The following is a 57,671-nucleotide window of genomic DNA, read 5'->3' as shown; positions in this document are numbered from 1 at the left end:
GATGCTGACGATCATCGGGCTTGCGGTATCGCTGATCCTGATGTCCTACCGGGTGAAGGGTTACCTGTTCATCGGCATGCTCGTCACGGCGGTGATCGCCTGGTTCATGGGCCTGCTCGAGCTTCCGGACACGCTTGTCGCCTGGCCGACTGGCCTGTCTGCGACCGCGATGCAGCTGGACCTGAGCGGCGTATTTTCACACGGTCTGTATGCGGTTATTTTTACGTTCCTGCTGATCACGCTCTTCGACACGACCGGCACGATGCTCGGCGTAGCGGAGCAGGCGGGACTGCTCAAGGACGGCAAATTCCCGCGCTCGCGCGGCGCGCTGCTGGCGGATGCCGTCGGCACGACGACAGGTGCGGTGCTTGGCACGAGCCCCACGTCGGCGTACATCGAGTCGAGCGCAGGCGTTGCGTTAGGCGGAAGAACGGGCCTGACCGCCGTCACCGTGAGCGTGCTGCTCGGGCTGACGCTGTTCTTCTCGCCGCTCGTCTCCGTACTGGCCGCCATTCCGGCGATTACGGCGCCGTCGCTCATTATCGTCGGCTTTCTGATGATCAGCGTGGTGCAAAAAATCGAGTGGAACGACTTCGAGGTCGTCTTTCCCGCGTTCCTGATCATCGTCTTGATGCCGCTGACGTACAGCATCGCAACCGGCATCGGCGTCGGCTTCATCGCGTATCCGGTGCTGAAGGCGGTACGCGGCAAGTGGCGCGACGTTCACCCGATCTTCTACCTGTTCGCCGTGCTGTTCTTTATCCAACTTGTGTTCTTCAGTCATTAACAAGTTTGTCCGCAGCGCCGGGGCTAATGCCCCGGCGTTTTTTCTTGCCGCTTCGGTGACGGCATTCACAATTCCTCGGTGCTGAATGAAAATCGGAGAGAATAAGTACAGTCGTCTATTACAATTGTTTCGTTAAAAACAATTTCGTTGGTATTGCGTATCGAGAGAACTACTGTTATTATGTAATTGTTTCGTGCAAAACAATTTAATTTCCGGTTATTTTGTTTTGTAGAAAACAAAATTTAAACAGGAGGATGACCTATGGAGAAATTAAACCCCGATACCCTTACGCATACCGTGACGAGTCTGATTTCACAAATCGTCGTTGTTCCCGCTTCCCCGTTAGCTTTTATCTCCGGACAAGTCGCGTTAAACGAAAAAGGAGAGCTCATCGGAGAAGGGGACTACGGCCGGCAGGCCAAGCAAGTGTTTACGAACCTCCAACTCGCGTTGGAAGCGATCGCGACTGGTCCGGAGAATATGGTTCAAATGAAAATTCATGTCGTGAACCATACTCCCGACTTGGTTGAATCGATCTTTAAAGCCGGCTTTGAAGTATTCGGCGACCGCTGGCCGCTTACGGCAAGCACTTTTATAGGCGTTCAGGCGCTTGCCTTTAAGGAATGGCTAATTGAAGTAGATGCGATCGTATGCATTTCTAAGTAAGAAAGGGGTCATGCAAAGTGAATTATGATGTGATCGTAGTCGGTGGAGGTCCAGTCGGGATGATGGTCGCCGGGGAATTAGCTCTGGCAGATGTCAAGGTTTGCGTATTGGAGAAGCTAGAAGCCACTACCCCCTATTCGAGAGCGCTTAGCATCCATCCTCGTACATTAGAGATGATGGACCTGCGAGGATTGAAATCGGAATTGCTCCAAATCGGAATGCCGCTCCCTACAGGCCATTTTGCAGGCTTGGCAACCCGGTTGGACTTTGCCGTCATTGACTCGTCCTCGAATTACTCCTTGTTTATCGCCCAGTCGGAAACGGAAAAGGTACTGGAACAGCGAGCTTGGGCGCTTGGGGCCGATATTCGCCGCGGAATAGAAGTCCTGTCCGTGACGCAGAGCGCTGATTGCGTGGAGGTGACGGCTTCCGGAGCTGGCGGGCAAATGACATTAACGGCAGCCTATGTGGTTGGCGCCGACGGAGCGGGCAGTATTGTGCGAAAGCAGGCTAACATCCCTTTTAACGGGACGGATGCCACCATGACCGCGGTTCAAGGCGATGTCGTGTTCACAAATCCACCGGCAACGAGCGTCGTTTCCAGCTTTAGTGAGCAAGGAATGATTATGATTGTTCCCGTCTCGAAAGGGCTGCACCGTGTCGTCTTTATCGATCCGGAAACAAAAACAGTCCCGAAGGACCAGCCTGTCACCTTGGAAGAGCTGCGCTCGGGAATGATCCGTATGCTCGGGGATGATTTCGGAATATCGGAACCCTATTGGATGACTCGTTTTGGCAATGCAACCCGTCAAGCCGAGCGTTACAGAGAAGGTAGACTTTTCCTCGCGGGGGATGCTGCCCATATTCATTTCCCGGCCGGTGGACAAGGAATGAACGTGGGCTTGCATGAAGCCATGAATCTGGGATGGAAACTTGCCGCCGAAGTGAAAGGGTGGGCTCCCGAGGGGTTGCTGGATAGTTACCATGCGGAACGTTTCCCCGTCAATACGGCATTGCTTCAGAATACAAGCGTACAAACCCTGCTGTTTGGCACCGATTTTTCACCTGCAACGATCCACCTGCGACAAATGATCTCCGAATTATTGCAAAGCCCAGACGCTAATTATCGTTTAGCGAGTCAGATTGCGGCCGTGGATATTCAATACGATGTTCGAGAGGATGTATCGTCGCATCGACTAAATGGCCGCCGGCTTGCGGAAATTAGATTGCGTTCGGAGAACGGCGATGTCTTCAGCAGCTATGAGCTATTCCGCGAGGGTAACTATGTCTTAATGAATCTGTCTTCGGACGCAAGCGTGGAAGAGATCGTTCGGAAGCAGCAGCGCGGGCGCATTAAAAATGTAAATGCGGCATTGGCCGAACCGGCCAAAGGCTGGGACGATGTACATACGGCGCTGGTTCGTCCGGACGGTTATATTGCATGGGCTATCGCGGGAAACGAAACTGATTTGTATAACCGAATTGAACAAGGAATCGAGCAAATCAGCAGAACGTAATCATTTTTTTAGTCGAATTGTTTCTAACGAAACAAAATTCAGTCCGGAAGCATGCTGTCCTAAGCTTTCCGGACTTTTTACTTGGGGGGTACCGATGAAGAAACGTCCGGTAGTGTATCTTACGCTTACGTTATCCGCCATTTTTTGGGGAGCGAACTTTAACGCGGGCAAGATCGCGGTTGAAGTGATGAGCCCGACTCAAGTGGCGGCGTGGCGCTTTATTTTGGCTGGCGCGGTCATTCTTATTCTATACGGGGTAAAGGAGCGTCCCGCCTGGTCGTCGATTAAGCCTTATGCGTTCATTTATCTGCTAATGGGGATCGTCGGGATCTTCTTCATGAATATGTTCTTGTTTAAAGGGTTAGAGGCGACAAGTCCGATTAATACGTCATTCATAACAGCTACCCATCCGCTGCTTACGATTTGCCTGTCTGTCTTCTTCTTGAAGGAGAAGATTAGGATTCGCCAGCTAGCGGGAATCGTGATTTCTTTGCTGGGCGTGTTATTAGTTCTTACCAATGGTTCCCTCATGGAACTTGGGGGGATTTCCAAAGGAGACGCATACGTTCTACTTGCCACTGGCCTCTGGTCCTTGTATGGAATTCTAGGCAAAAAATATGTTGGCAACAGCTCGCCTCTGGCAACAACCGCCATAACCATGACGGTAGGTTCATTGTTCTTTCTGCCTTACGCTTCTCTTGCGACAGGGGGAGCGACCTCGGCAAAGGTCATGGAAGCATGGATCGCCGTTATCTTTATGGCTTTATTCTGTTCTGTACTGGCTTATTTGTGGTGGAATCAGGGAATCGCCCGGATCGGCGCGAATCAAACCTCCTTATTCTTTAATATCGTTCCGATCTCAACGATGACCATATCCGCCTTATCAGGCGAAAGCATAGGTATGGTTCAGTTAGTGGGTGCCCTTGTGACGATTAGCGGCATTATTTGGTCGACGAAGACGCCGAACGTAAGCCGAAACGAATGTTTCCCGCGAAACAATCATGTATAATGGGAAGGAGAGGCTTTCGAAGAGGAGACGAACAGATGCAGCCAACGGATCTTTCTAAACAGTGGATATTCAAAAACTTTATTCATCTTGTCAGCCAACAGGAGACGAGGGAAAGCAAGTTTGCGGTTCGAATGCGCGAAGAGATGCTGAAATTCGAAAAGGAATTTGGCGAAAAGAGCAATCTGACGTTGTCGGATATTCACCTCATCGCGTGTATAGGAGATTTTGCGCCTATTAATGTGACCTCCATTTCCGAGAAAACAGGATTGACCAAAGGCTCCATCACCAGAATCAGCAAAAAGCTGCTGAAGCTCGAGTTGATCAAGAGACAGCAGATTAATGATAATAAAAAGGAAGTCTATTATAGCTTGACTCCAAAAGGCCAAAAAGTTCATCTCATTCACAATCGGCTCCATCATGAGATTGAAGAGAGGTTCATGAAGTTTCTGGATAAGTACACGGTGGAGCAGCTCGTTTTTGCGAGAAATTTAATGCAGGATTTGGCGGAATGGGAATATTAAAAACGACTGTTCCCGATTATTCCGTTTCTGCGAGGTTAAGAACAAATAAGTGGATGGCTTATTAAACGAATACGATGAGAAAATGCAGCCCTTTCCTGCGCGGCTGCACTTTCTCCATAATTTTATTCCGATTCGGTCGGAGAGGGGGAAGCTGGGGACGAGAGGTCCTCGACTAATTTAAGATCGAGCTGTTGGCCGTCTTCCAACGTCTGCTGTCCCGACACGACAACGCGATCGCCCTGTTCCAGTCCGCTAAGTACTTCTTGATAGGTTTCTTTCACCCGACCAAGAGCTACGGGTTGTTTCCGGACGGTATTCCCGTCGAGCCGATAAACAAAGGCCGACTCCCCCTCCCTCATGATGCTGAGAAAAGGAACCGCCGCCACATTCTCTTCCTCCGCGGTGGTGAGCTGAACGTGAACCCGGGCCCCCGCTTTTAAGGAGCCGTCCGAATTGCCGGCTTCAAGCTCGAGCGGATACAGCTTCGTCACCGGATCCGGGAGCTGTCCCAGATAGACGACCTGAGCCTTCTTGAGCTCGCCCGGTTCTTCGAAGGTATAGTACATCAGGGCTTGCTTGCTCCCGACAAGCTGTAGCGCGTGCTCAGCCAACTGGGCCTTTAACTTGATTCGATCCAGCTTTTGAAGCGTGCCGATCGACGTCCCGGGATTGAGCTCCATCCCTTCTTGCAGGGTCATATCGGACATGATGCCGTCAGATGGCGCCTTAATGATATAGGGTTCCAACGCGAGCTCCATGGACTGCAGCGTAAGACGCGCCGAATCGACTTGCGACTGTGCTTCCGTAACCGGGCTTACGGCCTCGAGCGCTTCTAACTGCATCTGTGCGGCCTGCAGGTTTCTCCGCGTCTCCTCTGCCGGGAGCGTGTCCGCTTCCCGCATCTGCTGCTTCAGTTGATTCTCTAATTGCTTCACGGTGTCGACGGCCTTCTGCCGACTCAGCTTGGCTTCCGCCATGGAGCTTGCAAGCGACTCCTTCGCGCGCTCATAGGCAAGAGCCGCTCTCTCCCGCTCGAGCAGCGCGCCGCGGGCGTCGAATTCGACGAGCACATCGCCTTTCTTGACTTGTTCGCCGTTCCGCGCGCGGACGGCGGTAACCTTCCCGCCGCTCTTGGCGATCACCTCCAGTTTCACCGCCGCGCTGACTTCCGCGATCTGTTCGCGCGGATCGCCCATACTGCGAGCGGCTACCGTGGCGACCTGTACGGTTACTTGCGCGGCGGCTTCGGAATCCCCGTTGTCTGCAGTCACGGACGGTTCCGAGCAGCCCGAGGCGATGGTCGCCGCAGCCAGCAGCACGATGGCGGCTCTCCGCGTTTGGCGTCCTGTAGCCCGCTGAATAATTTCACGCATCGTCCAAACCTCCCATTAGAGCATTTATCCTTGTTCCGTATTATTGAGCAGCGTGCGGTGCGCATCCCGTTTGAAAGTGCGGGACAACCGTTCTTTGACGGCTTCGATCCATTCATAGACGACCGGCACCACGACCAGCGTCAGAAAGGTGGAGGTCAACAGCCCGCCGATGACGACCACGGCCAATCCCTTGGAAATGAGCGTACCATGCGAGAAACCGAGCGCAAGCGGAATCATCGCCGCGATGGTCGCTCCAGCGGTCATCAGGATAGGGCGTAAACGGACCCTTCCGGATTCAAGCAGCGCTTCTCTTGCCGATAGGCCTTCTTTTCTAAGCTGCTCGGTACGTTCGAGCAGGACGATCGCGTTGGTCACGACAATCCCGATCAGCATCATGAAGCCGATGAGCGACGTGATATTAATCGATTCGTTCGCAATCCACAGCCCCAGCAAGCCGCCGATGACGGCAAGCGGCAGCGCGAATAGAATCGCGAATGGCGTACCCGCGTTACCGAAGGCGAGCACCATGATGAGGTAGACGATGGCGGTCGCGGCCCCCATAGCCACGAACAGCTTGGAGAAGCTCGCGGCGATATCTTCCGATGCGCCCTTCACGTCGGTACTAACGCCGACCGGCAGTTTGACGGCGCGCAGCGCTTCGGATACCTTGGCGCTCACGCCGGCCTTATCCGGCGAATCGATGACGGCCGTGATTTTGACCATAAGCTTCTGATCTTCCCGGTTCAGCTCGAGCGGTGCCTTAACCTTGCTTAAGGTCGCCACCTCGCCAAGCTTAACGATGACGCCTGTCGCGGATTGCAGCGGGAGCTGCGCTAACATCTCGATGGATGCTTTATCGGCCGGGTCGAGTTCCAGCTTCGTCTTATACACGATGTTGTCGAAACGGACGTCCCCCAGCGGTTGGACCGCGATCCATTCGCCGACGGCTTGCCGGATGCCGGCCGGGCTGAGGCCGAACAATCGGGCATTGGATGGATTGACGGCAATCTTGAGCTCCGTTCTGGCTTCGCCGAGACTGGTCTTGATCTCGAGCAGCTCCGGGAAGGTCTTCAGCTGCCGTTCGATCCGGGCCGCCGCTTCTGCAAGCTGCAGCTGATCTTCGCCGTACAGCACGTAAGAGAAATCGGTCGTGACATACCCTGTTCCGCCCGCGAGGGAACCGGGCAGTACTTTGGAGCCTTCGGGAAGCTGGGCGGCGATCATTTGCTCATACGCCGCTTTGGTGGCGCGCGGATCGGCCGATTGTTGTACTTCAGTCAGAATTTCCAGCGCGTAGGGGACATTTTCGGTGCCCCAATCGTATCCAACGAGCGCTTCGACGAAGGTAAAGAGCGGCTCTCCGTTGTCGCCTTTCTTCTCCTTGAGGAGCGACTCGATGCGCTCGGCGAGCAGGTTCGTGCTATCGAACGGCGTCTCGGTGGGCAATTTGATCGTAAAATTCATCTGGCGGTCCGTCTTGTTCTCCGGCAATTCGGCGACGGCCAGATTGGGAATCGTAACCGCGAGGGTCACGACGAGCATCAAGAGCGCGGTTAACATCGTCTTGATGCGATGCTTCAGACACCAGCGCAGCAGGCGATCGTAGGCTAAAGCCGTTCTGCCCGGCGCGTGCTCCTGGGTCTCATGCTGGCCCGAAGCGCCCCGCAGGACCATTAACTTGGCCATCATCGGGATGACGGTAAGCGCGACGAGCAGCGAAGCCATTAGCGCGCAGGCAACGGTTATCGCGAACGGGCGGAAAAAGTCCCCGACGAACCCGTCTACGAATGCAATGGGCAGGAATACGCCGGCCGTGACAAAGGTCGAAGAGCTGATGGCCATGGCCACTTGCCGGGTGGCCAGCAGAATGACGGATTCATTCCGCTCCTGAGCCCGCTGCAAATGGGTATATACGCTCTCGATCACGACGATGCTGTCGTCCACGATCCGGCCGACCGCAATAAACATCCCGCCCAGCGACATGACGTTAAGGGTAAGGTTCATGCCGTGCATCATCATGAGGGTAATGAGGATGGACAGCGGAATGGATACCAGGACGATGAGCGTCATCCGGAAATTGCGCAGGAACACCAGTATCATGAGCGAGGCGAGCGCAATCCCGATCAATCCTTCGCGAAGAAGGCCGCTGATCGATTCCGTGACTTCATCCGCGGCATCATACACTTTTTTGAAATGAATGTCCGGATACGCGTCGGCCCATTGTTCGAGCAGCGCGTTGGTTTCGTTCGAGAAATGAACCGCATTGGCCGCTTTTGTTTTGTAGAGATGAACGCCGATGGCCGGCTTTCCGTCGATTCTGGCGACGAATTCGGAAGCGTGGATCATTTTAATTTTGGCGATGTCGCGAAGCAGCAGCGTTTGGCCGCCGGGCGTGGTCATCTCCAGATGATGCAGGTTGTAGGTGCTGTCCAGATTCCCGGTCACGCGGGCGGTCTGCGTATGCCCGTCCAGCTTCACGCTGCCGACAGATCCTCCCTGGAGCGCGCCTTGTATCGCATTCGTTACGAGGGGAAGGGACATGCCGTAGGCGGTTACCGCGCCGGCGTCAATCTGGATATCAAGCGAGGAGGAGCGGCTTCCAATGGCATCCAGATGGTCAATGCCGCCCAGGGCTTCAAAGCCCGGTTTGAGCTTCTCTTCAAAAATCCGGTCGAGCTCGAGCTGCGACATGCCTTCATCGGCGTAGACGGCAAGATAATAAGCCGGGATGGAGGCAAAACCGACGGAAGCCACTTTGGGCCTGCTGGCGGATGCCGGAAGGTCGATCTCCTGCACCAAGCTCTCCAGCTCTTGCTTGGTCTTATCGACATCGATGCCGTTCCGGAATTGAAGCGATATCGAAGAAAGTCCGTCATTGGACGTGGAAGAGATCAGTTCCAGGTCCGGCATATTCGCGATTTTCGTTTCAATCGGCGCCGTGACCAGCGTCATGACGTCCTGCGGCGATGCGGGATAAGCCGTTGTAATGAATAAATAAGGAAAGGAAACGTCCGGCATGTTTTCGACTTTGAGGGAGCTTCCGGCAAACAGGCCGCCGCCGAACAAGATCGTGATCATGATCATGATGGCGGCGATTTTGTTCATCGAAAAACGAATGAGCGCATTCAAACGGTCAGCCTCCCCCGGATAATGGTCTGCGGGCATTCCCGGATGATGGCTTTGCTCCAATGTTCCACTTCGGGCCGAATCACCTTTCGGATTTCAACCGATCGGTTGCCGCGTATAAGTTCACGGGTACGGAACAAAACCGCCTTGACCGTCGGAATGGTGGTGTTGATTTCCAAAGCAATCTCGCGCATCGAATAGCCGAAATAATTCGCCAGCAGCCATATGCTCAGTTGGCGTTCCGGAAGTCGTTCCGCCAGCCACTCCAGTACGGCGGTCACCTCGCAATAATTCGTATCCACGTAACTAATCGGTGGAAGGGGAGCGACGAGCATGGCGGCATGCTGCTTTTTTTGACGACGGAACTGATCGATCCACAAATTGCGCGCGATGCAAAAAAGCAAATTTTTCGCATCCTTGATAAGCGGCTGGCGCAGCGAATAACGATAGAACTTGTAGAGCGTATCCTGCAGGAGGTCTTCGCCATCCCAAGCGGACCGGGTCAGAAAGCAGCAGTAGCCGTGCAGTTCGTTCAGATAGGGAGTGACCAGCGTTTCATATGCGCGGTGTGAAACTTCCCCGCCCGGGGCCTGTTGCGGTAAAGCAGTCATAACGCAATCTATACCTCCTATTGATTATTGGCGATCGAAAAGGATTGATAAGGCGGTTGGATGGAAACTTATTACAGCCCCTATTCATCCTACAGCAAATAGCGGCCGCCATAATCGGGCTCGGGTCGTGTCGTGTTCTCCGACTTGGGACGGAACGAAGCGACCGCTTTGCGGATGAAGCATTGCAAGAGTTATTAGCCTCGGTTACTATACATTATTTCGGAATAATCGGTCTAGTATGAAACGGAGTTGAAAACATGTCTACATTTACGCCGACGGATTGTCTAAAGCGCTGAAGGCATACCGTAGCTCGTTCATCCCCGACCGGGCAAGCTCCAGCCTCCGGTGGGAGATAGGGATGCGTTATGGAACCCGCGGGAGAAGGCGCTTATTTCCAAACAGTTGGATTTCGGCCTTATTGTCGATTCGGCATTAGAAGGTAGATCCGTTCATTACGTGTAGAGGGTGTTGAAGCGGGACGGCGCGAACGCATATTTTTATTCGTGGATTTCGAACTGAATGATCTGAATATAAAACCAACTAATTGGAGGAACGAACCATGACAAACCGAGGCGCTATACGAGGCGTTGGTGCGCGGCCAGCGGCAGGGCGAATTCAGCCCGAACCGGGATAGGCGGGCCTTGATGCGGTACTTGTACCATGTGCGTTATGGGCTGACGCAAGTCGCCAAATTAACGGACGACCCGCTCGTCATCGATCAGATTACCGCGGTTACGCTGTCCGTACTGGAACAGGTATGAAGCGTCGCAAGGTGCTTCATTCCTTTTTGTCTTAATCAGAACGATTGGTCAAAATAAAAATCGGAACGCAGACCTGTCTTGGTCAACGTGCCAATTGCGTTCGCCGTCATTATTCTTGCGCCAAGAAAAGCCGATATCCCCAAAAAGGAGCATTCGGCTTTTAGTTTTTAATGGCTGAATCAACAGAAGAGGCAATGCGTTGTGCCAATGCTGCAAGCTGCTTTCGCTCTGCCTCGGTCAGTCCGTTGACTGTGATCCGCTCGAGCTCTTCCCAGATGCCGTTTACCTTTGCTTCGAGGCTGCGGCCGGCTTCGGTAAGCCACACGAGCGTTACGCGCCCATCTTCCGGCGAGCGGGTACGCGTCACGAGCCCGGACTCCTCGAGTCGTTTGACCGACTTGGCGACGGTAGAATGGTCGACGCCGATGGTGCGGCCCAAGCTTTGCTGGGACTGGCCATCTTTATCCCATAGCTGCAAAAGCATGATTTCCTGCCCTGGAAATAATCCGATATCGCGCAGCATTTGTCCCGCCAGAGCGCGATGCGAACGTGCCAACGCGAAAATGGAGAAGCTGACGGGATATCGCTGCGCGGTATTCAGTTCTTTATCATCGTGTTGTCTGCTAGGTGCTTCCTCGTTCAGGTGCTCCATCGGTACAACCTCCAATCGTGTCGTTATTATACATGCGTAAAAATAAAATGACAAGAATGTCGCACAAAAATATGTTGCCGACCATACGTTATTCTGTTACATTTATGTTGTCGGCAACATATATTCAAAAATGAGACTGCGATTGCGAAAGGAGCGTGATTCTTTGGTTCAAATCTTGTATGCCAATCAAACCCCAACGATGGGAGCAGGCGGTCCATTTCAAATCAGACGAATCAGACCCGGTAAGGCTGCGGCATCTTCCCGTCTTGACGGAGCGTTCGGGCCGTTAAGTGTAGTTGATCATGCGACGTTAAGAGCAAACAACACGGTTCCGATGCATGAGCATCGGAATGACGAAATTCTAAGCTATTTCATTAGCGGGAAGATCGCCCATCTCGATTCAAGCGGCGCCGTGAACGCGCTGTCGAGGAATGTGCTGATGCTCATGAATGCAGGAAGCGGCTTTTCCCACGAGGAGACCAATATGGAGGAGACGCTTGAAGCCTTGCAGATTTTTGTGCGGCCGCAGGAGCAGGATTTGCCGCCGGGGGTGCAGTTCTATGCTCGTCCTGCAGATTATGCGAACGGAACTTGGCAATTTATCGCCGGACCCGAGGGTTCCGGGGCCCCGCTTATTTTCCGTAATCAAGTGATGATGTATGACATCCATGCGCGGGAAGGGGAAGAGCTGAGGATTCCCGAAGCGGAGGGGATGAGTCCCTTTGTTTATATCATGCGCGGGAGCGTCGAGGTCGAGGGGCATGCTCTTGCTAAAGGAGATGGTTTCATCGTTGACGATGATGACGCTCCACCGATTCTGCGCACGGATAGTCCGGTCATCATTGTCGTTTTCCTAGTCGACCGGAAGGCAAAGGCGTCGACATCAGGTACGATCAGCGGTTGGTAGCATGAGAGGAATGAAATAATCCCGCCAAATGTGTTGCCAGCTACATAAAATGGCGTTACGGTTAATACATTGCCGGCAACCTAAAATAAAGGAGCGATTACAATGACAACGAAATTATGGAGCCCGATTAAAGTTGGTCGTATGCAATTATCTCACCGTTTAGCCATGGCGCCGATGACGAGATCGCGGGCGCTGAGCGATGGATCCCCGACCGATATCATGGCGGAATATTACGAGCAGCGCGCATCGCTGGGCCTATTAATCAGCGAAGGCACGCAGCCTTCCGACGACGGGCAAGGTTACATGAACTCGCCTGGCATTTATACGACTGCGCATGTCGAGGGCTGGAGGCGAGTAACCGATCGCGTACACGCTGCAGGGGGCAATCTCTTCATTCAAATGATGCATGCCGGCCGGATGTCGCATCCGGATAATACGCCTCATCATCGACAACCGGTCGCTCCATCGGCTATCGCCCCCGGCACGCAGATCTACACGGCGACCGGCATGCAGGATATTCCCGTTCCTCGCGAGCTTTCGTTGGCTGAAATCAAACAAACGGTCGAGGATCATGCCAGATCAGCCTTAGCCGCGATCCGAGCGGGTGCCGACGGAGTGGAAATCCATGGGGCCAATGGGTACTTGATTCAACAATTTCTATCTGAGAACAGCAATACGCGTACGGATGAATACGGCGGATCGATTGAGAATCGAGCACGTTTTACCCTCGAGGTCACGAAAGCGATCGTGGAAGAAATCGGTGCAGATCGTACCGGATTCCGCATTTCTCCAGGAAATACGCTCGGCGGTATCAATGAAGGAAGCAGCGGTCCCGATACGTACCGTTACCTGGTCAAGGAGCTGGCCAAATTACATCTGGCCTATCTTCACGTCGCTCAAAAGGAAGACGAGGTCTTGCTGCGTGACATCCGTTCAACCTGGAGAGGGCCGCTGCTGGTGAATCGCGCAGGTCGGCCGCTCGATCAACTGGCCGCCGATATTGATGCAGGGCTTGCGGATATGGCGCCAATCGGTATATGGGCGCTGGCAAATCCGGATGTCGTCGAACGAATTCAAACAGGCGCGCCTCTCAATCAACCGGATCGAACGACTATTTATGGCGCGGGGCGTCGCGGCTATACGGACTATCCAGCTTTAGACAGTCAAATAGAACGAAGCGGATCGGGCGTATAAGCAAGCCGCGGTTCTTGGCCATTGGCGACACCGTGCTGGTGACCGACAGGAGTGAGGAGAGACTTGATCGGTGGCCCATAATCTTCTTGGCACGCTACTATCCGGTTGACTTCATCGCGGCGATCGCTGAACGGATTGCCGCGATTATATTTGTCTAAGGCTAACCCTCTGCCGGCAGATCCATGCCGAACGATGGCGGCGGTTCGAGCGCCTGATCAATGGTGGAAGTTTTTTTGAAAGTCGATATTGAAACGTTTCCAAAATGGTGTTAGTATATGGATATCAAGGAAAGAGGCTTCATGCATCAGGAGGAATCAGATTGTCCAATTTGAAAGATGTTGCGGAATTGGCTGGCGTTGGGGTCGGAACCGTATCGCGTGTCATTAACAATCAGCCATCGGTCAAGCCGAAGACGCGGGAAAAGGTTCTGGCAGCGATTAAGCAGTTAAATTATGTCCCGAATGAAATCGCCAGAAACTTCAAGATGCAAAAATCAAATTTAGTCGCGCTGTTGCTTCCGAGCATATGGAATCCGTTTTTCTCCGAGCTTGCTTATTATATCGAAGATGAATTGGACCGTGAAGGCTACAAATTGATCTTGTGCAACAGCGGAGGCAAGCCGTCCAAGGAATTGTATTACTTCGATATGCTCAGCCAGAATAAGGTAGCCGGGGTTCTCGGGATTACGTATAACGATATCGAGAGCAGTCTCGATACGGAGATCCCGATTGTGAGTATCGATCGCCATTTTTCTAAATCCGTTCCATGCGTAACGGCGGATAATTACACCGGCGGCCGGATTGCCATGCGGGAGTTGTACAAGGCTGGTGTTCGTAAGCCTGCTTTCCTGGGCGTCGTAACATCCGTGTTCAGCGAGACCATGCTTCGGAAGAAGGGATTCATCGATGAAGCGGAGTCGCTAGGTCTAGACTATACTGTCTATGAAGAGCCGGACCCGGTCATGGATGATCTGAAGTATTTCGGGAATTTCTTCAAGGTTAGGGAGCACCGCGAGGTGGATGGCGTATTTGCCATCACGGATATCTTTGCAGCCAAGTATATTGATCAAGCGCAGAAATACGGTATTCGGGTACCGCAGGACGTGAAAGTCATCGGTTTTGACGGCATCCAAGACAGCACGCTTTTTCATCCCATCCTATCGACGATTCGCCAGCCGGTAGAGGAGATGGCCCGCACCTCGGTAAGGCTGCTTTTAAGCCGAATCGCTGGAGCGGCGGTCCCGCTAGACACAGTTAGGCTTCCCGTACAGTTCAGGCCCGGAGAAACAACGTAGAGCTAATTACGCAGGGCCTGATTTTTTCCCGGCAATTTGGAAACGTTTCAAAAATAATAAAACGGATCATCACCTGATCCGAAAAATGGAAACGTTTCAAAAACAGAAGATGTAACCGTTTCCTATTCTTGAAAAAGGGGGCAACTAAACGTGAAAATGGAAACGTTTCAAAATAATTTGAAAGTGAGGCAAGTCCACTTGAAGTCTAGGCGACTAAAATCGATTGCGAACAATTATCAGCTTTATCTTTTTTTGCTGCCCACGCTTTTGTATTTTGCGATTTTCGCTTATTGGCCGATGTACGGGGTCATCATCGCGTTTAAGGATTTCTCCGTTACGAAAGGGATTTTAGGGAGTCCATGGGCAGGTTTCGAGCACTTTGAGCGATTCTTTACTTCCTATAACTTCAAAGAGGTGGTTGGCAATACGCTTGGTCTTAGCGTACTTGGCCTCATCGTGACATTCCCTCTGCCGATCGTTCTTGCGTTGATGTTGAACCAAGTTTCCAACTTGCGATTTAAGAAGTTCGTTCAGACGACGGTTTATGCCCCGTTCTTTATCTCGACTGTCGTCTTGTCTGGCATGATTCTGGTCTTCCTCTCGCCTACAGGGATCATCAATCAGGCGATTGTGCATCTGACCGGCAATGATCCGATTCTGTTTATGTCTAAACCGGAGTATTTCAAAGCGATTTACATCTTATCGGATGTCTGGCAAGCGACAGGTTTCAGCGCCATCGTCTATCTAGCGGCCTTGGCAGGCGTGAATCCTGAAATTCATGAAGCGGCCATCGTAGACGGCGCGACGAAGTGGCAGCGCATCTTGAATGTCGATCTGCCTTCGATTATGCCTACGGCTATTATTCTCTTGATTCTCGCGGTCGGCAATGTGATGGGCGTTGGTTTCGAGAAGGCCTATCTGCTGCAGACGCCGATGAATCTACCGAGCTCGGAAATTATATCGACCTATGTGTACAAGGTGGGGCTGAAGCAGTCTCAATACAGCTTCTCCGCGGCGGTGGGTTTATTCAACTCCGTTATCAATCTTGTGCTGCTCTTGGCCGTTAACAAAGCCGCCAAAAAACTGTCCAATACAAGCTTATTCTAGGAGGGACGAACCGTGTCCGTCGGTCAGACAAAATCACACTTAAGGTCGCGAAACGATCTTCTATTCGACATCCTGAACTATTCGATTCTATCGGTCATCGCGCTTATTGTGCTGTATCCTTTGTATTTCGTCTTTATCGCTTCCATAAGCAATCCCTCGTCCGTTCTTAATGGCGAGATGTGGATTTGGCCGAAAGGCATCACGATGGAGGGTTACTCCCGCATTATTCAAGAGAGCAGTATCTGGCGCGGGTACCAGAATACCATTTTGTACACGAGCGTTGGGACCGTTATTAACGTGACGTTCACCGTCCTGGCCGGATATGCCTTATCGCGCAGAGACTTATATGGGCGGAACACGATCATGGTGTACCTGCTTATTACGATGTTCTTCTCCGGCGGGCTGATTCCTACTTATCTCGTCATCAAGAAGCTGCACTTGATCAATACGATGTGGGCATTAATTCTGCCCAAGGCTGTTTCGCTATTTAATGTCATCATCGCACGGTCGTTTTTCCAAGATACGATTCCAAACGAGCTGCTCGAGCAAGCGAAGATCGATGGATGCTCGGATATCACCTTTTTTGCCAAAATCGTGCTCCCGCTCTCGAAGGCCATTATCGCCGTATTGGCATTGTTCTACGCCGTAGGCTATTGGAACTCGTTCTTCGATGCGCTTATCTATCTGGGAGATGAGAGCAAATATCCGCTTCAGCTGGTGCTGCGCAACATTTTGGTCATCCAAAATGAGCTGGCCAGCCAATTCGTGACCGATGTGGAATCGGCGGAAGTCCAGCAGCGGGTAGCCAGTTTGTTAAAGTATGGCGTCATCGTGATTGCCTCGCTGCCGCTGCTCGTCGTCTATCCGTTTATTCAGCGTTATTTTGTCAAAGGCGTCATGATCGGCAGCGTGAAAGGCTAATCGAGCAAAAGGAAAGCCGCACTTAAGGGGGTGGTCCATACCGGAATAACTGTCGCACGTGAAGTAAAAAGGGTGGTTGCTTGACCAAAGAAAAACGGGAGGAATAGAACATGAAGAGAAGATATGCTTCATCCTTATTGCTGTTGGTTTCTGCAAGCCTGGTGTTTACGGCATGTAACAAGTCGTCTAATGATTCGGAATCTACTTCGTCGAAAGACGGTAACGCCGCGGCGGTAAACGATATCAATTTGACTGGATACCCGATCGTGAAGGATAAAGTCACGCTTAAATTCGTATCTCCTAAAAATCCGTTAGCTCCAAGCTTCGAGGAGATGACCATCTTCAAGAATCTCGAAGCACAATCGAATGTCCGGATTGAATGGAATAATATCGCGAGCGACGGCTATCAAGAGAAGAAGAACCTGCTCTTGGCGACGAACGATCTTCCGGATGCCTTCTATAATGCGCAATTCTCCGACTACGACTTGATTAAGTATGGCAGCGAAGGAACGATCATCCCGCTGGAAGACCTGATCGATAAGTATATGCCGAACCTGAAGAAGCTGTTTGAAGCCCGTCCCGATTTGAAAGCGGTCGTAACGGCGCCCGACGGTCATATCTACTCGCTGCCATATGCGGAAGAGATGAATCTGATCGGCATGCCGAACCAGATGTTCATCAACAAGACATGGCTGGATCAGTTGGGTCTTGCGGTACCGACCACGCTGGAAGAGTACCATGCTGCATTGAAGGCATTCAAGGATAACAATGTGAATGGCAAGGGTACGGTTATCCCGCTCTCTTGGTGGTTCCAAGGCTGGTGCGGGAACGAAGGCGACCTGCTGGGCATGTTTGGCGCGCCGGACGTCACGACGGACGACCATCGCATCGTCAAAGACGGCAAGGTTCATTACTCGCTGGCCCTTCCAGAATATAAAGAAGCGATCGCCTATTACCACAAATGGTATGAAGAAGGTTTGATTGATCCGGAAATCGCCAGCATGGATGCCGAGAAGCTGAAGGCGAAAGGCAAAACGGCCGATATGACGCTGGGCTCCTTCATTTGGTGGGAAGGCCCTGAGATTGTCGGCGAAGAGCGAATGAAAGACTATGTTCTGATGCCGCCGCTCAAAAACAACAAAGGCGAAATCGTCATCGGCAAAACGAACTATTCCGAGTACTCCCGCGATTCGTTCGTCATCACGAAAGCGAACAAGCAGCCGGAAATTACCGCGCGCTGGGTCGACCAGTTGTATGATCCGAAGACGGCGATCCAAGCGCATTGGGGACCTATTGGCGAAGTATACAAGGAAGAGAACGGCAAGCTCGTCAACCTGCCGGTTCCGGCTGGCACGACGGCCGGGGAATACCGCATTAAGGTAGCGCCAGGCGGACCGACCGTCATCACGAAAGATGCATTCGGCACGCTCGTCGATATGGAGCCGCGCGCGAAGCAGCGTCTGGACGAATTGGAGCAATACTACTTCCCGCATCAAGTAAAAGAAAATTATCCGTTCGTCTTCTTCTCCGCGGAAGATCTGGACAAAATCAACCAAATCGAGACCCAGCTCAAAGAATATACGAAACAAATGAAAGCCAAATGGCTCATGTCCGGCGGCGTCGAGGAAGAATGGGACGGCTACCTGAAGAAGCTGGACCAGATCGGTCTGCAAGAGCTGCTCGAGATTTATCAAAAGGGCTATGACGAATTCAAGAAAAACAATACCTAAAGCAAGCCGATGACAACCCGCACATAACGCACAGCACAAACCGGAGCAATGTCGCAGCTGTTCCGGTTTGTTACCCATGCAACAATAAGGCTTTTGCTTTCAGATGGAAGGATGAACAGGAATGACAACGACAATCATCGATGAAAAATACCGACCGCAATTTCACTTCACGCCTCCTGCCAATTGGATGAATGATCCGAACGGCATGGTTTACTTCGAAGGGGAGTATCATCTCTTTTATCAACACCACCCGAATGGAACCACCTGGGGGCCGATGCATTGGGGCCACGCCATCAGTCAGGATCTTGTCCATTGGGAGCACATGCCGATCGCATTGAAGCCGGATCACAACGGTTTTATCTTCTCTGGAAGCGTGGTCGTGGATTGGAAGGACAGCAGCGGTTTCTTCGGCGGCGGCCCGGGCCTCGTTGCGATCTTCACGCACGCAGATCAGTACCCGGACTCCGACCGCCCTAGACAGCGGCAAAGCTTGGCGTACAGTTCGGATAAAGGCAGAAGCTGGACGATGTACGAGAACAACCCCGTTCTGGCGAACGAGGCGCATACCGATTTCCGGGATCCGAAAGTATTCTGGCATGAACCGAAGCAGCATTGGGTCATGGTGCTGGCTGCCTTTGATCGTGCTCAGTTCTACGTCTCTCATGACTTAAAGAGCTGGACCTTCGCAAGCGAATTCGGCATGACGGAAGGTTCCCATGAGGGGGTATGGGAATGCCCGGATCTCATTGAGCTGCCAATCGAAGGCTCCGATGACGCGCGCAAGTGGGTGCTTATTATCAGCATCGGTGATCATCCCGATTATCCGGAGGGCTCCAGAACGCAATATTTCGTTGGCGAGTTCGACGGCATTACCTTTACGAACGAAAATGATGCCGCAAGCGTCTTGTGGCTTGATCACGGTCGTGATAATTATGCAGGTGTTACATGGTCGGATGTACAGCGTCCGGATGGGGCGAAGCTGTTTATTGGGTGGATGAGCAACTGGAAGTATAGCAATTTGACGCCGACACAGGAATGGCGAAGCGCGATGACGCTTCCCCGAGAGCTGCGGCTGCGCCTTACGCCTCTCGGTACGCGACTCGTACAGCAACCGGTCCCGGAGTTCCAGGCATTGAGGGAGCAGGGGCAGAGCCGGCAATGGGCGGGGGTCACCATTCGTCCCGGCGATAATCTACTGGCGGGGCTAACTGGCGATCGATACGAGCTGATCTGCGAATTGGAAGCGGGCCTCGCGGAGGAAGTCGGGTTCCACCTTCGCGCCTCGGATACGGAAAAGACCGTGGTCGGATATCGCGCTGCGGAGAGAACGTTATTCGTTTGTCGAAGCGATTCCGGCGAGAGCGAATTCCATCGTCAATTTGCGTGCAAGCATGATGCACAGCTGGAGCCCCTTGAAGGCCGTATTCGCCTTCATCTATTCGTCGACCATTCTTCGGTTGAGCTATTTGCCAATGACGGGGAAGTGGTCATAACGGATCAAATCTTCCCGGATCCTTCAAGCGTAGGCTTGGAGCTGTACACCCACGGCGGCGAAGCGATCATTCATCGGTTGGACTTCCATCCGCTCCAATCCATCTACGCGTATGCGTCGATGCCAAGATAGGGAGGTGGGGGATATGCTGTTAGGCGCTATTGAAGGCGGAGGCACTAAGTTTGTATGCGGAATCGGCACGACGGACGGGCAAATCGTGGAACGAATTTCGATTCCGACCACGACGCCGGAAGCGACGTTGGATCAGGCGATGTCCTTCTTCGCGAACAAGGGAATCGCGGCATTAGGCATCGGCACGTTCGGACCTATCGATGTCAACCCGCAAAGCCCCGCATATGGTTCGGTCACAAGCACGCCGAAACCGCATTGGAGCGGATATCGCATACTGGATCATGTCCAGCGATTCATGGATATTCCGGTTGGATTCGATACCGATGTGAATGCGGCGGCCTTGGGCGAATCTGTCTGGGGGGCGGCCAAGGGGCTCCGCAATTGTCTCTATATGACGGTCGGGACGGGGATTGGCGTCGGCGCGATCGTCGAAGGAAATCTGGTACATGGCCTGCTGCACCCGGAGATGGGGCATATCGTCGTGAAGCGGCATCTGCTGGACAGCTATGCAGGGAATTGTCCGTTTCACGGCGATTGTCTGGAGGGGATGGCATCCGGCCCGGCGGTCGAGAAGAGGTGGGAGACCCAAGCGGTCCAATTGGATGCCGCTCATACCGCTTGGGAATTGGAGAGCTTCTATATTGGTCAGGCATTGGCTACCTACATCCTTATTCTCTCTCCAGAAGTCATCATTCTAGGCGGCGGCATTATGAATCAAGCGCATCTGTTTCCTCGAATACGAGAACATGTGAAAAGTCATCTTAACCGTTATGTGCAGCATCCTGTGTTTTCCACCGACCTGGAAACGTATATCGTTCCGCCTGCCTTGGCTGGGAATGCGGGGTTATGCGGCGCATTGGCTTTAGCAAAAGAAGCATTAATAAGGTAATACGCAGCGGTTGTTCTCTCCAACTATACACAGATAGGCGCTCCTTGGTTTGCGTTCACGATCGTAAGATTGGGCATGCAGCATGGAGCGAGGTCCGTCTAGTTGGGGAGAATGAATTTCGACAAAATGTAAGCGCTATATTTGGATAAATGGGGGATAGTCGCGTGATAAAAAAGAAAACTCGTTTACGTTTGATCCAAGCCATAATTGGCTCTCTCATATTTACGACAGGTTTTGGGAGCGCTCTTGATCGTGCCTACGCGGAAGAAATCGCGCCTTTCCCTGCGAAGGAGCAAGTATCCCCATCCGTCAGCGCTTCGGTATATCCGAATACCGTCGAGAATCCCGGCTTTGAAACCGGCGATATGACAGGTTGGACGGTAATCGAGGGGAGCGCATTCGGACCTGACAGCGTATCGAAGGAGACGATGTATTGGGCCGAAGGCATTCCCTATCAACAAGAAGGAACCTACCACTTGAATGGATGGAAATATGAAGAGGCGGCAACGGGAAGAGTTCGTTCTTCTACGTTCGCCTTGAGCGGATCCGGGTGGATAACGTTTATGCTCGGCGGGGGCCGACATACGGATCGGAATTATGTTGAAATCCACAACGCGGACACGGGCGAAGTGTTGGCTCGATACGGGAATACGGAGTGGAGCGCCGAGAATTTCCCGAATGTGGAGCTTGGGCTGCATTTGGCTAACTTGGCGAAGTATAAAGCGGATTTAAGCCCTTATTTGGGCCAGAATCTGTACATTGAACTCGTGGATAACGGCACTTCCGATTGGGGGCTGCTGTTCGCGGACGCCTTCAATACCTTTCATGCGTCCAAACCAAGCGAGGGTGTTCGAGCCGATAATTTGTACGACCCGGCAGTAAAGGAGATCGAAAACGGCGGATTTGAATCAGGGGATATGAGCGGATGGACGGTTGTTGAAGGCGAGGCGTTCGGTCCCGAGAGCCTATCCGATGAAACGACCTATTGGGATGAGAAAATTCCTTATCACCAGGAGGGGCAGTATCATCTGAATGGCTGGAAATACCCGGAGGAGAAGACGGGGAAACTGCGGTCGACCACGTTCAAACTGGGCGGAAGCGGATGGATTTCATTCCGGCTCGGGGGCGGCAAGCATACGGATTTGGTACATATCGATGTCTATGACGCCAATAGCGGCGAGCTGGTGGCGCGTTATGGAAATACGGAATTCGCCGATGTTAACTTCCCGCATGTCGACCAAGGGCTGCGATTGGCGAATATGGTGCAGTATAGAGCCGACCTGCGAGCGTTTATAGGCGAGAATCTCTATGTTGAAATTGTAGACGGTGCAACGAGCGATTGGGGAGTTGTATTCGCCGACGATATCCGAACCTATCTGACGAGTACGCCTACCGAAGGCGTGCTCGCAAACAATCTCTATCAGCCTGTTCGGTACGAGCTCCGCAATCCGGGTTTCGAATCCGGCGGTTTATCGGGCTGGACGGTTGTTGCCGGCAATGCCTTTGGACCGGGCAGCGTCTCTGGCGATACGACCTGGTGGGAGGAGCGCATCCCGTTTGAACAAGAGGGCAGCTACCATCTTGACGGCTGGATGTACGACGAGCAGAACACGGGTATCCTTCGCTCGTCTACCTTTACCTTGGGCGGATCGGGCTGGATGACGTTTAAGCTGGGCGGAGGCAAACACACCGATCTTGTGCATGTGGACGTATACAATGCGGACACGGATGAATTGATCGCCCGTTACGGCAATACGGAATTCGCCGACGTCAACTTCCCGAATATCGATCAAGGCATGCGGCTGGCCAACTTGGTTCAATACAAGGCCGACTTGTCGAAGCATCTCGACGAGAACCTCTACCTCGAAATCGTGGACAATGCCGAGTCGGATTGGGGGATGATTTTCGCCGATGCCTTCTTCACCTATCATGAAGCCGTGCCGACGGACGGCGTAGTGGCAACCAATCTGTACGCCTCAATAACGGACACCATTGAAAATCCAAGCTTTGAAACCGGCGACTTAAGCGGTTGGACAGCGGAAGGCGAAGCCTTCGCAGGCGCGGTGACGAATCAATCTCGATTCGGTGACGATTCAACGCCATATGGTCAAGAAGGCGCTTATCACGTATCAGGCTACGATCAAGATGACGAGCATACCGGCACGTTAACTTCTACTCCGTTCCGGTTGGGCGGAACCGGCTTCGTCCGTTTTCTCTTGGGAGGCGGAGCCAACGAAGAGCAGCTCTTCGCAGCCTTGGTGCGTGCTTCAGATGGCGCCGTGCTGATGCGAGCGACCGGCAATCAGTCGGAAGCCTATACCCGGATCAATTGGGACGCAACCCCTTATCTCGGCCAAGAGCTCTACATCCAAGTCGTGGATCAGGATCGGGCCGGTCATCTTAACGTCGATGACTTTCAGGTGAAAGGGTCGGGTTTGGTCGGCTATTGGCCTTTCAACGAGGGGCAGGGAGCAGCGGCTCATGAAGAGGTTCGCAAGATGGATGACGCCGTTCACTATGTATTCAACGATGCCAAGTATAAACCGAATAGCGAACCGTTATGGCGAGACGGCGTAGATGGCAAAGGGTTGCTCTTCGACGGCTACTCGACTTGGATCGCCAGACCCGCGAAGGAGATCGCCAAACCCGCCGATGAGATGACCGTTGAAGCGTGGGTTTCTCCAAGATCTTATGAATGGGGCGACCAAGGGAAGCTGTCCGCGATTGTGAATCAGTATGACAGCGATGCACGCACCGGTTACATCCTGGGGATGGGCCGTCATGGAAAGTGGTCGTTCCAGGTCGGAATTAACGGCAAATGGGTGGAAGCATGGGCAGCAGATGATAAGCCGCTCCCTAAATCCGAATGGTCTCACATCGCGGCGACCTACAGTAAAACGGACGGCAAGCTGAAGCTGTATTTGAACGGCGAATTGGTCGGCACGGCGACGGCGGAGAAAAAGCTGCCCATCTCCCCCGCGAATACGGACTTTATGATCGGTAAAAACAACGCCGGCGCGTTGATTAACGGGGTTTTCACCGCCAATATGTTCAATGGCATGATCGATGAAGTGAAAGTGCTCAATCGATCCCTTACCCAAGCAGAGATTCAGAACGACTACCAGACCGTGACATCCGAGTATGAGGGAGGCATCCTCCCGACGCCATCGATGGATTATGAGCGCAGCGATTACGATGGAGACCGCTATCGGCCTCAATATCATCTGATCGCGCCTGGCCACTGGATGAACGAACCGCACGCTCCGCTCTACTTCGAAGGCAAGTACCACATCTTCTATCAGTTTAATCCGCAAGGTCCTTATTGGCATCAAATTCACTGGGGGCACGCGGTGAGCGAGGATATGGTGCACTGGAAGGACATGCCGGTTGCCCTTGCTCCGGATGGGGGTTCGGAAACGCCCGACGGCGTATGGTCAGGCAGCGCGGTCGTCGACGATACTGGCAACCCCGCGTTATTCTTCACGGCCGGGGATGACAAGGCAACGCCGAATCAGGCGACGGGACTTGCGAGAAGCACCTTCAAGGATGACGGCGATGTCGATCTGAAGCAATGGGTGTATAACGGAACGCCGGTCACCACCCAAGCGCCGAACTTGCCGGCGGAGGAAGGCGAAGTGTGGTACGGCAACTTCCGGGATCCCTACGTCTGGAAAGACGGCGATACCTGGTACCAATTGGTCGGCTCCGGAATTAAAGACGTAGGCGGAACGGCGTTACTCTATACGTCGGATGATATGGTGAACTGGACCTACCAGCATCCGTTCTTCGTTGGCGATTATGAGAAATACCACCAAACCGGGCAAGTCTGGGAGCTTCCCGTGCTGCTGCCGCTGGGCGAGGACAGCAAGGGAACGATGAAATACGCCTTCTTCATTAATCCGTGGTTCGACCACTACGACGCGGACAACGTGAAGTACGTCTTCCATTGGATTGGTACCTGGGACAAAGCGAGCAACAAATTCGTTCCCGACCACGAGGACCCTCGTTTGTTCGATTACGGCGAACACTTCACAGGACCGAGCGGCATGGTGGATGGGCAGGGACGTTCGATCTTGTTCAGCATCGCGCAGGATCGTCGTTCCGAACAGCAGCATTATGATGCCGGCTGGGCGCATAATGGCGGATTGCCGCTCGTCTTATCCCTGCGCGGCGACGATACGCTCGGCGTGGAACCGATTCCCGAATTGCAATCGCTCCGCGGCCAGAAGCTGGTCGATCTTGCTCAGACTACGATTGGAGCGGCGAACGCCAAGCTGAATCATGTGCAGGGCGATATGCTGGAGATTGTATTGGAAGCCAACATGACTACGGCGAAGAAGTTTGGCTTGTCGCTTCGCAAGACCGCGGACGGCAACGAGGAGACCAAGCTGGTCTATGATGCGGAGCAGCAGCTTTTGAGTCTGGACCGATGGAAGTCTTCCCTGGATCCGGATGTGCAGAAGGGAATCCAAAGCGGCAAGATGGAGCTCGATGGCGACGTGCTGAAGCTGCATGTCTATCTGGATCGTTCGATGCTGGAGGCTTATGCCAACGGGAAGAACAGCATCACCTCCCGGATCTATCCGACACGCGGCGATGCGCTAGGTCTTGAAGTATGGAGCGAAGGCGGGCCGGTCTCCATTCAGAAATTGCAGATTTGGGAAATGAACGCGGCTTATGGGATCGCGGAGGAAGCCAGCTGGCCTGCCCCGCAAGCTCCTACGACGCCCGTTGGCGAGTTGCCAAATGCCGATTTTGAAAAAGGCGATTTGTCAGGCTGGACGGTAGAAGGCCAATCCTTCGCGAATCAGAACGTCGTGAAGGCCAACGATTGGGGATGGGGCGGTCCTTTCAGCCAGGCTTGGGTCGCGAAAGATCCTGACCGGTATCATCTGTGGGGATTTACGCCCGAGCTCGGAGATGCTGCGACAGGCTCCTTGACATCTCAAACGTTCCAATTAGGCGGAGATGGCAAGATCAACTTCTTGGTTGGCGGCGGCATGGATATCGATAAGCTTTATGTTGCTCTTGTTCGCGCTTCCGATCATCAAATTCTAATGAAAGCGACCGGAAACAACAACGAAGCCTATCGCCGTGTTACATGGGATGCATCAGCATACAAAGGAGAGCGTCTCTACATTCAGATTGTCGATCAAGGCACAGGCGGCTGGGGACATATCAATGTTGACAATCTGAGCGTTCCGGTTGCGCTGAATGCGACAAGCAATCCGGGCACCGGGGGGATAGCAAGCGATCCGAAACCCAATGTCGTCAACCTTCCTCAGGCTGATCGCGATGGCAAAATCGCCGTTACGATCGCCAATGATGCGAAGGAGGTGCTGCTGCCCGCTAACGCCGCTTTCGACAACAAGCATGTTATCGAGCTGACCAATGACCATGTTACGGTCCGAGTTCCAGGCAGCGTATGGCTTAAGCTGCAAAGTCTGCTTCCGGAAGATCAACGGAGGGAGGCGACAATCTCGCTAAAGATGGAGCCGGTATCTGAAACCGATCGCACCGAGCTGTTGAACAAAGCGGAGGCCAAGGCAAAGGCGGATCTGACGGTTGCCGGAAGTATGCTGGACTTCTCGCTTTCGATCAGGAATAAAGACGGCGTAGCGAAGCCGTTATCCGAGTTTGACGAGCGCATTACGATTGCGCTTCAAGTGTCGGACCCTGCCAAGGAAGAACTGCTCGGCATCTATTACGTGGCGGATGACGGTTCAATAGCGTATGTCGGCGGGAAGATCGAGAGCGGAAAAATAGCGGCCAAACTCAATCATTTCAGCACATACGCGGTTCTCAGCTACGATAAATCCTTCGCGGATGTGAGTGAATCGTTCTGGGCGGCGAAAGTCATCAAGGAACTAGCTGCGAAACACATTGTTGAAGGCATCAACCAAACGCAGTTTGCGCCTAGCAAGTCTGTGACTCGCGCGGAATTCACGACGTTCATCGTGCGCGCGCTCGGACTTCAAGCACGAGAGAAGATACCGTTCATCGATGTCGCGGATACGAGCTGGTATGCCGATGAAGTGGCGGCTGCTAGCGAAGCGGGTATTGTGACCGGTCTGTCTGAGCGCGTATTTGCGCCGAATGCCATCATCACGCGGGAAGAAATGGCCGTTATGCTTGTACGGGCTTATGAGCACGCGACAGGCACGAAGGCGGCTGCTAGCGAAGCGGAAGGCTTTGCGGATGAAGGGACGATCAGCAGCTGGGCGCTGGAGGCTGTAAGAAAAGCGCAAGCTTGGGGGCTTATTAACGGCCGCGGCAGCGATCTATTCGCGCCAAAAGCCGAGGTGACCCGCGCGGAAAGCGCACAGGTGATGGCTAACTTGATTGCCCAATAAGAGCGGTTACGTGTAAGGCAAGCTTGGAGCGGGAAGGCAGGCTGCGCGTGCAGCCTGCCCCCTCTAAGAAAGCAACTCCTACAGAAGAGGCGAGGTGAGTTCGCTTGAAGACGAAAGTGGACGACATTATTCGTGAGATCCCGGAGCTTGAGCGCGAATTCGTGGAATATCACCAGCTTGGCGGGGGCCTGTGCAACGAAACGTATAAAGTGCAAACCAAGCAAAAAGCCTATGTCCTCCGCATCAATAGCAGGCAAAATGAATATTTAAACCTGACGCGCCGCTCTGAAATCGAAGTGATGAAGAAGGCGCATCGCTTGGGATTTGCGCCTCAAGTCATTGCCGATGATCAGCCTGAACGCTATGTGGTCACGGAATTTATCGAGGGACGCATGCTAGCGAAAGATGACCTGGCAGACGAGAACATCAAAACCATGATTATGGACCGTCTCAAAGTTATTCATGGCATGGAAAGTCAGGAACGAACATGCACGCCTTATGATTTGATTCATGGCTATTTGAAGGGGGCGGATTCGTTTCAAGTCAAGCGCCCGGATGGCCTGAACCGACTATTGAACCGCATCGACAAAATCGCGCATCAACGGAGCGATGACAAAACCTACAATAACAAGTTTTGTCACAATGATTCCTTCCTTGTGAACATGATCTATACGGGCGAACGGCTGCAGATCATCGATTGGGAGCTGTCGGGGATTGGAGACGTGTTCTTCGAATTGACGCTCATTCCGTTTACTAACCAGTTCAGCGAAGCGGAAGAACGGGAATGGTTGAGGCTGTATTTCGGGCATTGCGAAGAAGAGGCATTCCGCATTTTCCAAGATATGAAATACGTATCGATGGTGCGCGAGGTGGCGTGGGGATTGTTTTACAGCGGCCTCACGAAGGAAAACGAGCATCACGATTTCGACTACTACAAATTTGCCGAATATTGCATGGAACGAATCGAGCAAGGAATTTATCAGTTATAGCATGCACCTCGCACAGGCAGGCGGTGATGAAATTGATCCATGGGGCAGACACACCGGGATTGGGTCGGGCAGAGACGGATGCACTTATCGATGCCTATCAAGACGCGATTGCATGGGGGCTCAGTAAGGATTTCATCCGCCTGCTGGAAGAGGAACTGTTACGAAGAGGCGTCATAACCGACAAGGATCGCAGGAAGGGATGAACCCTCGGATTGCAATGGATATGAATGAAGGGGGCAATGCAGTCAGGTTAAGAAAAAAATGGCTGGTGAAGCCAGCCGTGGCTATAGTAGATCGGTTTACGCACATGCAGATGTCTTAGGACGAACTTCAAAACCCACTGAAGCTTTGTCCGTCAGGACAAAAGCGTGCCCAGCTCAAGCCAACCCGCCAACCGCGAACAATCGTGTCAGCACGAAATAGGGAGTCCAGAGGGCAAAGCCCTCTGGTTCCCCTCGGCGGAGGGGGAAGGGGGAGGGAGCAGAAGGAGGAGGGAGCAACAAAAGTGGGGTCAAAGGGGCGGAGCCCTCATCTATGAAAGGAGGTGGTCGATACGCCCATCGTTGCTGGCGAGGCAGTCTAGAAGGAAAGGAAAGCGTACGAGGATTATGGAAAGCGGTTACATGAGTTGACGACAAATAAGGAGGAAACGAAGTGTACAATCGTACAAAATGGATGAAGGTCATGCTCGCGATACCTTTCGTTCTCGCTTCATGTCCGGTGTATGACCAAGCCCAGGCGGCTACAACCAAAGTGGCGGAATGGAGGTTTGATGAAGGAAGCGGAACAACCACGAAGGAAGCAGTGGGAAATACGAACGACCCCGTACATTATAAGTTTAATAACGCGGTATATAAACCATCGAGTGCCCCGGAGTGGCGAGCGGATGGCATCTCGAATGGCGCATTATTATTTGACGGTTATTCCACATGGGTGACGCATGCACCGATTGCTACGCCATCGACGGCGATGACGATCGAGACTTGGGTCGCCCCGCGAGCGTATGAATGGGGGGATAACGGCGTTATCTCCGCGATCGTCAATCAGCAGGACAAAGCCGCGAAGCAAGGATTCGCGCTTGGCGTATTTCGCGGAGGAACCTGGTCGTTTCAAGTGGGGGCGGGCGGCAATTGGTATGAGGTATGGGCGTACGAACCTCTTCCCAAGTACGAATGGTCGCATCTCGTGGCTACGGTCGACGGTACGCAAGGGACGATGAAGCTCTATCTGAATGGACGGCAAGTCGCTTCGCGGACGATTCCGGCGAATTCCACCATTACACCCTCAACGAATAACCTGCTGATCGGGAAAAACAATCAGAGCACGCAGCTCGGCGTGTTCCCCCTGAATATGTTCAACGGACTTATTGACGAAGTGAAGATTAGCAGCGGCTCTGCCAGCGCCGCCGAGGTACAAAGCGCTTATCAGAATGATCTCACGCAGTTGGGCGGCAACCTCCCAACTGCCGATCTCACGTTTGACCGAAGCACCTACGACGGGGATAAACACCGTCCCACTTATCATGCAATCGCGCCAGGTCATTGGATGAACGAGCCTCACGCGCCGCTCTATTACAATGGGCAATATCATCTCTTCTACCAAAACAATCAGCATGGTCCCTATTGGCACAACATGCATTGGGGACATTGGGTGAGCGAGGACATGGTGCATTGGCGGGATCTTCCGCCGGCCGTATCGCCGGAGTTGTTCCAGGTGGACCCGGATGGCGACTGGACGGGAAGCGCGGTGGTCGACGATGCGGGAAATCCGACGTTGTTCTTCACGGCGGGGAATGATGCCAGACCGTATATCAACAGTAATCAGAATGTTGGCGTAGCCCGTAGCACCGTGAAGCAAGATGGAGACAACGATTTGAAGAAGTGGATCAAGGAATCCAAGCTTGCCGTTGCCCAGCAGTCCGGTCAAGGAAAGTTGGGCGAATTCAGGGATCCTTACGTGTTCAAGGATGGCTCGACATGGTTCATGCTGGTGGGTACCGGTATTGAGGGGCAGGGCGGAACCGCGGCTGTTTATTCCACGACAGATCCGAACCTGATGAATTGGACCTATCGGGGACCATTGTATCAAACGAATACGGCTGCTTATCCTCATTTGGGAGCGGTGTGGGAACTCCCCGTATTGCTGCCGCTTGGGGGCGGCAAGCATCTGCTTGCGATTAGTCCAGTCGGATCGGGAGCCGATGTCGAAGTTTATTACTGGATTGGCACCTGGAACAGCGGCACGGCGAAATTCACGCCGGATCAGCAGGCGCCTCAACTCATGGATTTCGGCGACTTCAAATTCACGGGTCCGAGCGCATTCACGGATCCGGTAACGGGTCGGAATATCATGTTCACCATTGCGCAAGGGGAACGTTCCTCGCAAGAAGAATCGGATGCTGGCTGGGCGCATAATGCCGGATTACCGGTAGAATTGAACCTCCGCGCAGACGGTAAACTCGGAATCAAGCCCATTAGCGAGCTGGCGTCTTTGCGAGGACAGCAGCTGGTGAATATTACGACCGACACGACATTCGCCGCAGCGAATACCGCGCTGTCGGCTGTATCCGGCGACACGCTTGAAATTGAAGTAGAGCTCAAAAGAGGATCGGCCGATCAAGTGGGGATGAAGGTTCGCCGGTCGCCGAATGGCGAAGAAGAGACCTTGCTGTACTACAAGAACAGCACGGATGAATACGGCGTGGACCGGACGAAGACGGTTGCGGGCACGAACAAAGGCATCCAAAAGGGCACCGTCGATATCGGAACCGAAAACGTGAAGATGCACATCTATCTGGACAAATCCATGGTAGAGTCCTATTTGAACGGCCTGAAGTCCATCACGACGCGTACCTATTCAACTCGTGAGGATGCCAAAGGTTTGCAGCTATGGGCAGATACGAATACGAGTTCCATTGTCGTCAAGTCGTTAAAGGTCTGGAAGATGAATTCCGCGTATGTGCAGACTCCCGCAAGCGGCGTCACGTTGTCACCCGCAAGCCTGCAGGTGACGGTAGGGGGGAAGAAAACGTTACAGGCAGCCGTAGCGCCTTCGAACGCGACGAACAAAAACGTGACTTGGACGTCGAGCAATCCAAGCGTCGCAACGGTTGTGAACGGTGTCGTGACCGGCAAAGGAGCAGGTACGGCCACCATAACAGCTAAAACGCGCGATGGTGCGAAGACGGCCGCAAGCGCAATCACCGTTGTCGCTCCGGCGTCCTCCGCGAATATAACGAACGGCGGCTTTGAAACCGGTAATCTGAACGGTTGGGTTGTGGAAAGCGGCACGGCCTTTTCGAATACGGCCATTACGAATCAAACCGTATTTTGGGAAACGCAGCCCTTTAATCAAGCTGGCAGCTATCATCTGTGGGGGAACTTGAACGGAGATGCGGCTACGGGGGTTCTCAAGTCTCAACCCTTCACATTGGGGGGCAACGGTCAAGTCAGCTTCCTGATCGGGGGCGGTTCCGATATCGATAAACTCTACGTCTCATTCGTGAGGGCTTCCGATGGCAAAGAGTTGTTCAGATCGACCGGACCCGGAACGTACTGGAACTGGCAATCCACCAAAGGTGAAACGGAAAGCTACACCAGAAGATATTGGGATGCGACCGCCCATATCGGGACGTCCATGTACATCAAAGTAGTCGATGAACGTTCGGATGGGTGGGGACATATCAACCTGGACGATTTCCTCGTTCCCGTCCAAGGCGGCACGGCGGATACGCAAGCGCCGACCGCGCCGGCTAATTTGCAAGCGCCGTCCAAGACATCGAATTCCGTCACGCTGAGTTGGGGGGCATCCAGCGATAATGTCGGCGTTACCGGGTATGCCATCTTCCGGAACGGGACCCAAGTGGGTACCAGCACGACGACCGGTTACACGGATACAGGATTAACGGCAAACACGGCCTATGCTTATACGGTAAAAGCATCCGATGCAGCCGGAAACCAATCCGCCGCGAGCAGCAGCTTATCGGTCACGACCCCTGCTTCTTCGACTACGGGGATTACCAATCATGATTTCGAGAGCGGCAATCTGACCGGATGGACCGTCGTAAGCGGTAACGCATTTAGTGCCGCGGATGTCGCGACAGACGCGGATTGGGGCTGGGGAGGACCCTTTAACCAGAACGGCTCGTATCACCTGTGGGGGTTCAAAGATGGCGGGGATGCGCAAGTCGGCGTTCTCAAGTCCGAGACGTTCACGCTCGGCGGTAATGGCGCGATCGATTTCCTGATTGGCGGCGGGAACGATAGCAATAATCTATACGTTGCCTTAGTCCGTGCTTCCGACGGAGCGGAATTGATGAAGGCCACGGGCAATAACAACGAAGCGTACAGCCGAATCACGTGGAATGCTTCGTCCTACGTGGGAACGTCATGCTATATCAAGATTGTCGACAGTGCAACAGGCGGCTTCGGCCATCTCAATGTGGATGATGTGAACGTTCCGACGGCGAGCGCGACGGCGGATACGCAAGCGCCGACCGCACCGGCTAATCTGCAGGCGCCGTCCAAGACATCGAATTCGGTGACGCTGAGTTGGGGGACATCCACCGATAATGTCGGCGTTACCGGGTATACCATCTTCCGGAACGGGACTCAAGTGGGTACCAGCACAGCAATCGGTTACACGGACACGGGATTAACGGCAGGCACCGCCTATGCTTACACGGTAAAAGCATCCGATGCAGCCGGAAACCAATCCGCAGCAAGCAGCAGCTTATCGGTAACGACCCATGCTTCTTCGACCACAGGGATTGCCAATCATGATTTCGAGAGCGGCAATCTGACAGGATGGACCGTCGTAAGCGGCAACGCATTTAGTGCTGCGGATGTCACAACTGACGCGAATTGGGGCTGGGGAGGACCCTTTAACCAGAATGGCTCCTATCACCTGTGGGGATTCAAGGATGGCGGAGATGCGCAGGTAGGCGTTCTGAAATCCGAGACGTTCACGCTCGGCGGTAATGGCGTGATCGACTTCCTCATTGGCGGCGGGAACGATAGCAATAATCTATACGTTGCCCTCGTCCGCGCTTCCGATGGAGCGGAATTGATGAAGGCGACGGGCAGTAATAACGAAGCGTACAGCCGGATTACGTGGAATGCTTCGTCTTACGTGGGCACGTCGTGCTACATCAAGATTGTCGATAGTGCAACGGGAGGCTTCGGCCATCTCAATGTGGATGATGTGAACGTTCCGGTCGCTTGATTGGAGCAGCAAACGAACATGGAGTTGTAGGAATCGAAGTGCCCGACTTTGCCATGCGGCAAAGTCGGGCACTTTTAGATGGGTTCGTGCTGGAACGGTTCAAGGCGCATAAAGCTTCCGGAAGGCGAGCGGCGTCATCCCGACATGACGCTTGAAGCAACTGGAGAAATACGGCGCATATTGAAAGCCGACCTGCTCGCCAACCTTGGCGATCGGCCATTCCGTCTTGATCAGCAGCAGCTTGGCCTGCTCTAAGCGATATTGCAGCAGGTATTCCATGGGCGTACATCGATAGACTTCCTTCATGCACCGGACAATGTAATTCGAGTGAAAATGAAGCGAGTCCGCCAAGGTCTCATTGGTCAGGTCCTGCTGATAATGGCGGCGCAGATAGGCTTCTGTCCGCTCGGCCAGCTGGACGACCGAACTCGTGGCGGAATCGTCCCGTTCTTCCTCTTCGAGCAGCTGCATCAAGTCCATGAACCGCTGCTGCTCCTTCCAATATGCGGTTGCTCCGTTGACGGTCGCCTGCTCGTGCATCAGCTCCAGCAGACGGACGATGCTGGCGAACTGCCGCGGCGTCGAATGCTGCGGCACTTTGAGGTAGTAGGGGTTCGCCCATGCATGCCGGATCGGAAGAGAGGGACGGGGTTCGCTATATTCCCGGTAGGCGCCGTTGTACTCGAAATGAATCCAGTAAAAGACCGTCTCTTCCGCGCAAACGGCCGTCGTGTAATGATGCCGATCGGGAAGGAGCAGCAGCGACTGGCCTTGAGAGACGCGCCATTGCTTCTCGTCTTCCCCCATGAAGAGCGCGCCTTGAAGAACAAACAGGAGGTCGAACACGCCGAGATTGCGCCGGTTCGGATGCTGTTGTCCCGGTTCATAATGGGTCTGTCCAATCGTAATGTAGTAAGGCATCGGCGGCAGCTCGAACAGGATTTTATTCATTAGATCTCCCTGTCTATTTGTGTGAAATTTTATAAGAAAATAGTTGGATTCATTCGTAGAAACCGATTATTTACAAGGATACACTGGTGGAAGTGGACAATCAAATTTCATATAGCGGGGCGATGAAATTTATGGCGGGAACTTCTACGCAAGCCGCGAGCCAGACCCTTTTGCTCGACGGCTTATTCAAGAATTCGCAAGAGACGGGAAGAGACTATTTGCTGCGCATGGATGTGGACCGCCTGGCAGCGCCTTGTTACGAGGCGGCTAAGCTGCAGCCGAAGAAGGAACGCTATGGCGGTTGGGAGTCGACGCCGATCGCGGGGCATTCCATCGGACACTGGCTGTCGGCTTCCGCCGCAATGGTTGCCGTCACGCGGGACGACGTGCTGCGGCAGCGGCTGGATCAGGCCATCGACGAGCTGGCCTTCGTCCAATCGCATGATCCGGACGGGTATGTCAGCGGATTCCCGCGCGATTGCTTCGACCGCGTTTTCGATGGCGGCGGCGATTTCGAGGTGCACAACTTTGGCTTGGGCGGCTCATGGGTACCGTGGTACAGCATTCATAAGATCTATGCAGGGCTGATCGATGCTTACAAGCTGACGGGGAATCAGAAGGCATTGGAGGTCGTCATCAAGCTGGCCGAATGGGCGAAGAAGGGCACCGACCGGCTGACGGAGGAGCAATTCCAGCGCATGCTGATCTGCGAACATGGCGGCATGAACGAAGCGATGGCGGATCTCTACCTCCTTACGGGGAACCGCGATTATTTGGACCTTGCGGTCCGTTTTTGCCACCAGGCTATTCTGGAGCCGCTCTCCCGCGGCGTAGACGAACTGGAAGGCAAGCATGCGAATACGCAGATTCCGAAAGTGATCGGAGCGGCGAAACTCTACAATATCACAGGGGAAACGAAGTACCGGAAGATGGCCGAGTTCTTCTGGCAAGAGGTGACGCGGGGCCGTTCCTACATCATTGGCGGGAACAGCATTTTTGAGCATTTTCGGAAGGAGCATTCGGAGAAGCTGGGCGTGGAGACGGCGGAGACGTGCAACACGTACAACATGCTCAAGCTGACCCGGCTGCTGTTCCAATGGTCGCCGAATGCCGAATATATGGATTTCTATGAGCGGGCGCTGTACAACCATATTCTGGCCTCGCAGGATCCGGACTCCGGCGCGAAAATGTACTTCATCTCCACCGAGCCCGGCCACTTCAAGGTGTACGGCACCGATGACCATTCCTTCTGGTGCTGTACCGGCACAGGCATGGAGAACCCGGCCTTATATACGCGCGATATCTACTATGCCGACAACGACGCGGTCTACGTCAATCTGTTCATCAGCTCCAAGGCCGTCTTGCAGGACGGGAAGCTCGTGCTGCGGCAGGAGACGGATTTCCCGCGGACGAACGAGACGAGAATCACGCTGGAGGAAGCCGGCGGCGAACGAATGAAACTGCGCATTCGCGTCCCGTATTGGGCTGCCGGAGCGGTTACGGCCGTCGTCGGCGATACGGAGACATACGCCAGTACGGAGCTAGGTTATCTGGAGATCGATCGGGTCTGGAATACGGGCGATGTCATCGCCGTCACGCTGCCGATGGATCTTCATGTCTACCGGTCGAAGGAAGACGAGAAGAAGGTGGGCTTCATGTACGGACCGATCGTGCTTGCCGGCGCATTGGGCAGCGAGAACTTCCCGGCTTGCGATATCGTCGACAATCATCTTAAGCTGCACCAGCATCCGCTCATTGACGTCCCGATTCTGGTCACGGACGAGAGCGATGTGAAGAAGTGGATGAAGCCGGTAGAAGGGAAGTCGCTGACCTTCGTCACGGACGCCGTCGGCGAGCCGGGCAGCAAGCGGATGACGCTAATTCCGTTCTATGCGCTTCACCATCAGCGCTACACCATCTACTGGACGCTGATGAATCAAGAACAATACGGGAGCTATATCGATCACGAGAAGGCGGAGCGGCAGCGGCTCCAGGCGATAACGGTCGATGTCGTGAGCCCTCATGAGCAGCAATCGGAGGTCGAGCATGCGATTGCGGCTCAGGCGTCCAAGTCAGGCTATTCTGCTCACGCGCAGCAAGGGTATCGGATCGCGGAGAGCGGCGGTTACTTCAGCTATCGCATGAAGGTCGTACCCGGCCGGCCGATGGCCCTTCAAGTGACGTACTACGGCAGCGACGGCCCCTTCCATAACGATCGCGGACTTCAGCAGCGGGAGTTCGACATCGTGATTAATGAACGCATCATCGCGCGCCAGAAGCTGGAGGCCCAGCATCCGGAGCAGCTGTTCCACGTGCAGTACGATCTCCCGGAAGAGCTTCTAGGCGGCGTCGACCAGATCGAAGTGAAGTTCGCTTCGGCGGATGGCGGGGTTGCCGGCGGCGTGTTCGGCATTCGGATGATCGATCGGCTGAAGCTTGCGCAGTGGGGCAACTAAACGAATAGGCATTAAGGACAATCGTAAACCGATGGCCGTCAGATGACGGTCATCGGTTTGTTGTTTATACGACAACGCCGCTTCACCACCTACGATTGCCTAAGAAAACCGCGCAACTGCGCGGTTTTCTTGTTTTCTTCGCAGGGTTGTTTTTAGGCAAAGTAATTAATTTGAAATACTACCTTGACAGTCACAGTAGTGTGGCGTATTATACAGACATGGAGGTGAGCAACATGAGCGAGAACAAAATCACATCCGACCTGTTGCGCGGCCATACCGACACGATGATTTTACGGCTCTTGTCCGAAGCGGATCGTTACGGCTACGAAATTACGAAGCTGATCGCCGAGCGTTCGGGCGGCGAGTATGAACTGAAGGAAGCGACGATGTACTCCAGCTTCCGCCGGCTTGAAGCGGACGGCGACATCGAGTGGTACTGGGGCGACGAATCACAGGGCGGACGACGCAAGTATTTTAGGATTACCGATAAGGGCAAGGATACATACGCCCGCAACCTTAGCAATTGGGCGTATGCCAAGCGCGTATTAGAAAACTTACTTTAAAGGGGGATGAAATGTAATGAATACGAAATTGACGAATTACCTGAACAGCGTGTTTATGCCATACGACGGGGTGAAGAGCGTGACGGAATTGAAGGCCGACCTGCTCTCCGATCTGCAGGAGCGTTACAGCGAACTCCGCGCCGAGGGCAAGGACGATGACACGGCGTTCCAGATGACGATCGCGAGCATCGGCGACATCGAGCAGACGATCCTGGAAGTCGCCAACCTCTCCCGCTCGCTGGAGCGGCAGGTGGTGACGAACCTTAGCGCGAGTAATCTGGCGGACAGCGACTTCGCGGGCGTCACGGCCCACAAAGGGCAGTTTACCGGCAGCGCGCTCCACGGTTCCGATTTCTCCGGCGCGGATTTGACCGGCAGCACGTTCAAGAGCAGCGACGTCCGCGAAGCCAATTTCGACGGCGCGAACTTGACGGACTGCAGCTTCACCACGCTGGATTTGCGGAACGCAAGCTTCAACAAGGCGATCCTGACGCGCACGAATTTCAGCAAGTCGGGGCTCGATGGCGTCCGCTTCGCGGGCGCAAGACTGACCGACGCGGTATTCACGATGACCGATCTTAAGCGAACCAGCTTCGAAGGCTGCGTATTCGACGGCGTCGACTTCACCATGTCCGACCTGACCGGACAGCGCTTCGACGGCCAGACGTTCATCGGCGTGAAATTCGACAAGGCGGGCTTGCAAGGCGTGTCGTTCAAGGGCGCGACGCTCAAGAACGTATCCTTCCAGGCGATGTCGATCTTCTCCAAGAAGTACTATCGCGCGATTAAGACGATCAACTTCGACGGCGCGACGATGGATAAACTGACCTACGCGCTGCTCAGAGGCATGGAAGCCAATTTGTCCAACGTGACCGTTGTCTAATTAAAAAGGGGAGGGATTCCGATGCAAACCGCGAAAATCGCGCATGCCGTGCAACCGAAGTCCATTCAAGTCAAAGGTCTGCAAAAATCCTACAAGCAGCTCCAGGTGCTGAAGGGCGTCGATTTCGAGGTGGAGAAGGGCAGCATATTCGCGCTCTTAGGCTCCAACGGCGCCGGCAAGACCACGGTCGTCAAAATCCTCACCACGCTGCTCAAGCAAGACGGCGGAACCGCCGCCATCAACGGATTCGACGTCGCATCGAAGCCCGATCATGTGCGCCAGGCGATCGGCCTGACCGGCCAGTTCGCCGCCGTGGACGAAATTCTGACCGGACGGGAGAATCTCGTCATGATCGCCAAGCTGCGCTACCAGAAGAACCCGCGCCAAATAGCGGAACATATGCTGCAGCGCTTCGGCCTGACGGAAGCCGCCGACCGCAAGGCGTCGACGTATTCGGGCGGCATGCGCCGCAGGCTCGACATCGCCTTGAGCCTGGTGGGCCATCCGCAGATCATTTTCCTCGACGAGCCGACGACCGGACTGGACCCCGAGTCGCGCATCGAGGTGTGGAAGATCGTCAAGGAGCTGGCCGAAGGCGGCACGACGATTTTTCTGACGACGCAGTATTTGGAGGAAGCCGAACAGCTTGCCGACCGGATCGCCATTCTGCATGAGGGCCGCATTATTGCCAACGGCACGCTCGCGGAGCTCAAGAAGCTGTACCCGGCGGGCAAGGTGGAGTACGTGGAGAAGCAGCCGACGCTCGAGGAAATCTTTCTCGCCATCGTCGGCAATAAGGGGGAGAAGTAATGGAAACGGTAAAAAACCATTTTTTCAACGATCTAGGCGTCATGCTGGGACGTTCCATGCGGCATATTATACGGAGTGTGGACACGATCATCTCCGTCACCATCATGCCGATCGCGATGATGCTGCTGTTCGTCTATGTGTTCGGCGGCGCCATACAGGCCGGCACGGATAACTATGTGAATTACCTGCTGCCCGGCATCCTTCTGATCGCGATCGCAAGCGGCGTTGCCTACACGTCCTTCCGCCTGTTCACCGATGTGCAGCGGGGCATCTTCCAGCGGTTCCATTCCATGCCGATATCCCGTTCCACCTTGCTGTGGGGGCATGTGCTGACCTCGCTCGTATCCAATGCCATCTCGCTCGTCGTCATCATCGGCGTCGCGCTCGTCATGGGCTTTCGTTCGTCGGCGGGGATACTGCCTTGGCTTGCGGTAGCGGGAATCCTCGTGCTGTTCACGCTGGCGTTGACTTGGGTCGCGGCGATTGCCGGATTGTCCGCCAAAACCGTGGATGGAGCAAGCGCCTTCTCGTACCCGATTATCTTCCTGCCGTTCATCAGCTCGGCGTTCGTGCCGACCGAATCGATGCCGACCGCCGTTCGCGTCTTTGCCGAGAATCAGCCGGTGACCTCGATTGTGGAAGCGATCCGCGCGCTGCTGGCCGGTCAGCCGGTCGGCAATGAGATCTGGGTTGCGCTTGCGTGGTGCGTCGGCGTTATGGTCGTGGCTTATTTCTTCGCGATGCGCGTGCATAACAAGCGGGTGTAAAACAAGACGTTACAGCTCCTACATGCGGGTCCTCAATCCGACCGTGCACTTCCTTCTACCATGTACCCAAACAGGAGACCGATAACCATAAAGTGCTTCGACCATTGAGGTCCGCCGAATGAGCGGATCTTTTTATTTGCAAAAAAAAATGACCCCTGGAACCAAGGGTCATCTGTAGGCCAATTCAATGGATTTCGCGCCGCCCGAAAAAATAAACAAGGAACGGATTGAACGAAAAATAACGCTATGATATAATCGGTAGCGCCATTGACATTTGAAGGTGAAGAGAGTATTCGATTTTATTCCCACTTTAATCTTACCGCTCGAGCTTCGATTTGTCAATGCCCTTTTTTACCCCCGTTATATGGAAAAAGGAGTGTGGTCGGAGACAGATGGAAACGAAGGATTGGCAGCAGGAACAGGAACGCCTTGAACAGGTGAAGAGCAAGCTGCAGGCGAGAATCGCCGAGCTTGCGCCGGAGGTCGCGGGGCTGCAGGATCAGGCCGCGGACATCCGCAGGCGCTTCTGGGAAGAAGTGACGATCAATACGGCCACGGACGAGGATTTCGAAGAAACCTTCCACACGATTAACCAACAGTCGGCGGTGCTGGCCGAACGGGAGCGCGTCCACAAGCTATTGACGCAGCAATGGAAGAGCATGAGACGGCTGCTTCCATCTCCTTATTTCGGACGCATCGATTTCGAGGAAGACGGCATGGATCTCCGTGAGCAGGTCTATATCGGCGTCTCTTCCTTCGTCGACGACGACGGCTTGAGCTTTCTGATCTACGATTGGCGCACGCCGATCGCGAGCCTGTATTACGACTACTCCCCGGGGCCGGCGTCCTATGTCACGCCGACGGGTCCGATCGAAGGGACGATGGCGCTCAAACGCCAGTTTCAAATTCAAGACGGGCAAATCCGCACCATGTTCGACGCGAGCGAGACGATCGGGGACGAACTGCTGCAGCACGTGCTCGGCCAAGGCGCGGACGCGCAAATGAAAACCATCGTGGCCACGATCCAGAAGGAGCAAAACGCGATTATCCGCGATGACGCAAGCCGCATGCTGATCGTGCAGGGGGCGGCCGGCAGCGGCAAGACGTCCGCGGCGCTGCAGCGGGTGGCGTACTTGCTGTACAAACACCGCCAGACGATCAAGGCCGATCAGATCGTGCTGTTCTCGCCGAATCCGATGTTCGCCAGTTACGTCTCCACCGTCCTGCCGGAGCTGGGCGAAGAGAACATGCAGCAGACGACCTTCCAGGAATATCTCGACTATTGGGCGGGCTCCGCGCTGCGGCCGGAGGATCCCTTTGATCAGATCGAATACGTCCAGACCGCACATGAAGAGCCGGGCTACGAAGCTCGCCTTCAAGGGATCGCCTACAAATCGTCCGAAGCGTTCCTGCAGGCGCTGCAGCGCTACGGCGCTTGGCTGGGGCAAGAAGGCATGCAATTCCAGGGGATTCGGTTTCAGGATCGCGAGGTGATAGCCGCGAAGCGCATGCGGGCGCAATTTTACGGCTATGACCGAGCGCTTCCGCTCTACAATCGCGTCGTGCTGCTGCAGGAATGGCTGCTCGGCGAGCTGGCCGCGCTGGAACGGCGGGAGCGGGAAGCGGCTTGGGTCGAGGAGGAGCTGAACTATCTCGACGCCGATCAGTACGCCGAAGCGTTCGGCATGCTGCACAAGGAGAAGGAATTATTCGATCTTGCGGAGCATTACGCCTCCGTCCGCGAGCGCATCACCAAGAAGCGCAGGGAGGATGAAGGCGACTTCGATTTCGCCGTGAAGGAGGAAGAGCTGCTTCGCCGCCGCATCGTGAAGGAACGGTTCAAGCCGCTGCGGAAGATCGTGAAGACGTTCGCGTTCGTCGACGTCCGCGCCATCTACGGCCAACTGTTCGAGAGCGAAGACGCTTATCGGACGATGACGAACGAATCCCATATCCCGCCGCTCTGGCCGGAGGTCTGCAGACAAACGAAGGAGAAGCTGCTGCGCAGCGAGTTGTTCTACGAGGACGCGACGCCGTATTTGTACGTCAAGGAGCTGGTCGAAGGCGTTCGGACGAACACGGAAATCCGGCATGTGTTCGTCGACGAGGGGCAGGACTATTCGATGTTCCAATACGAGTATTTGAAGAAGCTGTTCCCCCGCGCCCGGATGACGGTGCTCGGCGATTTCGGCCAGGCGATCTTCCTGCAGGCGACAAGTCTCGGTGCGGCCGATTCGCCGCTGCTCCGTCTCTACGGCGAGGCCGACACGAGACTGATCCGCCTTGTGCGCAGCTATCGGTCGACCAAGGAGATCGTCGAGTTCACGCGCGCGATGCTGCCGGGCGGGGAAGAGATCGTCCCCTTCGAGCGAAGTGGCGCGAAGCCCCTTCTGGTTAGGCTGGCAGCGGGGGAGAATCGGGATGCGCGGCTGCTCGCGGACATCGCGGCGCTCCGAGACGAGGGATTCGATTCCATCGCCGTCATTACGAAGACCGCGGCGGAGAGCCGGGAGGCCCATGAAGCGCTGCGCGTTCATCTAGGCGAGGCGCTGCGCCTCATTACGAAGGAGACGCCGGACTTCGAGAAGGGCGTGATGGTCATACCCGTCTATCTCGCCAAAGGGGTCGAGTTCGATGCCGTCTTGGTCTACGAGGCGTCGGCGGATGTTTACGGACGAGAGAACGAACGCAAGCTTCTGTATACGGCGTGTACGCGGGCGATGCACCGTCTCCATCTCTATGCGACGGGCGAGTGGTCGCCGTTCGTGCAAGCCTTGACTGCCGACTTGTACGAGGAAGCGCAGCATTGACGGAGCAGCGCGGCTTCGTTCGCGATGAGCCGCCGCTGCGGATGCGGCCGCTTCTTGCCGCTGTCTCCAGCTACCCGCCCTTACGCATGCGTGTATTTCATATTGCGCTCTCATGAGCAGAAAGCAGGGAAATTTTGTCAAATCCTTCGCAAACCAAACCGGCCGCAAGCGGCGGGGATGAATTCTCGCTGAAAGCCATTCTGCCGCCGCTCCTGGCGATCATCGTCGGCATGATCATGGTTATTCTGGACAGCACCGTCGTCAATAACGCCATTCCGAAGCTCGTGGACTATTTCGATACGGATCTGAAGACGATTCAATGGACGGTCACCGGCTACACGCTGGCGTTATCCGCCGTCATCCCGCTTGCAGGTTGGATGACCGACCGCTTCGGCGCCAAGCGAATATTCCTCATTACGATCGCCTTGTTCACGATCGGGTCTATGCTGTGCGGCATCGCCCGGACGCCGGAGCAGCTGATCCTGTTCCGCGTCATTCAAGGCTTGGGCGGCGGCATGATGGCCCCGATCGGGATGGCGATGGTGTTCAAGCTTGCGCCGCCGGAGCGCCGCGGCTCCATCATGGGGATGCTCGGCATCCCGATGCTGATGGCGCCGGCGTTCGGGCCCGTGCTGTCCGGCTGGCTGGTCGATTCCGTCAGCTGGCACTGGATCTTCATCATCAACCTGCCGATCGGCATCATTGCCTTGCTGCTGGGGGCCAAATTTCCACCTAAGGCAGAGCGTCAGGCCGCCCCGCATCTGGACGTCATCGGCATGTGCCTCGCGCCGGTCGCCTTCGCCATGCTGGCGTACGGCGTAAGCGAAGGGGGCACGAGCTGGTCCCAGACGTCCACGATCACGGGCTTGACCGTCGGCGGCCTCGCGCTTCTCCTGTTCATCTTCGTGGAGCTGCGGCAGAAGCAGCCGCTGCTGGAGCTTCGCGTATTCCGGTCGTCCGACTTTACGCGAGGCATCCTCCTGACGTGGGTCGTGCAGCTGGCGCTGTTCGGCGCCATGCTGATCGTGCCGCTGTACTTGCAGAGCGTTATGGGCTACTCCGCGCTCGAGACGGGCTGGATTCTCATGCCGCAGGCGATCTGCTCGGGCATCGGCATGCCGATCAGCGGCAGGCTGTTCGATAAGATCGGCGCGCGTCCGCTCGCATTCGGCGGTCTGACCGTCATCTCCATCGCCTTGTTCGTCCTGTCCGGCATCTCGGTGGATACGTCGCTGTGGGTCATCATCCCGTGCATCTGCGTCATGGGTCTGGGAATGGGCTTCGCGATGATGCCGCTCAACACGCATGTGCTGAATTCGGCGCCTCGCGCGCTGGTGAGCCGGGTCACGCCGCTGACGACGGCCGCGCAGCAAGTCGTCGTCTCGTTCGCGGCCGCGGGCTTGACGGGTTATCTCACCTCGCGCATCGCTTCCCATGCCGCAAGCGCGGCAGCGGGCGCGAACCCGCTGAGCGCCGTCGTCGCGGGGTACGGCGACACGTTCTTCCTGTCCGCGTGCATCGTGACCGCGGGCGTCGCCCTGTCGCTCCTGCTGCGCAAGCCGAAGCGGCGGGAAGAGGGCGGGCTCGCCGAAGGGGAACGGCCGGACCCGGCGATGATGGCGGGTCACTGATCGTCGCGATTCGCGATCGCAACCGATTCGCTAGTTTGCCAATAGCCTTGGCCGTTCATCGGCCAAGGCTATTTGTGCTTTTTATCTTAGGTCGATTGTCCTTCCTCCTAGAGCAAGTTCCTGGTAATTCCTCCCGCCTCGGCCCCATCTCTTATCCGTAGAAATCTACGAATATAGCATGATTGTTCATCCAGAATCAGCGTGCTAGAATAGAACTCGTTAAAATTTTAGATCTAAAATATTCATCGCTATATTAATTTTGCCATGCGGTTATGATGGAAGGCGGGAGAGTAGGAGAATGAAGAAATTCGGGGTTAAAAGCTTTGTAGGCGGACTCGCGATCGGCGCGCTGTTTGTTTCAGGAACGTCGTACGCGCTTCCTTCCCTTACGAAGCTTGTCGTGAACGGCGAAGAAATCTCGACGAATTCGCTAGCAACGGTCGTAGATGGCAAGGTACTGGTGCCGGCCCGGAGTTTGGCCGAAGCGTTGGGCGCGAAGGTCGTATGGGATGCGGACACGAATTCGGTCATCGTTACGACCGGTGCGGCAAGCGCCAGCACGACGCCGTCCACCGGCAAGCCGGCAGCGCCAGCCCTAACGGCTTCGCACTGGTCCTACGAGGGCGAGAGCGGTCCGGATCAATGGTATGCGCTGGAGGATGCCTATGCCGCGTGCAAGACCGGAGTCGAACAATCCCCCATTAATATCGTCACGTCGAACGTAACCAAGGATCAGTCGGCTGCGGCGCTGACGATTCATTACCATCCGACCGCCGTAACGGTCATGAATAACGGCCATACGATTCAAGCCAACGAAGCTTCCGGCACGAATTCGATCACGGTCGACGGCATCGCATACAAGCTCGCTCAATTCCACTTCCATACGCCTAGCGAAAATCAGATTGACGGTCAGCATTTCCCGATGGAAGGCCATCTGGTCCACAAGAGCGCGGATGGCAAACTCGCCGTGCTCGGTTTCCTCATTAAAGAGGGTCAAGAGAACAAGCCATTGGCCGAGCTTTGGTCCAAGCTGCCAAAGGAAGAGACGAAGACAGACGTGGCCCTGGACAAGACGATCGACTTAACCGCCTTATTGCCGACGGACAAAAGCACGTACCAATTCGAGGGCTCGTTGACGACGCCGCCATGCTCGGAAGGGGTCAAATGGTTCGTATTCCAGCAGCCGATCGAAATGTCGGCCGAACAAATCAAGGCATTCCGAGCCATTTTCCCGGACGATCATCGGCCCGTACAGGAGCTGAACGGTCGGAAAGTCGTGGCGAATTAATGGGGTTTGGCTAGAGGAGCAAAACCATCGTGAATCGGCGCGATGGATCTACGCACAACATTCATGCGCACGTGCGGGTAAGGCTCGGACATGCTGTGGAGACGATGAAGGTGGAGGGGAATGCGAAGGATGCATGTGAAGGAGGTTCAACATGGATGACTTTTCCCCGGCAGCAGCGATCCTACAGATGAAACGGCGGCCTAATGCGACTATAGCGGCGGGCCGCCGCCATACCGTTGGGTTGAAAGCCGACGGCACGGTGACGGCTGTAGGGGATAACAAATGCGGCCAATGCGAAGTAAGCGGCTGGCGCGATATGGTGGCGGTTGCGGCCGGCAATGTGCATATGGCGACGAACACGGGCAATGTGCATACGCTCGGTCTTAAAGCTGATCGTACCGCGGCGGCCGCGGGGTGGAATACGTATGGCCAATGCGAGGTAAACGACTGGCGCGATCTCGCAGCCGTCGCGGCGGGGTGGCGTCATACTGTCGGGCTGCAATCGGACGGCACGGTGATCGCAGTGGGCCGAAATCATGATGGGGAATGCAGCGTAACCCGCTGGCGGGATCTGGTGGCGGTCGCCGCGGGCGACTGGCATACCATCGGTCTGAAATCGGATGGCACGGTGACGGCGACGGGGAATAATCGGTATCGCCAATGCGAGGTAAGCGGCTGGCGCAATATGGTGGCGGTCGACGCTGGTTACCTTCATACCGTCGGTCTTCAAGCGGATGGCATGGTGGCGGCTGCGGGTTCGAATAAACATGGCCAAGGCGAGGTAAGCAGCTGGAGCGAGATGGTGGCGATCGCGGCGGGAAGCAGTCATACGATCGGACTTCGGTCGGACGGTACGGTGATGGCTGCGGGTTGGAATGCGCACGCCCAATGCGAGGTGAACAGCTGGAGCGGCATTGTGGCCATCGCGGCGGGTTGTGTCCATACCGTGGGGCTGAGATCGGACGGCACGGTGGTAGCCGTAGGCGATAATGATTATGGCCAATGCGAGGTAAGCGGCTGGCGCGGCATCCAGCTGCCCGGAAATTAGATATAAACCAACGCCTTGGCCGTTCGTCGGTCAAGGCGTTATTTCGTTTAGGTTCCTCTCGGCAGGTTCGTAGGATATGACCTCATCTTCGTAATAAAACCCATAACGTTCGTAATTTGATCGAGCTATAATGGGCCAATAGCTCTAGCTTCGACTACATCTGCGCTGGGGGCGGGCCCGATGATGCATCGTCTGTACAAGCTGAAACTGAAGCATCAATTCGTCCTGTTTTTTATTTCCTTGATCGTGCTGCCTATTCTAGTGGCCTATTGGCTGGTATCCGTCAAGGTAACCTCGATCACGGAGAAACAAATGGGCGACACGCTGTTCCAACTGGTGAAGACGAGTCATCTCACGTTGGACGAAGTGATCGCCTCGGTGGACGGCACGTCGGAGAAGCTGCTGATCTCGCCGGAGATCAGACGTTTGTTGGACGCTCCCCTGAGCACGGATTACGACCGCCTCAAAGAATATCTGGCGCTGGACCAGCTCCTCACGAGCTATTCCTCGCCCAACGCCATCAATTACTCCGTCTGCATCCCTGATCTTGCCATGCGGTATACGTTCGCGCCGGCCTCGGACGTGAAGCCGAACGGGGTCTTCTTCTCGTGCGACACCTTGCCGGGCGGCTGGTTCCAGGATGCGGTGAACGAGCGGGGCTCGGGCATAATTCGCATTCTGGTCAAGCCGGGCGATAACGCGAGCAGCGAGAAGACGGCCGCCTACGTGCGAGGCATGACGAGCAGCCACGAGAAGGACCGTCCCGCGAGCGTGCTCGTGATCACGGGCTTGAACCTCCTGCTGCAGAAAAATATCCAATCGCTGCGCATCCCGAGCGGCGGTCAGATCGTGCTCCTCGACAAATCCAATATCATCCTGGCCGATAACGCCGCGAATCTCGCAGTCGGCGATCGCCTGCCCGTGCCGGATTCCGTGAAGAGCCTCGAGGATGGCGTCGTCTTGGAGCGGAACGGGCGGGATTCCTGGATGTACGCCTTCCATACCAGCGCGGACAGCGAGACGAAGCTGCTCTTCAAAATCCCGCGTCAATCCATCGTCGGCGAGCACGAAGGCATCCGGCAGCTGTTCAATATGCTGATGATCGTCTACTTCTTTATTTTGCTGCTCGCCAGCTTGTACTTGATCCGTCATATTCTAAGCCCGTTGTCGCGATTGACGCGGCTGACGCGTTCGTTCGAGCCGGGAAGGACGCTGGGCAATGAAATGCTGCTGGAGCGCAATGACGAGATTGGGATGCTCAATCAGTCTTTTATCGAGATGACCAAGAGACTCAATCAGACCGTTCACGACAAGTACGTCCTGGAGCTGAAGCATAAGGAATCGGAGCTCGCCCTGCTGCATTCCCAGATTAATCCGCATCTGCTCTACAACACCTTGGAATCGATCCATTGGCGGATCATGCTGGAGGGCGGCCGCGAATCGGCGGAGATGGTCCGCGATTTGTCGCTGCTCATGCGCATCGGCCTTAGCCGGGGGGAGAAGCTGATCCCGGTCCAGGAGGAGATCAAGCATGTCGAAGCGTATATTCGCCTGCAGCTGAAACGGTATAATTACGCGTTCGTCGTCAGCTGGGACGTCGAGGAGGAGGCGAAGTCCGTCTTGATTCCGAAGGTCATTCTGCAGCCGTTGGTGGAGAACGCGATCATGCATGGCATTCGCAAAATGGGCAGCGACGGAAGATTAAGCATCTCGCTGCGCGCGCAAGGGGAGGCCTTGCATATCGCGATCGCGGACAACGGCTATCAAGCCGTGGATCTCGCGAAGCTCCATGCGATTCTGGAAGGCAAGCTGCCGCATGGAGGATACGGGATCTTGAACGTGCACCGGCGCATCCGGCTTCATTTCGGCGAGGAATACGGACTGTCCTACAAGGAGCTGCAAGCCGGCGGCACGCAGGCTGTTATTGTAATGCCCCTGGTGGGAAAAACCGTCGCGGCGGACGATAACAGGAGGTAGCGATGCACAACATATTGGTCGTGGACGATGAGCCGATGATCGGCGAGGGCGTAGCGATGGCGCTGCGAGGCGCCGACTTGGAGCTGGGCGACATCTATATCGCGCACAATGGGTATGAAGCGCTGGATTACATCCGTCTGGAACGAATCGATATGCTCATTACGGATATTCAGATGGATCGCATGTCGGGTCTCGAACTGATCGAGACGATATTCGCGGAACAGATCGCAATTCCCGTCATCGTGCTGTCGGCGCACGGGGAGTTCGATTACGCGCAGAAAGCGCTGCGGCTGGGCGTCAAAGAATACATTATCAAGCCGGTGGTGCCAAGCGAGCTCGTTGGGATTACCCGCCGGTTGATCCAGGAGCGGGATCAGCAGCTGCGGGACCGGTCGGAAGCGGCCTTCCGGCAGAAATACTCGCTGGAGGCGCTGCCCGCGAACTATGACCAGGTCATGACCGAGTTATTAACCGAAGGGATGCGGGAGTTGGAAGTGGAAGCCATACTCGAGCATTGGGGCCGGAGCATGCGCGGTCCTTTTTTCGCCATGCTTGTCATGAAGCTTCGTATCGCCGGCTCCGGCTTTCAGGGGAAGGCCGCGTCGCTGCGAGACCGCAATCTGCTGCGTTACGCGGCAAGGAATGTCGTAGAGGAAACATTGGCCGGCTGGGCGCCGCTCGTATTCGCCTGCAGCAATCAGCACCTTGCCGTCGTGCTCCACGAGGATGTGGAAGCGCCAAGCGGCTTGGACAGTCTCCGGGAGCGCATGAGGATGGCCCAACTCGTGCACCGGAATCTGCTCCAATATCTCAATATGGACAGCGCGATCGGACTGAGCCGCGTCAAGAAAGGCATCGCGAGCTGGCCGGAGCTCTCGCGGGAGGCGCATGAGGCGTTAAGCTGGAGCGATGCGCATCCGGGGCAGACCGTGTTTGCCGTCGAGGAAGCGGAACGGCTTGCGAAGCAACGCGCGGGCGGGGAGACGGATGAGGCCGACCCGCCCGCGATCCAAGACAACAATGCCGTCATTCTGCAGGCCAAACAATATATCGAAACCCATTACCGCCGGAAAGGGCTCAAGCTGCAGGAGATCGCGTCGTCCGTCTACGTGACGCCCAATTATTTGAGCTACTTGTTCAAGAAATCGCTGGGCTGCAACCTGTGGGATTACGTGACGCAGCTTCGGATGGAAGAAGCCAGGACACTGCTGAGGACGACGGACATGCGGCGATACGAGGTGTCGGACTATGTCGGGTACGACTCGCCGGAGCACTTCGGGAAGCTGTTCAAGAAATATTTTGGCGTCAATCCGACCGACTCCAGGTGAACCGGCTGTGGCCGTCTATTCGCGGCGCTGCGCGCTGCATTCGAAAAACGTAAGTTTACACCTCACGCCCGTTATATCGCACCTCGAAGGGGAGTGCCGACCTATCCTACAATAAAGGTGCAAGCAAATATAGGGAAATGCGAGGGGTTAGACATGAATCCTACAGGTAAAAACAAACGCATGTTGTTGTTCGGCAGCTTGGCCTTGTTCGTGCTTATGACCGGATGCGCCAGCAAGACGAACACCGAAAATACCGAGGCGAATACGACCGCGAACGCGAATGCGAAGACGGAGAATGCCGCCGGCGCGTCCAACGGAGCGGGGAACGAAGAACCGAGCGCGGAGAAGGTGAGCATCGTCGCCTATGCCTACCCGCCGGACAAAACGGCGGAGAACGCGGCGCTGGATGCCCGAATCAAACGGTTCACGGAGAAGAACCCGAACGTCTCGATCACGCCGAAGTACTGGAAATACGAAAACTCGGAAATCGCGATCAAAATGGCGTCGAATAGCGCGCAAACCGAGTTTACGACGTGGGCCACGGAAGGCAAGCTGCTGACCGACAAGAAGTGGATTGCCGATCTGACCGATTACATGGCGACTTGGCCGTACGCGAAGGACTTGAACGCGTTCGCTACCAAACCTTACGTCATCGAAGGCAAGACGTACGGCATTCCGATCGATGCATACGGCATGACGATTACGGTGAACAAGAAGATTTTCGAGGATAAAGGCGTGCCGCTCCCGCCGATGGATTGGACGATGGAAGAGTTCATTGCGGCGGCCAAAGCCGTGAACGATCCGGCGAAAGGCATCGCGGGCTTCATCCCGATGGGCAAAGGCACGGAGGCCGGCTGGAACTGGACGAACTTCCTCTATACGGCGGGCGGCGACATTCAAACGGTGGCCGATGGCAAGGTAACGGCGGCGTTCAATAGCGAAGCCGGATTGAAAGCGCTTCAGTTCTACAACGATCTGAAGGTCGCCAATGTCATTCCGAAGCAGTGGGCGCTCGGTTACGGCGACGCGCTGTCGATGTTCAACCAAGGACGCGGCGCGATGGTCATGTGCGGCAGCGGCAACGCGCTGGACGGCGCGATCAATCAGGGGGGCATCGACAAGGACGACGTCCTGATCTATCCGATTCCTTCCGTGACCAAGGGCGGCAAGCACATCGGCGTGGCCGGCGGCAACTACAAGGTCATCAACGGTCTGGCCGACAAAGCGCAGCAGAAAGCCGCGTTCGATTTCGTGGTCGATGAATACTTCACGCAAGATTACCTGGACGCGATCGAACAGCAGATCGTGGACCAAAAATCCAAAAAACAAGTGTACGTGCCGCAATTGATCAACTACTGGAACGACGATTCCGAATACGGCAAGCAATACCAAGCGGTTCTGGACAAGCACGACAATGTCTATAAGTATTCCCCGGAACTGCTCAAGCTGATGGAATCGAAGCCGGAAGCGACGTACGAGACGCAAGCCTACTACGCCGAGATGGCGAACGTCATTCAGAAAGTATTGATCAGCAAAGGCGACCTGGATCTGCAAAAGCTGCTGGACGACGCGGCGGCGAAGGTGCAGAAGGAAAACTTCGATAAGGTTCAAGTGCAATAGTACCGGAACAACGGGGGGACCGAGCGGCATCATGCGAGGGCCTCCCCCTTTATAGTGCCCGAACGGGCGAATGCGGCGGAAAGGGATGAGGAGGTTTATGGCGACGCAAGTTCAAGCACAGGCACCGGCGAAAGCGACAGCGCCACTCGCTCACGCGAGCCTGAGCAGGCGAGCGAAAAAATATGTGTGGGGAAGTTTATTCCTTCTGCCGGCGGTTTTGATTTTTCTCTTATTTCTATGGGTTCCGATCGCCAAAGGGATCGGGTACAGCTTCTATCAGGTCGATTTCGTCAACGGCAACACGTTCATCGGACTGCAAAATTATAAAGAGGTGCTCGGCAATCCCGACTTCTACACGGCGATCAAAAACACGCTGTATTACATGGGATTGGCGCTCGTCGTCGGCTTCTGGGTGCCGATCGCGATGGCGATCGGGGTCTCGGAGCTGAAGTGGTTCCAGGGGCCGGCCCGCATCATCGGGTATTTGCCCAGCATTATCCCGGCCATTGTGCTTTATGGCATGTGGCAATGGTTTTACGATCCGATCGGACCGATCAATTCCTTTCTGAATTTCGTGGGATTGCCGAGCTTTGATTTCTACAGCAAAGAACACGCTATGTTCTCTCTCGTGATCTTGGAAACCTGGCAAAATTTCGGGAGCGCAACATTGATCTATATTGCCGGGCTGTCGGCCATTCCGAAGGATACGTACGAAGCGGCGGAGTTGGACGGCGCGGGCGTGTGGGGACGGATCCGGTACGTGACCCTGCCGGGCATCAAAAATCTCATTCTGCTGCTGCTCGTCCTTCAGCTGATCTCCACCTCGCAAGCGTTTCAGTCCCAGCTCCTCATGTTCGGCGGGGGGCCGGATAACGGCACGTTAACGTATCTGCTGCTGACGACGCGGGAAGCGTTCACCTTCTTCAACTTTGGCAAAGCGAGCGCGATGGGCGTATTGATGTTCGTGTTCCTGGTCGCCTTCTCGCTGCTCACGATGAAACTCAGAAAAGGAGGCGACGAAGCATGAAGACCAATCAGGAGCGGGCGATTATGTCCCGCTATGATTTTCGCAATCCGGTCGTCAAGCTGATCTACGGCTTGGTCGTGCTGGCGATCGCGCTCGTCTCGTTGTCGATGCTCTATCCGTTCGTCAATACGGTGTTGAACTCGCTCAAGTCGACGGAAGAATTCTTCGAATTCCCCGCGCCGTTCTTCCCGAGCGAGTGGCAGTGGAGCAACTATAAGGAGTCGTTCGCGTACTTGGACCTCCTGCTGTATTTCAAGAATACCGTGCTGATCTTCGTCGGCAACACCGTCTTCTCGATGACGGTCCTCGGCTTGGCGGCCTATAGTTTGTCGCATATGCAGGTGCCGTTCAAAAAAGCGGTGACGTTGTATTTCATGTGCACCCTGCTCATTCCCGCAGCGTCGTACTTGATTCCGAACTTCTTGAACCTGAAGGATCTGGGGCTGCTCAACCAATACTGGGCGTTCTGGCTGCCGGCGGGCGCCAACGCGTTCTATCTCATGCTGCTCAAAAACTTCTTCGACGGCATTCATAAGGAAATGCTGGAGGCGGCCCGGATCGACGGCGCTTCCGAGCTGCGCTGCTTCCTGACGATCGCGCTGCCGCTGTCCGTGCCGATTCTCATTACGATTACGCTGCTCGGCTTCTCCACGACCTGGAACGACTTCTATTGGTCCAGCTTGGTCATGCAGGAGGATAAGCAGCCGCTCGCCGCGGCCATCTATACGAAAATCATCTATGCCGGCTCCACGATCAATTGGAACGTGCGGTTCGCGATTCTGTCGATGACGCTGCTGCCGCCGGCCGTGCTCTTCCTCTTCTTCCAGAAGTATATCGTCGGCGGACTTAGTGCCGGCGCCGTCAAAGGATAGAGGCCGGATGCGCCGAAACAACGGCACCGACATGACGAGGAGCCCCGAACATGGACGTTTGGCGGCTCTCGTCGACTGGCGCGCGGCTGACGCCACGGCTATATTCATCTGCCAGTTGAATTTACCGAATATTCAGTAATTATGCGCGCGAGCGCCCATCTTCCCGTGTTAGGAGGCTGGTCATGGCAGAACGAAGACTGCCCATTAACTACCCCTTTGTCACGACATACCCCCAACCCACCAACATCATCGCCATGCTCTCGATGCAGGACGAGTTTTATCCCTGGTTTTATAGCAACCACATTCAGCTGAAATGCAGTCGCAAGCCGTACGCCCTGGATCTCTTGATTTATCCGGATAATATTCAGCGGGTGTGTCCCGTTCTGGACGTTCAGCATCTGACCCGGGATTCGGCCGCCCGATGGTTTCCGTCTATTGTAGCCTTCGTGCGGGATTGCATCGACGACGGATTATATTTCCAAGCGACGGTGAACAGTTATTACATCCGGGCCTACTCCTACTATTACCGCCAATTTCACCGGTTCCACGAGATTTTTATTTTCGGTTACGACACGCGCCTCGAGATATTCTACGCAGCCGATTTCTTTGCAGGAGGGAAATATGAATTCCGGGAGGTGCCGTTCGCGGAGTTTGAACAAGCCTACGCCAGCGTGGATGAGCGGAACGACGGCCGGATCGATTACGAGCATGCGGCCAGCACCGACCTGAACAACCACTTGAGCGGCATTGAACTGCTGCGCTTCAACGCCCGGTCCGTCTTTCACGCCAAACGTCCGTATGCCGCGGATATCGGCAACATCGCGGATGTGTTGGAGGACTACTTGCTGGCAAGGAACACATCCAAGAAGTACACGGCTTTCGAGAATGCTTCCCCCGATCATTTCGGCATGAGCATTTACGGAATGTTGGTCAGACATATCGAGCTCGTACAGTGCAGAGCCGACGTGTCGTGCGATGTACGGTCCTTCCATTTGTTATCCGAGCACAAAAAAATCATGTTCATGCGCATGCAGTATCTCGGCGAGACCGGCGTTTACGCGAATGCGGCGAGGTATCTGGAGAGGCTGAAGGAGATTGAGACGCAATCTCAGAAGCTGCGGAATATCGCCATCAAGTACCGTGTTTCGGGGAACGTACGGGTGCTTGATCATGCGGCGGGCGCGCTTCTGGCGATGGCGGACAGCGAGCGAGAGGTATTAAGCAGCATGCAAGCCGAGCTTGCCCAATTGGCCGAGTAGAGGAGCGGATAGAGGTCCCATGTTGATTAGCAAAACGCCGCTGCGCATCAGTTTCGCCGGAGGCGGAACGGATATTCGAAGCTTTTACGCCATCCATGGCGGGGCGGTCGTCAACGCCGCGATTAAGCAGTACGTGTATGTGATTCTCAACAGAAGGTTCGACCGCAAAATACGGATCACGGGGACGGCGGCGGAGGAGGTCGAGCACGTAAGCGACATTCGTCACGATCTCGTCCGATCGGCGCTGGAAGCCACCGGCATTCAAGCGGGCATCGACATCGCGATTCTCTCGGATATTCCGTCGGCGGGCACCGGGTTAGGTTCGTCGAGCGCGTTGATGGTCGGCTTATTGCATGCTTGCCATCGGTACCAGGGGCGTGAAGTAAGCCAGCGCATGCTGGCCGAACAAGCCTGCGAGATCGAGATCGAGGTACTCCGGGCGCCGATCGGCAAGCAGGATCAATACGCCGCGGCATTAGGGGGGGGTGAGGCACTATAGGTTTCATCAAGATGGGCAAGTAGAGGAGGAGCTTATTCGGATGACGGACGAGCAGTTGGCCGTCCTGCAAGGCAAGCTGCTGCTTTTTTATACGGGCATGACCCGGTCGGCATCGGCGATCCTCCGCAAACAGGCGGACCATTCTGCTAAGAATGCGGACTATTTGATGAAGATCAAGGAGCAATGTTCCCTATTAAAACGTGATTTGGAGGAGGGCGGCCGCGGCGACGGGCTCGGGGCCATCTTGCATGAAGGCTGGGAGTTGAAGAAACGGTTAGCCGACGGAATTACGAATCCGATCATTGACGAGTGGTACCAAAAAGCCATAAGGAACGGGGCTTCGGGCGGTAAAGTCGCCGGCGCCGGGGGAGGCGGCTTTCTGCTGCTGTGCGCGGATGAGCAGTATCATGAAGCGCTGCGGAGGGAGATCGGGCTTCAAGCGCTGGAGGTTCGGCTCGATTCGCAAGGTACGCGAATCGTGGCATGTCCGGAGTGAGCGCCGCGCGCGAGTCAGCCGTGTTCCTGGATCGGGACGGCGTCATCAACGAGAATATTGCCGGCGGCTACGTGACCGCATGGAATCAATTCCAATGGCTGCCCGGTGCCATTGCGGCGATCACGCTGCTGAATAGACGGGGCTGGAAGGTCTTCGTCGTGACCAATCAGGCTTGCATTGCCAGAGACATCGCGAGCCAAGCGGCCATTGACGGCATCCATGATCGGATGCTGCGCGAGCTGCGGGTTCAAGCGGCCTGCGTGAGCGGCGTCTATGTTTGCCCGCACGCGCCAGAGAACGGCTGTGCGTGCAGGAAACCGCGGCCGGGCATGCTGCTGCAAGCCGCCAAGGAGCACGGAATCGATTTGCAAGCCAGCTATTTCGTCGGCGATGCCTTGACGGATATGCTGGCGGCCCAAGCGGCGAATGTGCAAGGGATCTTGGTGAGAAGCGGTCTAGGCCGATCGCAGGAAGAGGAGGCGAGGAGGCTGCAAGCGGCCAGCTATTATTGCGAGACGGTGCTTGAAGCGGTCGAATACATTACCCGGACAAGGACAAACGCATGATCCGAAGAGGAGGGTGTAAAGTGAAATACTTTATTGAAGGCTATTTCGACTCGGTCTCGAACTCGCTTGGCTCCGTCAATGCCGAGAACGTGCATCGGCTTGCGAACGAAATCGTGCGCGTCTGGCAGCGTCGGGGCGCGATTTACATCATGGGGAACGGGGGGAGCGCTTCTACGGCATCCCACTTCGCCTGCGACCTTAGCAAATTAACGATCTCGGGCGGCAGACAACGGGTCAAAGCCGTCTCCCTTACCGACAATGCGGCCATTATGACCGCGTGGGCGAACGATTCGCATTACGAAGATATTTTCATCCATCAGCTTATTCCTTTCCTGGAGACCCGGGATTTAGTCATCGCCATCTCGGCCAGCGGAAATTCGGGCAATGTCGTGAAAGCGTTGGACTATGCCGCCCAAGCCGGCGCCGCGACCGCTTCGCTGAGCGGGTTCCAAGGGGGCGCGGTCAGCCGGATGACGGATTACCCGATCGTCACGTTCAGCGATAACATGCAAGTGATCGAAGACAGCCATTCCCTGCTATGTCACGGTTTGGCGCTGGAGGTATGCCACTTGATGGAACGGATGGAGACGGATTACCGCATGGCGGTCGGCAATGGAGGAATCGCATGAAGATTGCGCTCATTCAGGCGCTTGGTTACTTTATCTCGTACAGCGGCGCCTGCAAGGCGAACCGCAATTTAATGGAAGGTTTGACGCGCATCGGTCATGAATGCCTCGTCATCACGGCAACTCCGAACGATAACGGGTTGAGCGACGAGGCGCTGTTCGCGAGCAAGCTCGCAAGCGGAGAAGTGGTTCATGTCCGCTCCGACGACGCCTACGAGGTTTACCGGTCGGCTGGCGTCGAGATCCATGCGATTAAGGACGCCGGCGTCCTGCGCGAATTGGTCCGCGACCGCATGGAAGCGTTCCGGCCGGACTGGGTGCTGGCGACCGAGGACCGCGTGCCCGCCGTGTTGGAGAGCGCCCTGCTCGCCGCTCCCGGCAAAGTGGTCGAAATCGCGCACAGCCAAGTCGCGCTCCCGTTCGGGCCGGAATGTTATTCGCCTGATCCCGCCCACATGGAGCTGCTGAGGCAGACCGCCGGCATCATCGCCACGAGCGCATACGTGCAGGCGTATTTGCGGCGGTGGAGCGATTTGGAGTCGATCGTCTTTCCTTTCCCGGTACACGGATGGGGACCGTTCAACGACTATCGCAACTTTGACGACGGGTACGTGACCATGATTAACCCGTCGAACATTAAGGGCTTGCCGATCTTCCTCGAATTGGCCAAGCGGTTCCCGGGTCTTCCCTTCGCCGCCGTGCCGACCTGGGCTACGACGCGCGACGATCTCGAGGCCTTGACGGCGCTGCCGAACATGACGCTGCTTCCCAGAGCCGACGACATCGACGACATCCTGAAGGCGACCAAAATTCTGATCGTGCCGTCCTTGTGGGGCGAAGCGTTCGGGGCGGTCATCGTCGACGCGATGCTCCGGGGCATTCCCGTGATCGCGAGCGATGTCGGCGGAACGTCGGAGGCGAAGCTCGGAGTGGATTATCT

General features: G+C 55.1%; 42 protein-coding genes (2 of these 42 cut by a window edge). 37 read left to right on the top strand and 5 right to left on the bottom strand.

From position 1 onward, the window contains the following. The 5 genes from ACFSKT_RS24470 to ACFSKT_RS24450 all read left to right on the top strand — a co-directional run. Positions 1-787, top strand: the 3' portion of a protein-coding gene (locus tag ACFSKT_RS24470; RefSeq protein ID WP_377721034.1) for an NCS2 family permease. It extends 512 nt beyond the left edge of the window; only the last 787 of its 1,299 coding nucleotides appear in the window; its start codon lies beyond the left edge, outside the window; it ends in the stop codon at positions 785-787. Between the two features lie 261 nt (positions 788-1,048). Beyond that, positions 1,049-1,453 carry a RidA family protein gene (locus ACFSKT_RS24465; RefSeq protein WP_377721035.1) on the top strand — a complete coding sequence of 135 codons (405 nt, stop codon included), beginning with the start codon at positions 1,049-1,051 and terminating at the stop codon, positions 1,451-1,453. A gap of 17 nt (positions 1,454-1,470) precedes the next feature. Further along, entirely contained in the window at positions 1,471-2,970 is a 1,500-nt protein-coding gene (locus tag ACFSKT_RS24460; RefSeq protein ID WP_377721036.1) for a monooxygenase, read from the top strand. 94 nt (positions 2,971-3,064) lie between these two features. After that, positions 3,065-3,979, top strand: a complete 915-nt coding sequence (locus ACFSKT_RS24455; protein WP_377721037.1) for a DMT family transporter — start codon at positions 3,065-3,067, stop codon at positions 3,977-3,979. Between the two features lie 35 nt (positions 3,980-4,014). Further along, the gene (locus tag ACFSKT_RS24450; RefSeq protein ID WP_377721038.1) at positions 4,015-4,500 is read left to right on the top strand and encodes a MarR family transcriptional regulator; all 486 of its coding nucleotides are present in this window, start codon (positions 4,015-4,017) and stop codon (positions 4,498-4,500) included. A gap of 122 nt (positions 4,501-4,622) precedes the next feature. Here the strand turns inward: ACFSKT_RS24450 and ACFSKT_RS24445 are convergent, their stop codons facing one another. The 4 genes from ACFSKT_RS24445 to ACFSKT_RS24430 all read right to left on the bottom strand — a co-directional run bounded on the left by ACFSKT_RS24445 (position 4,623) and on the right by ACFSKT_RS24430 (position 11,023). Further along, a complete protein-coding gene (locus tag ACFSKT_RS24445) occupies positions 4,623-5,873 on the bottom strand; it encodes an efflux RND transporter periplasmic adaptor subunit (RefSeq protein WP_377721039.1) in 1,251 nt (416 codons plus the stop codon). 24 nt (positions 5,874-5,897) lie between these two features. Further along, positions 5,898-9,002, bottom strand: a complete 3,105-nt coding sequence (locus ACFSKT_RS24440; RefSeq protein ID WP_377721040.1) for an efflux RND transporter permease subunit — start codon at positions 9,000-9,002, stop codon at positions 5,898-5,900. After that, positions 8,999-9,610 (bottom strand): RNA polymerase sigma factor, encoded by a 612-nt coding sequence (locus tag ACFSKT_RS24435; RefSeq protein WP_377721041.1) that lies wholly within the window; start codon positions 9,608-9,610, stop codon positions 8,999-9,001. Before ACFSKT_RS24435 ends, ACFSKT_RS24440 begins: the two co-directional genes overlap by 4 nt. 921 nt (positions 9,611-10,531) lie before the next feature. Then, on the bottom strand, positions 10,532-11,023 hold the full coding sequence (locus ACFSKT_RS24430; protein ID WP_377721042.1) for a MarR family winged helix-turn-helix transcriptional regulator: 492 nt from the start codon (positions 11,021-11,023) through the stop codon (positions 10,532-10,534). Positions 11,024-11,186: 163 nt separating this feature from the next. Here ACFSKT_RS24430 and ACFSKT_RS24425 point away from each other — a divergent pair, with 163 nt between their 5' ends. The 12 genes from ACFSKT_RS24425 to ACFSKT_RS24370 all read left to right on the top strand — a co-directional run bounded on the left by ACFSKT_RS24425 (position 11,187) and on the right by ACFSKT_RS24370 (position 33,254). Continuing rightward, positions 11,187-11,930 (top strand): pirin family protein, encoded by a 744-nt coding sequence (locus ACFSKT_RS24425; protein ID WP_377721043.1) that lies wholly within the window; start codon positions 11,187-11,189, stop codon positions 11,928-11,930. A 102-nt stretch (positions 11,931-12,032) separates the two neighbouring features. Continuing rightward, positions 12,033-13,124, top strand: a complete 1,092-nt coding sequence (locus tag ACFSKT_RS24420) for an alkene reductase (RefSeq protein ID WP_377721044.1) — start codon at positions 12,033-12,035, stop codon at positions 13,122-13,124. Positions 13,125-13,443: 319 nt separating this feature from the next. Further along, positions 13,444-14,418: a LacI family DNA-binding transcriptional regulator gene (locus ACFSKT_RS24415; protein WP_377721045.1), complete on the top strand. Its 975-nt coding sequence runs from the start codon at positions 13,444-13,446 to the stop codon at positions 14,416-14,418. A gap of 156 nt (positions 14,419-14,574) precedes the next feature. Continuing rightward, a complete protein-coding gene (locus ACFSKT_RS24410) occupies positions 14,575-15,525 on the top strand; it encodes an ABC transporter permease (RefSeq protein WP_377721133.1) in 951 nt (316 codons plus the stop codon). A gap of 12 nt (positions 15,526-15,537) precedes the next feature. After that, a complete protein-coding gene (locus tag ACFSKT_RS24405) occupies positions 15,538-16,446 on the top strand; it encodes a carbohydrate ABC transporter permease (protein ID WP_377721046.1) in 909 nt (302 codons plus the stop codon). Positions 16,447-16,556: 110 nt separating this feature from the next. Then, a complete protein-coding gene (locus ACFSKT_RS24400; RefSeq protein ID WP_377721047.1) occupies positions 16,557-18,176 on the top strand; it encodes an ABC transporter substrate-binding protein in 1,620 nt (539 codons plus the stop codon). A gap of 121 nt (positions 18,177-18,297) precedes the next feature. Beyond that, positions 18,298-19,800 carry a glycoside hydrolase family 32 protein gene (locus tag ACFSKT_RS24395; RefSeq protein WP_377721048.1) on the top strand — a complete coding sequence of 501 codons (1,503 nt, stop codon included), beginning with the start codon at positions 18,298-18,300 and terminating at the stop codon, positions 19,798-19,800. 13 nt (positions 19,801-19,813) lie between these two features. Next, the gene (locus ACFSKT_RS24390; protein ID WP_377721049.1) at positions 19,814-20,689 is read left to right on the top strand and encodes an ROK family protein; all 876 of its coding nucleotides are present in this window, start codon (positions 19,814-19,816) and stop codon (positions 20,687-20,689) included. A 365-nt stretch (positions 20,690-21,054) separates the two neighbouring features. Next, positions 21,055-27,042: a GH32 C-terminal domain-containing protein gene (locus tag ACFSKT_RS24385; RefSeq protein ID WP_377721050.1), complete on the top strand. Its 5,988-nt coding sequence runs from the start codon at positions 21,055-21,057 to the stop codon at positions 27,040-27,042. Positions 27,043-27,146: 104 nt separating this feature from the next. Beyond that, a complete protein-coding gene (locus ACFSKT_RS24380) occupies positions 27,147-28,031 on the top strand; it encodes a phosphotransferase (protein ID WP_377721051.1) in 885 nt (294 codons plus the stop codon). 26 nt (positions 28,032-28,057) lie between these two features. Next, positions 28,058-28,234 (top strand): sporulation histidine kinase inhibitor Sda, encoded by a 177-nt coding sequence (gene sda / locus ACFSKT_RS24375; RefSeq protein WP_377721052.1) that lies wholly within the window; start codon positions 28,058-28,060, stop codon positions 28,232-28,234. Positions 28,235-28,685: 451 nt separating this feature from the next. Further along, on the top strand, positions 28,686-33,254 hold the full coding sequence (locus tag ACFSKT_RS24370) for a GH32 C-terminal domain-containing protein (RefSeq protein ID WP_377721053.1): 4,569 nt from the start codon (positions 28,686-28,688) through the stop codon (positions 33,252-33,254). Between the two features lie 99 nt (positions 33,255-33,353). Here the strand turns inward: ACFSKT_RS24370 and ACFSKT_RS24365 are convergent, their stop codons facing one another. Beyond that, entirely contained in the window at positions 33,354-34,205 is an 852-nt protein-coding gene (locus tag ACFSKT_RS24365; RefSeq protein WP_377776362.1) for a helix-turn-helix transcriptional regulator, read from the bottom strand. Positions 34,206-34,336: 131 nt separating this feature from the next. Here ACFSKT_RS24365 and ACFSKT_RS24360 point away from each other — a divergent pair, with 131 nt between their 5' ends. The 20 genes from ACFSKT_RS24360 to ACFSKT_RS24265 form a co-directional block, all read left to right on the top strand. After that, on the top strand, positions 34,337-36,661 hold the full coding sequence (locus ACFSKT_RS24360; protein WP_377721055.1) for a beta-L-arabinofuranosidase domain-containing protein: 2,325 nt from the start codon (positions 34,337-34,339) through the stop codon (positions 36,659-36,661). Between the two features lie 233 nt (positions 36,662-36,894). Next, a complete protein-coding gene (locus tag ACFSKT_RS24355; protein ID WP_377721056.1) occupies positions 36,895-37,224 on the top strand; it encodes a PadR family transcriptional regulator in 330 nt (109 codons plus the stop codon). 16 nt (positions 37,225-37,240) lie between these two features. Beyond that, on the top strand, positions 37,241-38,107 hold the full coding sequence (locus tag ACFSKT_RS24350; protein ID WP_377721057.1) for a pentapeptide repeat-containing protein: 867 nt from the start codon (positions 37,241-37,243) through the stop codon (positions 38,105-38,107). Between the two features lie 21 nt (positions 38,108-38,128). Further along, the gene (locus ACFSKT_RS24345) at positions 38,129-38,917 is read left to right on the top strand and encodes an ABC transporter ATP-binding protein (protein WP_377721058.1); all 789 of its coding nucleotides are present in this window, start codon (positions 38,129-38,131) and stop codon (positions 38,915-38,917) included. Then, positions 38,917-39,684 carry an ABC transporter permease gene (locus tag ACFSKT_RS24340; protein WP_377721059.1) on the top strand — a complete coding sequence of 256 codons (768 nt, stop codon included), beginning with the start codon at positions 38,917-38,919 and terminating at the stop codon, positions 39,682-39,684. Before ACFSKT_RS24345 ends, ACFSKT_RS24340 begins: the two co-directional genes overlap by 1 nt. A 392-nt stretch (positions 39,685-40,076) precedes the next feature. Further along, the gene (gene helD / locus ACFSKT_RS24335; protein WP_377721060.1) at positions 40,077-42,494 is read left to right on the top strand and encodes an RNA polymerase recycling motor HelD; all 2,418 of its coding nucleotides are present in this window, start codon (positions 40,077-40,079) and stop codon (positions 42,492-42,494) included. Positions 42,495-42,628: 134 nt separating this feature from the next. Further along, positions 42,629-44,125, top strand: coding sequence for an MDR family MFS transporter (locus ACFSKT_RS24330; protein ID WP_377721061.1), 1,497 nt, complete (start codon positions 42,629-42,631; stop codon positions 44,123-44,125). Between the two features lie 298 nt (positions 44,126-44,423). Continuing rightward, positions 44,424-45,413, top strand: a complete 990-nt coding sequence (locus tag ACFSKT_RS24325; protein ID WP_377721062.1) for a carbonic anhydrase family protein — start codon at positions 44,424-44,426, stop codon at positions 45,411-45,413. Between the two features lie 151 nt (positions 45,414-45,564). Then, positions 45,565-46,461 (top strand): RCC1 domain-containing protein, encoded by an 897-nt coding sequence (locus tag ACFSKT_RS24320; RefSeq protein WP_377721063.1) that lies wholly within the window; start codon positions 45,565-45,567, stop codon positions 46,459-46,461. A gap of 180 nt (positions 46,462-46,641) precedes the next feature. After that, positions 46,642-48,438 carry a cache domain-containing sensor histidine kinase gene (locus ACFSKT_RS24315; RefSeq protein ID WP_377721064.1) on the top strand — a complete coding sequence of 599 codons (1,797 nt, stop codon included), beginning with the start codon at positions 46,642-46,644 and terminating at the stop codon, positions 48,436-48,438. 2 nt (positions 48,439-48,440) lie between these two features. Beyond that, positions 48,441-49,766: a response regulator transcription factor gene (locus ACFSKT_RS24310; protein ID WP_377721065.1), complete on the top strand. Its 1,326-nt coding sequence runs from the start codon at positions 48,441-48,443 to the stop codon at positions 49,764-49,766. Between the two features lie 153 nt (positions 49,767-49,919). Continuing rightward, positions 49,920-51,386: an ABC transporter substrate-binding protein gene (locus ACFSKT_RS24305; RefSeq protein ID WP_377721066.1), complete on the top strand. Its 1,467-nt coding sequence runs from the start codon at positions 49,920-49,922 to the stop codon at positions 51,384-51,386. Positions 51,387-51,483: 97 nt separating this feature from the next. Next, a complete protein-coding gene (locus ACFSKT_RS24300; protein ID WP_377721067.1) occupies positions 51,484-52,413 on the top strand; it encodes a carbohydrate ABC transporter permease in 930 nt (309 codons plus the stop codon). Beyond that, positions 52,410-53,285: a carbohydrate ABC transporter permease gene (locus ACFSKT_RS24295; RefSeq protein ID WP_377721068.1), complete on the top strand. Its 876-nt coding sequence runs from the start codon at positions 52,410-52,412 to the stop codon at positions 53,283-53,285. The genes ACFSKT_RS24300 and ACFSKT_RS24295 overlap by 4 nt, the downstream gene beginning before the upstream one ends. 182 nt (positions 53,286-53,467) lie before the next feature. Continuing rightward, positions 53,468-54,544, top strand: a complete 1,077-nt coding sequence (locus tag ACFSKT_RS24290; protein WP_377721069.1) for a hypothetical protein — start codon at positions 53,468-53,470, stop codon at positions 54,542-54,544. Positions 54,545-54,563: 19 nt separating this feature from the next. Then, positions 54,564-55,043, top strand: a complete 480-nt coding sequence (locus ACFSKT_RS24285; RefSeq protein WP_377776361.1) for a GHMP family kinase ATP-binding protein — start codon at positions 54,564-54,566, stop codon at positions 55,041-55,043. A 40-nt stretch (positions 55,044-55,083) separates the two neighbouring features. Continuing rightward, a complete protein-coding gene (locus tag ACFSKT_RS24280; protein WP_377776360.1) occupies positions 55,084-55,539 on the top strand; it encodes a hypothetical protein in 456 nt (151 codons plus the stop codon). After that, the gene (locus ACFSKT_RS24275; RefSeq protein ID WP_377721071.1) at positions 55,527-56,105 is read left to right on the top strand and encodes a D-glycero-alpha-D-manno-heptose-1,7-bisphosphate 7-phosphatase; all 579 of its coding nucleotides are present in this window, start codon (positions 55,527-55,529) and stop codon (positions 56,103-56,105) included. The genes ACFSKT_RS24280 and ACFSKT_RS24275 overlap by 13 nt, the downstream gene beginning before the upstream one ends. A gap of 20 nt (positions 56,106-56,125) precedes the next feature. Then, complete coding sequence (locus ACFSKT_RS24270; protein WP_377721072.1) at positions 56,126-56,734, top strand: D-sedoheptulose-7-phosphate isomerase; 609 nt, start codon at positions 56,126-56,128, stop codon at positions 56,732-56,734. Beyond that, positions 56,731-57,671 carry the 5' portion of a glycosyltransferase family 4 protein gene (locus ACFSKT_RS24265; RefSeq protein WP_377721073.1) on the top strand. The gene runs 280 nt beyond the window's last position, so the window shows 941 of its 1,221 coding nt (coding positions 1-941); it begins with the start codon at positions 56,731-56,733; its stop codon lies beyond the right edge, outside the window. The genes ACFSKT_RS24270 and ACFSKT_RS24265 overlap by 4 nt, the downstream gene beginning before the upstream one ends.

The sequence above is a fragment of the Paenibacillus xanthanilyticus genome (assembly GCF_042682185.1).
Classification (GTDB): Bacteria; Bacillota; Bacilli; order Paenibacillales; family Paenibacillaceae; genus Paenibacillus_Z; species Paenibacillus_Z xanthanilyticus.
The sequence above is the reverse complement of the archived record's forward strand: the minus strand, read 5'-3'. Positions and strand labels throughout refer to the sequence as shown.

What these genes read in the sequence shown, in the direction of transcription:
- ACFSKT_RS24350 (WP_377721057.1), top strand. Translation starts at nt 37,241, where the DNA reads ATGAATACGAAATTGACGAATTACCTGAACAGCGTGTTTATGCCATAC.
- helD (WP_377721060.1), top strand. Translation starts at nt 40,077, where the DNA reads ATGGAAACGAAGGATTGGCAGCAGGAACAGGAACGCCTTGAACAGGTG.
- ACFSKT_RS24395 (WP_377721048.1), top strand. Translation starts at nt 18,298, where the DNA reads ATGACAACGACAATCATCGATGAAAAATACCGACCGCAATTTCACTTC.
- sda (WP_377721052.1), top strand. Translation starts at nt 28,058, where the DNA reads ATGAAATTGATCCATGGGGCAGACACACCGGGATTGGGTCGGGCAGAG.
- ACFSKT_RS24365 (WP_377776362.1), bottom strand. Translation starts at nt 34,205, where the DNA reads ATGAATAAAATCCTGTTCGAGCTGCCGCCGATGCCTTACTACATTACG.
- ACFSKT_RS24355 (WP_377721056.1), top strand. Translation starts at nt 36,895, where the DNA reads ATGAGCGAGAACAAAATCACATCCGACCTGTTGCGCGGCCATACCGAC.
- ACFSKT_RS24450 (WP_377721038.1), top strand. Translation starts at nt 4,015, where the DNA reads ATGCAGCCAACGGATCTTTCTAAACAGTGGATATTCAAAAACTTTATT.
- ACFSKT_RS24275 (WP_377721071.1), top strand. Translation starts at nt 55,527, where the DNA reads ATGTCCGGAGTGAGCGCCGCGCGCGAGTCAGCCGTGTTCCTGGATCGG.
- ACFSKT_RS24445 (WP_377721039.1), bottom strand. Translation starts at nt 5,873, where the DNA reads ATGCGTGAAATTATTCAGCGGGCTACAGGACGCCAAACGCGGAGAGCC.
- ACFSKT_RS24285 (WP_377776361.1), top strand. Translation starts at nt 54,564, where the DNA reads ATGTTGATTAGCAAAACGCCGCTGCGCATCAGTTTCGCCGGAGGCGGA.
- ACFSKT_RS24305 (WP_377721066.1), top strand. Translation starts at nt 49,920, where the DNA reads ATGAATCCTACAGGTAAAAACAAACGCATGTTGTTGTTCGGCAGCTTG.
- ACFSKT_RS24410 (WP_377721133.1), top strand. Translation starts at nt 14,575, where the DNA reads ATGGAAACGTTTCAAAATAATTTGAAAGTGAGGCAAGTCCACTTGAAG.
- ACFSKT_RS24420 (WP_377721044.1), top strand. Translation starts at nt 12,033, where the DNA reads ATGACAACGAAATTATGGAGCCCGATTAAAGTTGGTCGTATGCAATTA.
- ACFSKT_RS24385 (WP_377721050.1), top strand. Translation starts at nt 21,055, where the DNA reads ATGACAGGTTGGACGGTAATCGAGGGGAGCGCATTCGGACCTGACAGC.
- ACFSKT_RS24400 (WP_377721047.1), top strand. Translation starts at nt 16,557, where the DNA reads ATGAAGAGAAGATATGCTTCATCCTTATTGCTGTTGGTTTCTGCAAGC.
- ACFSKT_RS24465 (WP_377721035.1), top strand. Translation starts at nt 1,049, where the DNA reads ATGGAGAAATTAAACCCCGATACCCTTACGCATACCGTGACGAGTCTG.
- ACFSKT_RS24345 (WP_377721058.1), top strand. Translation starts at nt 38,129, where the DNA reads ATGCAAACCGCGAAAATCGCGCATGCCGTGCAACCGAAGTCCATTCAA.
- ACFSKT_RS24430 (WP_377721042.1), bottom strand. Translation starts at nt 11,023, where the DNA reads ATGGAGCACCTGAACGAGGAAGCACCTAGCAGACAACACGATGATAAA.
- ACFSKT_RS24360 (WP_377721055.1), top strand. Translation starts at nt 34,337, where the DNA reads ATGGCGGGAACTTCTACGCAAGCCGCGAGCCAGACCCTTTTGCTCGAC.
- ACFSKT_RS24290 (WP_377721069.1), top strand. Translation starts at nt 53,468, where the DNA reads ATGGCAGAACGAAGACTGCCCATTAACTACCCCTTTGTCACGACATAC.
- ACFSKT_RS24390 (WP_377721049.1), top strand. Translation starts at nt 19,814, where the DNA reads ATGCTGTTAGGCGCTATTGAAGGCGGAGGCACTAAGTTTGTATGCGGA.
- ACFSKT_RS24435 (WP_377721041.1), bottom strand. Translation starts at nt 9,610, where the DNA reads ATGACTGCTTTACCGCAACAGGCCCCGGGCGGGGAAGTTTCACACCGC.
- ACFSKT_RS24320 (WP_377721063.1), top strand. Translation starts at nt 45,565, where the DNA reads ATGGATGACTTTTCCCCGGCAGCAGCGATCCTACAGATGAAACGGCGG.
- ACFSKT_RS24310 (WP_377721065.1), top strand. Translation starts at nt 48,441, where the DNA reads ATGCACAACATATTGGTCGTGGACGATGAGCCGATGATCGGCGAGGGC.
- ACFSKT_RS24280 (WP_377776360.1), top strand. Translation starts at nt 55,084, where the DNA reads ATGACGGACGAGCAGTTGGCCGTCCTGCAAGGCAAGCTGCTGCTTTTT.
- ACFSKT_RS24315 (WP_377721064.1), top strand. Translation starts at nt 46,642, where the DNA reads ATGATGCATCGTCTGTACAAGCTGAAACTGAAGCATCAATTCGTCCTG.
- ACFSKT_RS24455 (WP_377721037.1), top strand. Translation starts at nt 3,065, where the DNA reads ATGAAGAAACGTCCGGTAGTGTATCTTACGCTTACGTTATCCGCCATT.
- ACFSKT_RS24325 (WP_377721062.1), top strand. Translation starts at nt 44,424, where the DNA reads ATGAAGAAATTCGGGGTTAAAAGCTTTGTAGGCGGACTCGCGATCGGC.
- ACFSKT_RS24295 (WP_377721068.1), top strand. Translation starts at nt 52,410, where the DNA reads ATGAAGACCAATCAGGAGCGGGCGATTATGTCCCGCTATGATTTTCGC.
- ACFSKT_RS24300 (WP_377721067.1), top strand. Translation starts at nt 51,484, where the DNA reads ATGGCGACGCAAGTTCAAGCACAGGCACCGGCGAAAGCGACAGCGCCA.
- ACFSKT_RS24340 (WP_377721059.1), top strand. Translation starts at nt 38,917, where the DNA reads ATGGAAACGGTAAAAAACCATTTTTTCAACGATCTAGGCGTCATGCTG.